The sequence below is a fragment of the Kordia antarctica genome (assembly GCF_009901525.1).
GTDB lineage: Bacteria > Bacteroidota > Bacteroidia > Flavobacteriales > Flavobacteriaceae > Kordia > Kordia antarctica.
Genome location: NZ_CP019288.1, coordinates 749,729 through 807,399 on the forward strand (window position 1 = coordinate 749,729; position 57,671 = coordinate 807,399).

Below are 57,671 nucleotides of genomic sequence, written 5' to 3' on the forward strand. Positions count from 1 at the left end.
AAATAAAGAAAGTGCAGTATTATCGCCTAAACCATTGGCTTGATCTATGTGATACAACAACTCGCCAGCTGCTGAGATATGAAAAATTCCATTCGAAATAGTTCCTAATACAAAACTTCCATCACCGAGTTGGATACTTGTGTACACACTTTCTTGCTTATATTGCTCTTGATATGGCAATTGAAAAGCTGTCAATCCAGTTTCATCAAAAGTATACCAACTTCCATTTCGTGTGATAATTATTTTTTGATTTCCTTTAGGGAACAATCCGACAATTCTATTGTTTTTTAAAATTGCATTGTCACTCACCAACGTTTTTTCTCCATTTTCAATACTAAACAAACCTTCATTTAGTACTTGAAAGAATAATTCGCCATCAATTTTGTATAATTTCGTGATTGTTTGTGAAGCTTCTATTATTTTTAAAGACTTGGTTTCTGTGTGATAACTGTAAATTCGATCTAACGATTGAAAGAGAACCCATTTATCCAGTTGACTGATTTCCCAAATCTGTTCATCTTCCATCATTTCAAGATTCAGTTCGTCACTTAATGATGTGTATTCTAGATTTCCCGTAGCATTGCGTTCCCAATAACCAAAATTCCTGTAACAACCAATATACACTCGGTTTCCAATAACTTTTACCGAACGCATAATAGTTTCATTGGGCGATTTGTACAGTTTCCATTGCGCACCATTGTATTCCAATAATCCTTTGTTGTTGGCTATATATATGTAGGCGTCATCCGACTGAGAAATCATCCAGTTTTGATTGTCTGCCTTGTATATTTTGGGCGTATAATTTATGATAGGCGGTAATTCCTGAGAGAAACACAGGCACGCACACAAGAGTGTATATATGTATAAAAAGTATCGCAAGGAATAGTTGAGTTTGGGTTTGACCATAAATTTACTGTTATTTTTTTAATTTTATATAACATCTATTGTCTCTATTATATGAAAGTACTTTTAATTCTAGGAAAGCACTAGATTCTTCGATGATTTTACGTGGAAGCTTTATCTTCGCACAAAATTTACCATTTTCATGGAAGAACAAAAACTATTTACGTTTGTATATAGATACTTAAAAGAACGCAACTACACCGAAGAAACGGCTATGTACGCCAATTTAGCGGCTGGTATTTTGGGTGTCCTTATCGTAGCTTTTATTATAGATTTAATTGTGAGGCGTATTTTGATTGCGTTGGCGAGAAGAATTTCGATAAAGACAAAGAATAAGTTTGATGATTTTTTGATTGCGAATCATACGCCTCAAAATACAGCACATTTAGTTCCTGCTTTTTTAATTGCGCAAACAACGCCGTATTTGTTCACCAATTTCCCCGAATTTCAAGTTGGCTTTTTGAAAGCTATTGATGTTTTATTGGTCATTTTGATTATCAAAGTGATTCGTAGCATATTGCTTTCCATTCGAGATTACTTAAAAACCTTGCCTGCTTTTTGGGATAAACCTATTGATAGTTACATTCAAGTATTCATGATTTTTATATGGATTATTGGAATTGTGTCTGCTTTTTCAATTCTTACGGAGAAATCTGTGTTGACTTTTGTGACAACGCTTGGCGCCATGTCTGCAATAATCTTATTGATTTTTAAAGATACAATTCTTGGTTTTGTTGCCAGTATTCAGGTTTCTGTGAACGATATGGTTCGCATTGGCGATTGGATTACGATGGAAAAATACGGCGCAGACGGAGATGTTGTTGAGATTAATTTGGCAACGGTAAAAGTCCAGAATTTTGATAAAACCATTACTACGATTCCAACATACGCCTTGATTTCAGATTCGTTTAAGAATTGGCGCGGCATGAGTGAATCCGATGGACGCCGCATAAAACGTGCTATTATTATTAAAACACATAGTATTCATTACCTCAGCGATGAAGAAATTGAGGAATTACAAAAGATACAGCTCGTTTCCGAGTATGTTTCACAGCGACAAAAAGACATTGAAAAGTTTAACGGAGAACATTCCGCAGACAAGTCAATACTAATCAACGGACGCAATATGACCAACATTGGAGTTTTCCGTAAGTATGTAGAATCGTATTTGGAAAAACATCCTGCTATTAATGAAGAAATGATGGTGATGAGTCGTCAATTACCGCAAACACCACAAGGAGTTCCGTTGGAGATTTACGCGTTTAGCAAAGACAAAGAATGGAAAAACTACGAACATATTATGGGCGATATCTTTGACCATTTGTTTGCCGCAGTTCCGTATTTTAATTTGGAGACGTATGAGTTGAATGTTGTTTCTTAGACTCGCTGTCGCTCTTGGAATGTTGGTATCGCTGCGCTCTTAGACTCGCTTTGCTTTTGGTATGTTGGTATGTTGGTATGTTGGTATGTTGGTATGTTGAAATTAATTCCTAAACGTCATTTCGAGTAATTTTCGACAGAAAATTGTATCGAGAAACTTTTCACTTTCAACTTTTTACTTTCAACTTTTCACTTTTAGTTTTTCACTTTTAGTTTTTTCACTTTCCTGCGCTTTCTTCACAATAGCCTTCAGCTTCGCCTTCGTCGCTTCCTTCTCCGCGCGCTCTTTGTTGAGTTTGCGTTGCATGAGTTTGGTGTGCTTTGCTTTGTTTTTGGTGTTTTTTTGTTTGTTTGATTTTGGCATTACTAATTCTGTCTTTTAAGTTCGTCTAATGTTATACCGTTTTTATCTTTCCATGATCTCCAACCGTTAGAAGAACGACCTAATATTGTTGCAGCAGCAGCACTTGGAGAGTTAAATATATAGTCTTGTTGAAATACATATACATCATTTTCCTGTTTTAGTATTTCTTCTTTTATTAATCGCTTGCGCAACACACCAATCCACTTATTCATTCCTTTGGTTTCTTCAATACTAGATTTTCCATCTTTGTATACTAAGAAACCGTCATCCGTTAGTTCGCCAATTGCTGAAGCATTGTTTCTGCCATTGCAATAAAATAATTCTTTAATACTTTTTGCTTTCCGTTTTTCTTCAAATATAGGATAACCCAATGTTGCTAAGAGTATTTTGGCTGTATCAAAATTATCTAATAAATCATATTCTCTACTTTCTGATATGGATGGTTTTTTTGAGCCTGTATCATTGTCAATTGCATATCTGCCAATCTCCATAGCTTGATGCAAACAATGATGCTCTAAGTATTTACCATCGGTTTTGGTATACTCATCTGTTTTAGTTGTGATGATAACACAATGTGTCCAAAAGTCTTTTTTTCTGTTGTGCGATTGTATTCGTGTAAAACAATCTTCGCCTTCTCCTATATATACTATTGGTTTTGCACCATCTTCGGTATTGCCAAACAAAAAATATACACCTGTAAAGTGTACCATGTCACGTTTTGCAACTTCTTGCATTTTATTTCTTGGAAATAGAATCGCTTTTACTAACCTATTGGTGATTTCTGCTTCTCTAATACTTGTTGGTGAACCGTCTGGTAAGAATATTTGTATGGTTTGTGGTTTGTTTTGCATAAATAAGCATTAATAAGGTGCTACAATTTCTATAATTTTATTGGTTGAATACTTTAATTTATCAGAAATGTTTAAACTTTCGAGTATTGATTCTTCTGCTTTATTTAATTTTTCAACAGCTTCATTAGGTATTAATACTTTTACATTTCGTTTTTCAACAATCTTATCCATCATAAAATTACACCATTCAATATTCAGTACATCATCATTAAATGCTTGTCCTATATTCCTAGATAATAAGTATCGGTACATAAAGATTCGTAATTGCCTTGGCGTTATATTCCCATTAATATTTTTAGCAGCTACCTTTAATTTTTCTAATTCTTCTCGTTTAAGTACATAACTAATTTCTTTTGGATTAATTTCTTCTGCTTCCTCGGTTCCAGTAGTATCATTGCTTTTTGAAGGTGATTCTGCATCGGGTTGGTTAGGATTATTTGAATTAAGGTTGTTATCTACAATTATTTCATCATTATTACTTTTTTCTTCAACGCCTATTTTTTCTGCATAGTTATCAATTATTTGATTTTTTTCTTTTTCATACAGAGGAGGAAGTTTTAAACATGCAATGAAAAGCTTATCCATATATTCTTTTACTAAAGCATCTTTTCTTGCATCATTCTTATCTTGTTTAATAAAGTTTCTATATTTCCATTGTATAGCACGTTCTAAAATATCTTCATCAATAGCAGAAATTATAATTACTCGTTTTGAGATTTCATCATCTTCAAGCATCACTCGTAGTGCATCTATTACTTGTATTAAACGTTCTTCGTGACAACGATCAATATCATCAACAAATAAAAGAAGTCGTTTTTGGTCATTTTTTAAGTGCTCAGCATTATTGTCTTCTTTTTTAAATTCAGTTTTCATCCAAGCACGTAGAATATATTTTAATTCTTCTTGTATTTCTGCTTGTACACCAAGTAGTTTATTGAAATTAGGTTTGTGTGTATAGGTTTTTATGAGTCGTTTACCTTTATCTCCTAATTTCCATATTTTATTAAAAAATGATAGCAATGGGACTACTGTTCCAGTTAATAAAAACATTTTCCAATACTTAAAATCTTCTAGAAAGTTAGGGTTATATATAGCTAAACAGATTACAAGAAGTGCAAGAACTGTGAATAGACATATATCAAAAATCCCGTTACGGATTCTATTTAAACGAAATAATAATCGGGTCTCATTCCATTTTGCTGCGATAGGGTAAAATATTCTCTTTTGAAAGAAGTTACCATGTTTGCGCAATTCATTATTTTTATGAGTGAGGTATAACTCCATTATTTTTTGATACAAATATGCCCAAACGCCTTCTGTATCTTGGTATTTCCATGCATGAAACTTTAGATAATAAAACTGATTTTTCTTATTTTCATTATCTGCTTTTTCATGGTGAGTCAAATTAAGTTCGTTTTCTACTTGACTCATGAAATAGGTTTTTCCTCTTCCCCATTGCCCAAAAACACCAAGCATTTGCCCAGGACTATTTTTCAAATTACGAATCAATTCAGCAAATGTTTTACTCAATACGGTCACATCTAACTTTGGCATTACCTCATTATCATACGTATTATATGGGTTTGCATATACATTGGTTGATTTTTTAGTATCGCTACTTCTTTTTGCTCGTATATACTCTTTTTGAAACCATAGTTCTGTTACTCGTTTTTTAACTTCTTCTTGTCGTATTTGTCGTATACCTGCTTCAAGTTTATATTCAAATTGTTCTTCTGTTGCTAAATCATATATAGTTGCCTTAGCAACTAATATCCAATCTCCCCAATCGACTTTTAATTCTCTAAATTCTTTTTCTAAGTGTGCATAAGGAGAATCAGGAAAGGTTTGCATATTATCGTTTACTCTGGCAACACTATGTACCGTATGACCGTCCGTAATAGCAACTAAATCTCCCAAGTTAAAGGTATGCTTCTCAAATGTGATAACTATTTTTTCTCTTTTGAGTAATTCATTAAAATTAGGGTTGCCTCTTCCCCAACGTGTTCCTAGTTTCCAAACAACACCAGTATCGCCACCGCCTAAATGATTTCCTTCTTTATCAAAAATTGGAAACCCCATTTTTATCAAGTAATCATTCGTTGGTGCGCCACCATTTAAAGCGTATTTACTTGGATCTAAACCTTTGTATCTTGCTGCCAAACGAATAACTTCTTTAGGAGGATATAGTTTTCCTAAAATTAATACATCATATTTTGTAGATGCTATTAAAGTAGTTGGGGCTACATTTCCATGTTCAATTCCATTTAATACATCTTCCCTAGTAACAAGTTTTGCTAAACTTTCTGCCATTTTTTAAGTCTATAATTATACTTATTCGAATCTAATGAAACCAATTGGATGATTTTTACGGGTTTCCACAATTTTGTCAGTTATGTATTCGTTGTCAAAATGTAAGAAAAAAACAAATTATTGTTTGTTGCAAAATGATTCTACTTTGCTCTAGTTGCCCTTTAGTATGTTTATAACACTATCATGTATGAACATCGGACAGACCAAATCGCTAAAAATACACATCCTAAATGCAGCGTAATGATTTACACAAGGGAGCATGCTCCCTTGTGTATTTCTATTTCCCAACAGTAACTTGCCCATTCATCAACATCGGTAACAACCAATCACGAAGTTCTGCTAGTTTTTGGTTTTGTTTAGAGTTCACTATTATCTTATCATGAATTGGATCTGCAATTATTTTAAATGCCTTCACAACCTCTTTATTAGGAATACAAAGTTTTAAACTAAATAGATCATTTTTTGTGATTGATCCGAATGTAGTTCCTGAAGAATTTCTTCTATCAAAGATTTGTTTAAAATATTCCATTTGACTCCACAAAAAAGATATTGAACCTTCTTTTTCACTCAAAGCTGCCAAACCTCGACCAATACAACAACTCTCCATAGCTTGATTTAATGTTCCTACTGGAGCTCTAACAGATAATAGAATATCTCCTTTTTCTGCCATTCTTGAAGGTTCTGTTGTATATTTTCTAACTGTTGGAAACCTTGATCCAAAATCTGTAGAACCTTGATAAAAAACTGTTCCTATTCCTTCTTCATTATAGGAACTACCTGATGGAGATTGTCCCATTGTAATATCTGCAATATCTGATAAAACACCATCTTCCCAACCTTCAGGAATCTCACGTTTTAAGGTTTTATTGAACACCATTTTTCCGCCAGAAGCCTTGTATGGCTTTCCATTGACATCGGGGAACTCAAACTGAACAAACCAATAATCATACAACGTTTTTGCCATGGCTTCCAACTGCGCATTGATCTTGTTGTTGAGTTCTATTTTGGCATCTAAATCAGAAAGGACTTTTGCGATTTGCTTTTGTATTGAAAACTTTGGAAGCACTATTTCAAAATTTTTAATATCATTTGAATTAAGGTTTTTACGTACTCCAGAAGAAAGATTTCTTAAATTATCATATTGAGTTTTTAAATAATAATAAACATATTCATAGTAAGCTTTATTTTCATCAATTACTATATTACAACAAGCCTGATTTGTTGTCGTTTCATTCTTTAAAATAGAAACACTTCCTCTTGTTTTACCTTCTCCATACATAGCCACACTTAGTGTATTTCTTGGATTGAGTTTAATAGATGTATTCTCTAAAGCAAACTTTGTTATTTTTTCATTAGAATCGTATATATACTTTTTTCCTAATTGCTCTGTTTTAACCCAAGGAATATTTCCATTTAGCCAAAATTGATCATTTGACCTAAGTGGAGTTAAACCACTATTTATAATTTTTGAAATATCTTTAAGTGAAACTCTATTCATACCTCAACCCTTTCAAATTATCTTGAATCTCCTTTTCTAATTGTTTCGATTCCGCAAATAAATCGTGTAAATTGGTTTCAAAACCTTGCATTTTTTCTGTAAATTCTTTAGGCGTAATATCTACATATTCAATTTTTACTTCAAAGTATTGCCCTGCACTTAAGCTGTAGTTTTTGGCGGCAATGTCTTCATAAGAAACCACTACCGAGAAATCATCTTTGGCTTCTTTGCTTGCAAACACATCTATAATTTGTTGTTCTTCCGCTTCGGTCAATACTGTTTTTTGGTTTTTGCCTTCTTTTACTTTTTCGCCTAAGTTAGACGCATCTATCAACACTACATTTTCGGTATTGGTTTTGTCTAAGAACAAGATACTTACATTCGTGCCCGTCGTCGCAAATATATTGCTCGGCATGCTTACCACACCTGCCAACATTTTACTTTCTACCAGCTTTTGCCGAATCTTTTTATCAATACCACTTTGTGCGGTTATGAAACCTGTTGGTACTACAATAGCTGCTTTTCCTTTCGCACTAAGCGTATGCATAATGTGTTGTATAAATAGCAAGTATATTGCCATGGAATCTTTTTTGCTTTTAGGAATGTTAGGAATACCTGCAAAAAAGCGTTCTTTATTGGCTTTGCTGTCCAAATCGGCGCTGTAATCAGAAAAGTCTAACTTAAATGGCGGATTCGAAACGATAAAGTCAAACTGTTCCAACTGCCCGTCGTCTTGTTTGTGATACGGACTTAGGATGGTGTTTCCTTGTATAATGTTTTGTATGGAATGTACGAGGTTGTTCAGAATCAAATTTAAACGCAGTAAGGCAGACGACTTTTGCGAAATATCCTGTGAGTATATGGTACATTTATCTTCGCCAATGGCATGCGCCAAGTTCATTAACAACGTCCCCGAACCTGCACTTGGATCGTAACACGTAGCATTGCTTACTTCCGTACCACTTGGTACCAAACAAGCTGCCATAATTTTGGAAACTGCATGCGGTGTAAAGTATTCTGCATATTTACCGCCACTGTTGGTGTTGTAATCTTTTATTAAGTATTCAAATATGGTGGCAAAGAAGTCAAACTTCTGTGTAAAGATGTGCTCAAAACTAAAACCAACCAATTTGTTTACAATGGCTTTGCAAAACGCATCTTTGTTATCCGTAACATACTTGCTAAGATTTTCAAACAATACTACTTTTTCGCCACCTTGTGTCAACACCGAAAAGATATCGGTGTTATCCTTGGCAACGTTGAGCAAGGTTTGGTCAAAAATCTCCGAAAAGTTAGGTTCGTTTTGTTCTTGAAATAAGCGCGACAAGAAGTTTTTGGGCGCAATGTATGCTGTGTTTGCGCTTATTTGCATGGTTAGCATTTCCAAATCTTCTTCACTGTATTTATCTAAAGCTTTGTCAAAATCTTCTGCTTTGGCTAACGCAGGTTCTTTTTGTTTGAGTTCGTATACATACTTATCGTTTAAGAACTTATATAGAAAAACCTGTGTTATTATTTTAAATTCGTTTCCATCATTTCCCAAACCGTAGTTAGCACAGACACTTTTAAGATCGTCAATGAGTGCTTTGGTTTTGGTTTCAAATTGTATGGTTGCTGTCATTTTTAGGGATTAGGTGTTGGTTGTCAGTTCTCGGTTGTCAGTTATCGGTTTTCAGAAAAGACTTTTATATTTTACATTTTGACTTTATCATTTAGCATTCAATTACTTCGTTATTCGTTATTCGTTATTCATTGTTCGATATTCGATATTGATTAAACTTAAAACTTTTACATTTTACATTTTTAATTTGGTTGTTGGTTGTTGGTTTTTAGTTATCAAATAGAACTTTTACATTTTACATTTAGCATTTTACATTTTTAATTTCCTTGTCGGCTGTTGCATTTCGACGCAGCTCAGCAGAAGTAATTTGACACTTTTGTTGTATTAGAAGCAGACTGCCACGTCGCATACTCCTCGCAGTGACGGTATCGGAACTTGCTTTTTCATTAAACATTTAAAATTCATAATTCCTTAAGCTACGTTTCCGTTGTATTCATTCATATATTCGTTTACAATAATACGATTGATTCGTTTAACATCCGAAGTATTGATGTCTATTTTTTGTACGGTTTTAAACTGATTTATTACCAAACGCATCACCATGCGTTCTACATAGCTTTCGTTTTCCATGATTTTGGTATTCTGCCCAAGTTCTTTGTCAATAGCGTTTCGCAATCCGTTGAGTGCTTCAAACAGTTTGCGTTCGTTGTCCGTTAACGGATCTTTTTCTAGTAAGCGTTTGTGGATGCGTGCATATTTTTTATCGTGATCGTATTTGGCTTTTAGCAATTCGTTTTCACGCTCTAGTTTTTTAGCTTTGTCATAAATGGCATTCAACGCTTTGATGTTGGCTTCCATTTCTTCTTTAGTAACTTCGCTTAGGTTTTTCTTTTTAAATAAACGTTCCAATTCTTCTTTTAGCGTAACAAACTGAGGATCTTTTTGGTCAAAGTTGCCACCAAGCATTTCGCGGGTACGTTGCAGGGTATTCTTTAATAAATCTGCCAATACCAATTCTTCTTCTTTTACTTTGGTAAAGGCAAAAATTACATCTTCCAAGGCTATGTTTAGGATGTTTGCGTTGTCCATATTGTTTTCCAACGCAATTTTGGTATTAATCAGTCCTAATCGATCATTTGCTAAGCGTGATAGTATGGAAAGCTTTCTAAAATCGAGCTTGTCTAGCAATTCAAAATTACCTGACAGACGAATTAAGTTATACAATTCTTTCGCATTTCGTAACGCTTTGGCTAGTTGGTGTATTTCTGCACGTTCGGTAATTTCAGATATTTGATTACCAAAAACCGTAGCATTGTTCGTATCAAACTTGAAAAGAACGTCTTTAATTTCTTCTATTTCTTCTTCTATTTCTTTGGCAGATTTAAAAAGGTTGGAGTAATGCTCCATTTCGTCGCCCAACTCTGACTGCAACTCGTTAAAGTAGTCTTGGTTGGTTTTGTCAAATTCTTTTTGAATGTCTGCAAAGTCTACCACATATCCGTATCGATGTTCTTTGTAGGTTCGGTTTACACGCGTTAATGCTTGCAGTAAGTTATGCGATTTTATTTTACGTCCTATGTATAGTTTCTTTAAACGCTTTGCGTCAAACCCTGTGAGTAACATTTGGTATACAAATAGAAAATCTAGTTTGCCCGCTTTAAAGTCGGAAACCCAATTTCTTCGATCTTGTTTGCTTCCTATATCGTGTAATATTACTTGTGCGGTGATTACTTTACTTTCTTCTTTTTTGTTGTTGCCATAACTGAGAGGTTCTTCTGCGGCGGCTGACAACAATGTATCTGAGTTTACAGCGTATTTATTTTGAAATATCTCATACATCATTTTGGCTTGTTCGGAAGAATCGCAAACCACCATACCGCCAATACTGTTATCATCGTTAGAAATTCGGGCTTGCTCCATATCTTTTACAATATAATCAAGCATTGGTTCTACAAACTTATGATGCGCATACACGGTGTTTTTTTCTGTTTTCCCTAGTAACACTTTGATATTCTCTAAAGCTTCTTGCAATACAAGCTTATACCCTGTTTCTATTTCTTCACGAATGAGTCGCAATGTATACCCATCTTTTATGGAAAGGTTGTAATAGTATTTGTGAATGTAATTCCCAAACAAGCTTCTAGAGTTGTATTCTGATCCTAATAATGGTGTTCCAGTCAATCCTATTTTTACAGAATGTTTGTCTGCTAATTCCAAGTTGGCGAGAAAACTTCCTTTAGGGTTGTAACTACGATGTACTTCATCTAAGAAGAAGATACGTTGTATGTTTAAATTATAATCATTGTTTTTAATAACATTGGGATCGTCTCTAAACTTCTGAATGTTAACGACTGTAATTTCTGCTTTCCCTACATTATTATGAATCGCTTTGGTAGATTTTATGTCTTTGCTAAACGCTTCTCTACTGTCTATTTTATACACAATAAGTCCACGTGCAGTAAACTCTTTGGCTGCTTGTGTGAGTAAGTCTAACCGATCTACAATAAAGTAAAACTTAGGGATGATACTTTTCTTTTGATAGTAATCCGTTAAGTGTTTTACATTAAAGTACGCTAATGCCGTTTTTCCAGAGCCTTGTGTATGCCATATAATTCCTTTTTTAATTCCATTTTCTAGTTTATTCTCTATGGCTTTGGTAGCAAACAATTGCGGATAGCGCATGATGTGTTTTTCCAAACCGTTTTCTTCCTCAACATAAGCAAAGGCATATTGTAATATGAATTGCAAACGTGTTCGTTGAAACAAAGAGGTAGCAATGGAATTGGTAGGCGTGTTGGGGTTTTTATTAGATTGAAATTCTTTTGATTGCTGAATGCTTAAGAGGTTGTTATCTTTAAGCACAAAGGTTTCTTCTTCGGCTGTAATTGGTTTTAGAATCGTTTGCAAATCAAACGTTTCTTCTTCTCTAAAGTAATTGAATATAGGTTTCTTATAGTTTGTAGTGCTGTAAAATGCACCTTCTAACATTAGTATATCGTCATCACTATACTTCATGTTGTTAGAAAACACCATTAATTGCGTAAGGTTGATAAACTTGCGGAATTTCTTGTTTTGAAAACGGCGTTGCATGCGTTTGTGTTCCGCTGATATTCCATCGCGATTGTTTGGCTTTTTTACTTCTATAAACACTAATGGTATTCCGTTGATTAGTAGAATAATATCGGGTCTAAAACTATCATCATCTTTTTTATACGGAAGCTCCGTAACTACATGAAAAGAATTGGTGTTAAAGTTTTCAAAATCTATAAGTTTCACTCCTGACTGATCTATTAACTTATTATAAAAAGCACGTCCTAAGTCTTCATTTTCCAGCGACAACGATACTTCATCATAAATTCTGTTGACATCAGCATCAGCAATCCCTGGATTGATCTGTTTTATTTGCGCTTTAAATATGGAGGTAAATATATTGGTGCGTTCATCCCATACATTAGTTTTCAAAGAAAGGTATTGATAACCCAATTGAATTAAATGTAATATGGAAGGTATTTTTACTCTGGAATCTTCGTTAAATATCATAGTATTGGTAGCAAGTTCTACATGTAATCCTTTCAGCTTTTGTGCAGCATTAAAATCTACATTTCATAAAACAAATTCTTACATTCTCAAATATAAAAAACAATTGTTGGTTTTCACAACAAAGTCCTATAAAAAGCTTCGTATACAATACTACATTTTATTAACGAAGTAGGATTACGGTAAACCGTACGCTTCTATAGTTATGCTAGACATTATGAGTTATATGATTTTTCGGGTAGCTTCATGCAAATTTCCGTTCTGTTTCCATGCTCTGTATACTTACCTAGAAGAGTATGTAAAAAAGCTAATGTTTTCAGCTACTCAGCAGCTCCTGTTTTTTACTCTTGAGTAGAATTATTTTTACTCAAGAGCGGAGAATCTGTGCTCTTGAGTAGAATGTTTTTTGCTCAAGTACTTATTTTGGTTGATTGTTGATTGTTGATTGTTGATTGTTGATTGTTGATTGTTGAAATTAAAAAAAACACCATCGTATTCATATTATACGATGGTGCTTTTTTAACTCAATACTGATTTCTCAGTACTCAGTACTATTTGGACAGTTTATCTAATATATTACCTGGCATTGTTGGTGCGGCATCCGCTTTGAGTAATCCAGAATCTGCTCTACTAAATATAGACTGCATAACGAGGTGTCGCTCTGTATCGTCAATACCTTGTTCTTTTTTTAATGCTAGGTATACATACGCCAATTGTTCCCGCTCTTCGGCATCACGTACCAAGTGATACGCACTAAACATAAGTTTTGCAAACGTACGAATGGCAAATGCTAAGAAAGATACAAATGTAATAAACACCACAGACCAACGAATGGCACTACCATTTGCGGCAAAGAGTTCTTTGAGTGTTCCGTCTGAAATAAAATGTAATACAAACCCAAGCATCACCACCGCAATTACCGTAACAGCAATGAGGAAATACATCCATCGGTTGCCTTCTTTTCGGAGTTTTAATGCGCGCTCTCGCCAATAGGTTGCTGGTGCTTCTAGTTTTAGTTTTTCAGTGTAGAGTTCTTCTTTTTCTTTGATGTTTTGTTTGCTTTCTTCGTCAAAGGTTTGGAAGGATTGTTTTGTTTGGGTGAGCCAGTCGGTGTAATTTAAATCATTTTTTGAATGCCAATCAGTGTACAGTTTTTCCTTTTCGTTAATGAGGCTTTCTATATGTTCTGTTTTTTCTTGAAGCATTTTGGTATTTTCTTGAACGTGTTTATTTAGAGTATCTTGCGCTTCAATAATGTACTTATTAAATTCATCACGAAGTGCTTCTAAGCTTTTCTTTTCAAGTTCGCTTCTTCGTACGCGCTCATTGTCTTGTAAACGGAATTCATACGCTTGTTGCATTCCTATGAAATCATAAGATGTTAGTAATCCTTCATTACTATAATCAGTTGATATTTCAATACCATCACCTGCAAGAAATATAGCTGCAGCACTAACGCTTTTTGGATAAGTATTGTGTAAGGATTTCAAGAATTCTGTTTCTGGAATCTTACTAGTAAATACATATCTTGACTTATATTTATCAAACTTTAATAACTTTATAGAATTTGTGATATACTTTTTATCTTTATGATAGCGATCTTCCTCAAAATTATTTTCTATGTATTTCTCTAAATTCTCTAAAATATGTTTAAAAAAAGCTTTTGAAGTCTCTAAATATTCAGGTACAACTTCCTCTTTTGCCCAATCTGTGTGTTGGTTCTTCAAAAAGCGATAAATGTCAACAAACCCTGTTAACGTTTGTTCTACATTAATATAAGAGTAGCTGATTACAACTTTCAAATTATTGAGTCCTTCTTGCTTTTTAGCTGGTAGTGCTTTGATTCTATCTTTAAGTTCGCTTAGTGTCATTTAGTGAGTGCATTATAAATTACATCGTATGTGTAGGATAAAAGTACGCAATGTTACAAACACTATTGCTTTGCTTACTATAATTTTGGTAAAAACCTTTCAACTACTATATACTAGTCAATAAAAAAACACCATTACAAAACTAATTGCAATGATGCTTTCTCAATACTCAATACTAACTACTCAATACTGATTTCTAACTACTAATCTTACTATACTCCAATGTTTTAAGCATATTCTTGAGTTCCTTCCCAGGACGGTACCGCACTTTAGCACTTTTTATATTGTTTGCATTTACTTCTTCGGGCGTATCGGAACCTTCACTACTTACCGAAATGGAAAATATTCCTAGTTTGCCCAAGCTTACACTACGCCCTTCTTTGAGTTCACCTTGAATGGTGTTGACTAAACCAATGATAACGGCATAGATATCATTTTGACGTACTGTGGAACCGTCTCCCACTAATTCTGCGAGTCTGTCTATATCTACAGTTCCGCTATTGATTGCAATGGCATAGCTTTTTGGTGCTGCTGCCAAGTCACGTGGATTTTTACGTTGAATTACTTTAAAGTTTACTGACATATTCTTTTCTTTTTTTAATTAATATGAGTAGAAAAGTAAAAAAACATATTGGCTTATGCACTATGAATTTTGTAAGCGTAGCGTTTTGTTTATAAGCGTTGCTATTTAACATTTTTTTAAAGGAGTTTTACTTACTTTCTTATGAAATAGCTCGTAATGAAGCGTTATATACAAGGGAGCATGCTCCCTTGCAAAAGTCACAAAAAAACCGTTTCACATTGCTGCAAAACGGTTTTTAAATATATTATAATCTGAAATTAGTCTCTCATGAAGATGCTTAAAATGTACCAAAAAAGTAACATTAAAGAAGCAAACAATCCTAAAGAAGCCGCTACATACTGATCTTCTTCATAATTGTGTACCATATTTGACGTTTGGTATAAAATAGAACCTGCCGCCAAAATAACCATTCCGACACTAAACCATAAGCCTAAGTTGAATCCGAATAATACTCCTGCTAATATAAGTCCCAAAGCAATAAAGAAACCAACCGTTAGGATAGAACGTAAGAATGAAAAATCTTTCTTAGTCAACAATACAATAGCAGATAATCCTGTGAATAACGCCAGCGTCATAATTCCTGCTTGTGTTAATAATCCTGAACTGTCTCCCGATTGTGATTCAGAAATCGACATTGCTATTCCGATTAATGGAATAAAAATGAAAGCTTCTGCTACGACATACAGTAATAATCCTAAGTAATGTTTGTTTTTATCTTTCGTTTTCATTGCCATACGCTCTGCATAATTGGTCGCAAACATAAATCCGCCTAGCATTACAAGCCAAAGCCAACCTTCAGTTAATGAGAATGCAAAGTTTACCACTGCGGGAATTTGAAAGAATATCCACTCTACCACTACAAAAAGCAATACTGCCATTGCTAAGTGTGTATATGTTTTTTTGTAAAAAGCCACTTTTGCATCTTCTTTCAAAGCGCTTACAGGCATTAGTTGTTTTAATTCGTTCATATGTTTCATTTTTTTAATAATATCAAATTTACTACATAGTTTTCTATCGTGCAATATGTATAGTATTAATGGGTGTTAATTATTTGTGAATATTTCGGGCTTCGAGAACCTCAGCCCTCGGTACGTTATTACAATCTCGATTACGTCATTGCGACCGAAGTGAAGCAATCTGCCTCTCGTTTTCCAACACACAGACTGCCACGTCGCATACTTCTCGCAGTGACGAAAGCAAACGTCATTGCGAACGGAGTGAAGCAATCTGCCTCTTGAAATCCACAACTAACAGACTGCCACGTCGCTCACTCCTCGCAGTGACGTATTAAAATAATTTCGTGTAACCTTGAAGTCTAACACATCTAAAAGGTCTAACAATCCAAGCAAGTCCAAAATCCCAACAATCTCCGTATCTTTACACCACAAAAAAAAGAACTATGCTTACTTGGAAAGATATCATCCGCTATGCCACACATGGCAACAATAAACCAGACACACGCGTTGAGAAAACTGAAGCTGAATGGATTGCACAATTAACACCTGAGCAATACCGCATTACACGCCAAAAAGGTACAGAACGCGCATTTTCTGGAGAACATTGCAGTCGCTATGATCCTGGTGTGTATGAATGCACATGTTGTAATACACCTTTGTTTGATTCGAATTTGAAGTTTGATTCTAGCAGCGGTTGGCCAAGTTTTACAGAGCCTGTAACAGCTAATGTGATTGATTATATTAAAGATAGTACACACGGCATGATTCGCGTAGAAGTGACTTGCAGTACTTGCGACGCACATTTAGGACACGTATTTCCTGATGGTCCAGAACCAAGTGGATTGCGTTTTTGTATCAATTCGGAATCGTTGGTGTTGGGGGAATGAGTTTTTGAGTTATGGCTGTTAGGTGTTAGGTGTTAGGTGTTAGGTGTTAGGTGAAATTATATGTATTATGAACAATTAAAATAGCATTCAACGTCACTTCGAGTGAATTTTTATTTATCGAGCGAAGCTAGCATATATAAAAATTAGTATCGAGAAGCGATTCCAAAGCTGTTCTCGATACAATTTTTCCGTTTCACTTCAAAATCACTCGAACTGACGAAATAGTAACTAACAACCAAAGCCAAACGAATTATAGTTTAAAAGTTTATAGGTTTATGAGTTTATCCATTTTGTGAGCAATTCACATACCAAAATACCAAGAGCAAAGCGATCCACACTTCGACTCCGCTCAGTGTCCGCAACCGAACTAATCCAAGAGCAAAGCGAATTATAGTTTATAGGTTTATGAGTTTATCTAATGTGTGAATAATTCAAATATCAGCATTTAGACTTACTCAGTATCAGCAACCAAACTAATCTAACAGCGACAGCGAGTCTAAGAGATTCCCGCCTGCGCGGGAACAAGTCTAAGAGCAATCCAGCTAACCTTGAATCTTTGAATGCTTAAATCTTTGAATTGAGCAAAGCGAAAAGTCACGCCATTTCAAACGCCTTTTGATAAATAGCTTCATAAATTGGTACAATCTTATTGATATCAAATGCTAAGGCTTGTTCTTTAGCACCTTTTTTGAATTTTTGAAGTTCAGCATCATCTTTTAGTATTTTAAGTGCATTGCGCGACATGTCTTTTACATCACCAACTGTACTTAAATATCCTGAAACTCCATGAACATTTACTTCTGGAATTCCTCCTGTATTGCTTGATATCACCGGAACGGAAGAAATCATCGCTTCCAAAGCTGCCAATCCGAAACTTTCCGTTTCTGACGGTAATAAGAACAAATCAGAGAAACACAGTATTTTATCAATCTCATTACTATTTCCTAAAAAGATCACTTTATTCAAAATACCGAGTTCTTCACATAACAATTCCGCTGGTTCGCGCTCTGGTCCTTCGCCAACCATCATGAGTTTTGCGGGAATTTCTTTTTGAATTTCATTAAAAATACGAACTACATCACCAATACGCTTTACAGGTCTGAAGTTACTAATATGCGTGATTATTTTTTCATCATCCGTTGCCATCAAACTACGTTGACAATCTGTGAACTCATTATCAATATGTTTGCTAACATCTATAAAATTGGGAATGACGTCTATTTCTTTTTTTATATCGAACAAACGCAATGTATCTCGCTTTAAGCTTTCTGAAACCGACGTTACAACATCCGATTTGTTAATACTAAACGTAACTGCCGATTTGTAAAACGGATGACTTCCTACCAACGTAATGTCTGTTCCGTGCAACGTTGTCACCATCGGAATAGAAATTCCTTCTTCTGCCAACATCTTTTTTGCCATATAACCTGCATATGCATGCGGAATAGCGTAATGTACATGTAACAAATCTATTTTATGAAGTTTGACCATATCTACCAATTTGCTCGACAATGCCAATTCATATGGTTGGTAATGGAATAATGGATATTCGGGTACGTTTACTTCGTGAAAGTGAATGTTTTCGCCTAATAATGCCAAGCGAACTGGCTGTTTGTACGTAATGAAATGTATTTCGTGTCCTCTATTGGCTAAGGCAATTCCTAGTTCGGTAGCAACAACGCCACTACCGCCAAATGTTGGGTAACATACTATGGCTATTTTCATTGGTTTATTTTACTTTTCAATAGCTTCATAAATGAGCTTTTGAATTTTGGTTCGTATATCAGTTTTAATTAGTTTTCTATTCGACATGGTCGGATAGGTTCTGTTGGATAGGAATACATACACAATTTCTTCATCAGGATCTGCCCACGTATACGTGCCTGTAAATCCAGAATGTCCAAAACTTGTCATGGAAACACAACCGCACGTTGGTCCAGCATCGCCCAATTGTGGTTTGTCAAATCCTACGCCGCGTCTGTTGTCATCTTGACAGTAATAACAGGTATTGAATTTGGCAATCGTTGCCGCATCAAAGTACTTTTTATCTCCGTATGTTCCGCCTTGCATATACATTTGCATCATTTTAGCAACATCATTGGCATTACTAAACAAGCCTGCGTGTCCTCCTATTCCACCTTGCATTGCTGCGCCCATATCGTGAACATATCCTTGCAAGGTTTGATTTCGGTAGTAGTCGTCTTCTTCCGAAGGAACTATCATATTTTTTGAAAATTTTTCTAACGGATTGTACGTCATGCTGTGCGCGCCCAATGATTGGTAAAAGAAACGCTGCGTTAATATGTTGAGGTCTCCATTATATTGGGTTTCTACGTACTCTTTTAAAATGTAAAAAGGCAAATCGCTGTATTTGTAGCGTTTTCTTTTAAGCAAGTCACTATCTATAATCCGCTGCATCATGGAATCTTTATATTCCACATTCATGTAGAGTTTGTCAGCGACTTTGATGTTGAATGTTTTCGATTTTTTAGTGCTATACCATTTGCTATCGGGTTTCTTAGTAACACTATCCAACGTGTTGATGTAGAACGGAATCCAAGGTTTTAATTGCGCGTAATGCGACATTATTTCTACAATTGTCAACTTCTCTTTGTTCGATCCTTTAAATGTTGGCAACAGATCGCCAAGCTTTGAAGTCAATGCAAGTTTTTTGTTTTCTTCTAAATGCATGACTAAAGGCAACGTTGCCAATATTTTTGTCATGGAAGCGATATCATAAATATCTCTGTCGGTAACTTTTCGCTTTTTCTCATACGTATGATAACCGAAGTTTTTATGATAGATAATTTTCCCTTTTCGGGCGATGAGCAATTGCACACCTGGCGCCATTTTTTCAGAAACAACTAATGCTGCCAAAGAATCTATTCGGTGTAGTTTGATACTGTTTACACCTACCGATTCTGGCAAATCGTATCCTAAACGTGGCAACGTTGTCGTTTCTATTCCTGTGAATATTGGAAATTCATCTTTGATAGCAACTGGCAATTTTCCTTGTGCTTTTAATGCTCCAAAGATGATTTGTGCCGAGATTTCTTGTGAAACGTCACTGTTTTGATACGATACTAGAATGTTATCTATGTTGGTAAAGCTTTTTATTTTTAATAGACTATACGGACTTGCAAAGACATCCAAGATTACCGTATTGGTACGCGCAATTTCTTGCAACCACACAATTTCTCTGTTTGTAAATTTGTAGCTTTCCGTTGGAGTTGCGTCCGATTTGTGAAAACCAATGATTACAATTGTATACGGTTTTAGTTTTTCAACGACATCGGCTAAGTTTTTTTCTTTGATGATTTTGACAGCAGCATATTTCCGTAAGGTATTTACAAAAGTGGTTCCGTCAGCATCGCCCATAGCAACATATGCAATTTTTTGTAAGTCTAAGCTTTTAATTGGCAACAAATTGTCTGATACTTTTACAGCCGTAATAGCATGTTTTACCGCTTTTCGGTGCAAAAGATCGTCTTTTATACTGTGTACAGCTTCAGGAATAGAATCTATCTGTATCGCTTCAAACGTTTTGAGACCGTGCTTGTGCTTTGCTCTCAGTATGTTTTTTACAGAAAATGCCAAGCGCTCTTCTTTGATAGTTCCTAGCATCATAGCTTGTTCAAATTTTTCAATGATAGCAGGTACATTTTCTGGCAACAGTAACACATCATTTCCAGCTAAAAAAGCCGCTAATTCTACTTCGCCAACTTCTTTGTCTTTAGTTAGATTTTTCTCATTTAGCGCATCCGAAAAGATGAGTCCGTTGAAACCCATTTCGTTTCTGAGCTTTTTTGTTACAATGTTGAACGATAACGAAGCTGGTAAATTCTCAATAGGTTCTAAACTTGGCACGTATGAATTTCCTACCATGATTCCGCCAATATTGTCGCTAATGAGGCGTTTGTAAGGTGCAATTTGTATGCTATCAAGGTATGTTTCTGAGAGTACAGAAGTTGGAAATTCATTGCTAGTATTTCGATTTTTATTTCCTAAGCTTGGAAAATATTTTGCCACAGCAATCGTTCCTGTACGTTGCAATCCTTTGGCGAATGCCGCCGCTTTGTTTGAAACCGAATTTATGTCTTCTCCGTAAGAACGATTTCCAATAATCATGTTGTCTGGTTCTATTTGTACAGCAGTTATTGGTGCAAAATTAACGTGTACGCCGATTCGTTTACTGTGTTCGCCAATGCGTTGTCCAATTTGTTCAATAATGGTATCGTTTTCAATCGCGCCAAGCATCATATTGTACGGAAAACGATGTGCTGAGTTAAGTTGTTTTCCCAAATCCCATTCGGCATCCATAGAAATTAGCAATGGAATTTTAGAGAGTTTTTGAAACTGATTTGTCAATTCTGCTTGTCGTGTTGGATTTCCTTGAAAAAACGTAATTCCGCCCACATGATATTTCATAATATGTTGTTTCACGCGGTTTTCATGCGCCAATCCTTTGTTAGAATACGCCGCAATCGTTAGCAATTGTCCAATGCGTTCTTTTGGCGTCATGTTGTTGTAGACGCTATCTATCCACTGATCTTGAGCGGTGTAGTTTTGTGTGTAAAAAGGATGCGGTTGTTGTGCGCTTATTATAAAAAGGGAAACGATCACAAGGAGTACGATACTATATTTCTTCATAGGGAAAATTCTCTTTCATTATTATGGAGTTCCCACCGTAAAAACGGAGGTCAGGCTATACACTGTATCTTTTTAAAGCAATAGTCATTCCAAAAAATGGTAGAAGTTTCAAGGTAATTTGTGCTCTTAATGGGCAGATTACTTCGTCGTTCCTCCTCGTAATGACGTAAAATAGCTTTAAAAAGGATGCCGTTTCTATCCTTAACTCAAATACAGATTAAATGTACAGACTTTCTCGCATACAAAAAAGAATTGAAAAGGATTTAAAGATTGAAAAATTTAATAATTGAAAGATTTAACAATTGAGGTATATATCACATTTATAAAATTGCCAACTTCTCAACTGAAAATCAACGGTATGGAATTTTGGATTGTGTGACGGTTACATCATTGTTTCCATGACGCGCGAGTTTAGTTTTGTACCATGCAATCCAAGAATTTGCTTTAAACAGTAAAGCTTGATACAATGGGTTTGAAATATATTTCATAAGCCTTTTCAGGAACTCTTGTATACTTAAATTTACCACTTAGTTGCTCAATAAGTATTTGTATTAATTGCATTCCTAAGGAAGTAGTTGATTCAAAGTCAAAATCATCCGGCAAACCATCTCCACTATCTTTATAGATGAGTTTGTAATAATCACCTGTTTTAGTAATTGAAATTGAAATACTATTTTTTCTATCTTTTTTAAAGCCGTGTTTAAACGAGTTCGTGGTCAATTCATTAATCATCAATCCAAGATTCGCCGTTGTATCGCCATCGAAGCTTAGTTTTTCGTCAATCTCAATCTCTGTCGCTAACTCTAAATCCTTGTTACCCAACGTATTTTCTATAGATAGAATGAGTTGTGCAACATATTCATTAATATGTACATCTTTTAAAGTATCGGTACCATATAATTTTTCATGCACTAATGACATCGACTGGATTCTGTTTTGACTATCCCGAAGCGCACTTTTTACATTTTCATCCTCATATTCATCTTCTTGCATTGTTAGAATCCCAGAAATCATTTGCATGTTATTTTTTACTCTGTGATGTATTTCCTTGATTAACGTTTGGATGTTGGTAATACTATTTTCTAATTCATCATTTTTAGAAACAACAATGCCATTGGCTTCGCGTAGATTTCTGTTTAGTACTTTATTCTTTAAAAATTGTATGAGTACTAATATTAATAATAAGGCAGCTATTCCGTACCATATATATGAATATTTACGAATGTTTTTATTGATTATTGGCGATTTTTTATAAGCGCTTCCAACTTTTAGTTTTAATCCAAATAACTGAATTGTTGAGTAGATAAAGTCTTCTTCTTTGACATTGAAATTTTCAAAGTATTCAGCGTCTCTGGATGTGTTGAAAATTTCAGATCCGTCATAAACCGCTTCACGAGTTAAACTTATAGAGTCGTTTATTAAAAACTTACGCACATAAATATCTTGATTATTACTTTCGTAAAAGTAATCTAATAAATACTTTACATTGAGTACTGGCGCCATATACCCTAAAATTTCACCTTCGCTATTTTTTACGGAGAAGTTAAAAGGAAAACCTGCCCAACCTTCTCTGAGATTGATTGGCGTAAATAGTTTTATGGTATTGTTTTGCATTAATACATCCAACTCATCAACTCTTTCTTGAGACAGAAACGATTTCACAGAAATTCCTTTTAACGCATTCGGATCTATTTTTTGAGGTGTGATTACATATTGAAACACATGGTTTGTATCAATGTAGTTCACTAAGATAGAATCGTTGAATTTTATTTCTTTCAGAAAGTCATTTAGATACGTTTGTAACTGAATCTCCGTAGGGAATTGTTTACTATTTTTTGTGTAGCTTTTTAATGACGACACTAAGGTTGCATATACCTCTATACCGGCTTTTGCGTTTATCATAGCGTCGGTATGCGCTTTGCTTAGTTGTGCATCAATTTTTTGTTGCTCTAGGGCTTCATAATTGTTTATGATGCTGTGCAACAAAAACCAAGTAATTGCTAATACAACAAATACGCCAATGTAATATTTGAGACTTTTAAACACGTAGGGCTATTATTAACTAGGGGTTAAGAATGTAAATATACACAATTCAAAAAAGTCCTGTTAAAAATTAACAAGACTTTTTGCAAATTAGATATTTTTACACCAAATGAACTCTAAGATGTTTGGCTATTTTATTCATCGCTGGTATTCAATGTATTTTCTTAATAAGCTAACCTATCCAAACAATAATACCATTTACCATATTAAAACGCCCTTTTCTTTTACAAGAAATTCAACCTATAAATGGTATAACACAAAAAAGCCCCGCTCTTTCGAACAGGACTTTCTACTTTTATCCAACTTATAAATTTACATTTTATTAAAAATGTTTCCTTATAAACATATTGAAGTTAGATATAATTTATTGTTCGTGACAAACCATACAACGATCTCCCCAAGTTCCATTGGCTTCACAAGTTTGGTTTACTGTACCTCTACCTTTTACTTTTTCGTAAGTATCTCCAAATGAAGAAATGGCTTTTTTGTTTAATTTCAGATTTTTTAAACTTCTTTTTTTCATGGTGTGGTTTTTTAGTTTTTCTAAAGATAGTGCATTTGAAAATCAACCATTTACGGTTTTACCGTAGGAATGTTAGGATAAAAGTAGTATTCTCAAGAAGTTGTAGAGAATTGTCTGAAGAAATAATTTTACAAAACTAAAAAAAGGCTATAAGATAAGACTTGAAAACGTCACTCTAAACCATATACTGAACTTTATTCAGTACCAAATCGAAATCTGATTAACGTGAGTTCGATATAAAATTTCAGAGTGTTTTTTTGTCTTTTCCGAAGTATAGCAGGGATTTTTCGTTAAGAATTTTCGAATCCTTGGAAATCGAAGATTCATGAACTCCTTAATTTAAAATAGAAAACCGTGAACTAAAAAATTTAGAAAAATTCATGCGGTTTTAGTTTTTCCAAAAAAGAAAAACTAAAAATGCCTCTGGAAAAGCGCACTTTCTTTTGTTGACGTCTGTGCTGAACTTGATTCAGTATTCTTTGTGCGAGCAAAGAAAACGAAAATAACAAAATGAAAAATCAAATATTTAGCACTTATTTTAGAAATATGTTCAAAATTTTATTTGAGTAAACTTATATCGAACTCAGGTTAATAACATAAATTTTCAAAGATTATGTGAAACTGAATCAAGTTCAGTTTGACGGAAATTGAAGGTATGAATGCACAGATTACTTCGAGATTATAAATTTCTCGTAATGACGTTCTGAGAGACCTTTTGAATTAGTCTCTTGTATGTATAATGATAATTAATTCAGAAAACGTCCATGCCAGCTTTCACTTGCAGGAACTTCCCAGTTTTCTAAAAAATCTGCTTTTGTAGTTACCAAATTGTTGAATACAATGGTTTTTCCTGTCACAGCATTGTCTTTTGCCATTTTACGGAAGTCTTTTAAGTCTTTGTATGCAATGTATTCACCTTGCTTGTAGGAAACGTTCATTTTGTCCATTAAATCAACATTGTAGTCTTTTTCTAATTGTTGAATAAAACGAACCGAAGCATCAATAGAACAACCTGTTGCCGCTTGTGTATCTTGATCTACAGCAATGATTATGAAACGCTTGTATTTGATTTCAAAGGAAGCTTGTAAGTCGCTTCCGTGTGCTGTCCATTGTGTGATGAAGTCAGCAAGTTTTGCCTTTATTTCTTCTAATTCAGTTTCGCTAAATGATCTGTTTGCTTGGTAAATCCAAACTTTGGCTTCTTCTGAAATTGTATTAAATTCTACGAGCATGTGTTTTTAGTTTACGACTTCTAGTTTTATTATAAGTCTTGTGCGTTTGCAATGAGTTCTGCGATGTCTTGCACTATTACGCTGTCTTCTTTTTCTTTATTTTTAATTCCGTCCGTCATCATCGTATTACAGAATGGACAACCAGTCGCAATGATATCTGGTTGTACTTCTAATGCTTGTTCCGTACGTTCAATATTTACTTCTTTGTCTCCAGGTTCAGCATCTTTAAACATTTGCGCGCCTCCGGCACCACAACAAAGTCCTTTTTTTCGGCAGTTTTTCATTTCTACCAACTCAACATCTAACTTGCGAATTAGTTCACGTGGAGCTTCATACACTTCATTGCCACGACCTAAGTAACACGGATCATGAAACGTGATCTTTTTTCCTTTAAAACTTCCGCCTTCAATCTTCAATCTTCCATCATCAAGTAATGATTTTAGAAATTGCGTATGATGCATTACTTCGTACGTTCCACCCAATCCTGGGTATTCGTTTTTAAGCGTATTAAAACAATGTGGACACGCTGTCACTACTTTTTTGATATCGTACGCATTCATGACTTCAATGTTAGTCACGGCTTGCATTTGAAATAGAAATTCGTTTCCAGCACGTTTTGCAGGATCGCCAGTACAACTTTCTTCTGCACCTAATACTGCAAACTCAACATTTGCGTTGTTTAGTATTTTTACGAAAGCTTTCGTTATTTTTTTGGCTCTGTCGTCAAAACTTCCTGCACAACCAACCCAAAATAGTACTTCAGGTTGTTTTCCTTCCGCCATGTATTCTGCCATTGTAGGTACTTTCATTGTCGTATATTTTTAAGTTGTCACTTTATTTTTTAACTGCTTAGTTTTCATCTTTCCAATTGAGTCTGTCCATTTGATTATATGGCCAAGGTGCTCCATTGTTTTCAATATTCCCCATCATAACGTTTAGTTCTGTTGGTGCCGCTGATTGCTCCATAACTAAGTATTTACGCATTTCCATGATAATGGATAACGGATCAATACTCACAGGACACGCTTCTACACAAGCATTACAAGATGTACACGCCCATAATTCTTCTGGTGTGATATAATCATTTAATAACGATTTTCCATCATCGATAAATGTGCCTTTGTTTGCATCAATGTTTTTTCCGACTTCTTCTAGACGATCTCTAGTGTCCATCATTATTTTACGTGGCGATAGTTTTTTCCCTGTCTGGTTTGCAGGACATTCACTTGTGCAACGTCCACATTCCGTACACGTATACGAGTTTAGTAATTGAACCCAATTTAAATCTTGCACATCTGAAGCTCCAAATTTTTCTGGTTCGCCTTCATCTTCTCCTTCTGCTGGAGCGGCAAACGGATCAGCATTCGGATCCATCATTAACATGACTTCTTTTGTCACATTTGCATCGTTTACAAATTCGCCCTTAGGCTTTAAATTCGCATAAAACGTATTTGGAAATGCTAATAGAATGTGTAAGTGTTTTGAGAAGTATAAGTAGTTTAGAAACACTAAAATTCCCGCAATGTGCAACCACCAAGCTACTTTTTCAATAATATGTGCAGTTTCAACATTTCCTTCGAATAAAGGATATAGATATTGACTGATTACATTTCCGTTTCCAGCTTGTTGAAAAGATATATCGGCAGCATTCATCACAATAAATAACGTCATTAAAACTATTTCAAAGTATAGAATGATGTTTCCGTCACTTTTTGGCCAACCTTTCATTTCGGCACTTAGAAAACGTTTTAACTTGATTATATTTCTACGAATCCAAAATATGATTACAGAGATTAATACACCAATTGCTAGTATTTCAAATGTTCCAATTAGGAAACCATAAATGCTGTCTGGTAAAACTTTAGTGAAAACGCGGTGTGTTCCGAAAAGTCCGTCAATGATAATTTCTAAGACTTCAATGTTTATGATTACAAATCCGACATATACAATGATATGAAAGAAACCTGCAATTGGTCTGCGCACCATTTTTGATTGTCCCAACGCAATCATTCCCATGTTTTTCCAGCGTTGTGATTTGTTGTCAGAACGATCTACATCTTTTCCTAGATTGATGTTTCGGGATAGTTTTTTAACATTTTTTCCGAAGTAACCTATGCCGAAAATTAAGAGTATGGCAAATAGAATGTTTGGAATGTACTCCATGAGTAGTATATGTTTAGGTGGTTAAGCTTAGTTTTTCTTTTCTTCGGTTTCTTCTTTTTCGTCTTCTTTTGGTTCCTCGTATTGTTTTGGACGTTTTCCAAATAATGAGAAGTGTACGTATCGTTTCGGATTCAACTTCATGTCTTCTAACAGTTGTTCCATTTGTAAAGATGCTCCTGTAAGATTGTCGTAGAGTTTATCATCTTTCAATAGCTTTCCAACAGAACCTTTTCCATTTTCAATTCCTGCAATGATGTTATCAAATCGTTTGAGAGTTCCTTGCATTTGCTTCATGGTTTCGTTGAGTTCTAATGCAGCCAACGAATCAGAAATTGTAGCCATATTGGACGCCATTTTGTCAAGATTTGTAAACGTATTGTCTAACTTATCTTTGTTTCCGTCTAAAAGCGAATTGAGTGTTCCTGAAGCTTTTTTGAAGTTTGAAACCGTCGTTGTCAAATCTTGAAGGCTGTTTTTGATGTTATTTCTTGATTCTTCGTTCAGAATTTGATTCACAGAAGTTAACAAAGAATCTGCACTTACCAACATTAATTCTACTTTGCTTTGTAATGGTGAGAGTTGATTGGTAAAAGCATCAATCATTCCTAATTCTATGACAGTTTTAAGCGTATCACCCGAAACTGCTATTGCAGCGCCATCGTGCTTTAGCTTGATTGATAACGTTTTTCCGCCAATGAAACCGCTTTCTTGCAATTGCACTAAGCTATTTTTAGAAAATTTAAAATCGTTGTCTAAGGAAAGTGTAACTAATGATTTTCCAGATGGTTGTAATTTAATGCTTTGTACTTTTCCTACTTGATAGCCATTGATTAAAACTTTGGTAGAAGAAACCAAACCGCCAACATTATCATATTCTGCATAAAACACTCTGTCGTTAGATAGTACAGACCTTGACATTAAGTAACTAATTCCGAAGTATAAGAGCACTAGCGCAGTAATTACCAGTAATGCTGTTTTGATTTCTCTAGATCTTTTCAATTTTTTGGAAATTTGTGAACTTCGCAAAATTAGCCATTTTTTTACAAAGAATCTGTCTAATTTATTATTGTTTTAGCACTTCTGTTAAGGATATCTTTTTTCCGTTTTTGTAAGCTACAATGTAACATGTTGCATACCCTTTGCGAATAGCTGCTTCTTTTTTACGCTTTATTTCTTCATAATCAGAAGTTTCTCCGTAGAAATAACGAAATATTTTTCCCGCTTTTTCTCTTGATATTTCTTTTAATCCTTTAAAATTATATGCTTTTGTAGAAATCTTTTTAGAACTCGCCGCCAATTGTACTTTAAACGTAACATCTTTATATACTCTTGAAACCGCTTTTTCTTCACTTTCGTGATGATCTACAACGGTATTTTTAGCATCTGAAGAAATATCCACATGCAATGAAATATATTTTTTGATCGCATTATATAAAGAATTTGTCATGACTTTTTTACCCTTTTTAGAGTTTAGATAGTCTTCTTCTTTTTTATGCGTTAAAAAACCCAATTCTACCAAAACACTTGGCATATACGTTTTTGATAATACCCAAAAACCTGCTTGCTTTACGCCTCTATCTTTACGTTTTGCAGTAGTTTTAAATTCTTTTTGAATGTACGATGCAATTTCAATACTTTGATCTAAGTATTCTTCTTGCATGATAATTAAGCTTATTAATGATTCTGGCGAGTTTGGATCGAATCCGCCATAAGTTTCTTCATAATTGTCTTCCAATAAAATCACCGAGTTTTCGCGCTTGGCAACTTCTAAATTTGATTTATTTTTACTCAACCCTAATACAAATGTTTCCGAACCGTATGCTGTTCCTTTTTTTCCAGGTTGCGCATTGCAGTGAATAGAAATGAATAAATCTGCTTTTTTCTTATTCGTTTTTATAGCACGTTGCTGTAATGTTGGATACGTATCTTTGGTGCGTGTGTAAATAACTTTTACATTAGGAAGTTTTTCTAACATCTTTCCCAACGCCAATGAAACATCTAAAGCAATGTCCTTTTCCGTGGTTTTATAACGTCCAGTTCCTGGTGTTCCTGTGTCTCTTCCGCCATGTCCAGCATCAAGCATTACAACAAATTGCTTTTTCTTTTTTGGAGGATTCTTTTCTGTGGTTCCGTTCGCCGCAACTAAAAAACTAGTCGTGCAGAGCATCATTAAAAGTAAAAAATATTTTTGCATAAATTCGATTTTTAGCTGTTCGTTTATATCTTTAGTAGGTCAAATACAATTCGCCAACACCTATATATGTTAACATAAACTTAATTATGTCGGCTCTTTTTATTTGATTATAGTATAATAATGTTAATCTACGTTCCTTATTGTGTTAATTATGATTAATTTTTCATAAATCTATGATAAAAATACACTAACAGGTTTGGCACTTCAATTATTGAGCCATACTTTTACGACCTATATTTGAAACGAAAATATAAAAGTTACTTGACTATTCATAAAAGAAATCTTTCTTTTGTGAATTATAACGAATTTGGACTAGAGCATTGCGGACAAAAAGATTTTACATAGGTATACAACTAATCCTACTATTGATTAGTTCGTTTGCTATTTCACAAGAACTTCCCGAGCGGAAAAAGCTTCCATTAAAGCCTTTTATTGAGCCAACGGATACTTTGAAGGTAAACCTGAAAGATTCTATTAAAATAGGAACACGCAAAGTGAATGATTCTGTGAAGAACGATTCTATTCAAAAAGATTCTGTTCCTGAAAAAGCACCTGTATTATTAGATTTGGTAAAGTATAAAGCGAAAGATTATGTAAAAATTAGTCAGCGCACAAAACAAATCTACTTATATAATGAAGCCGAATTGTATTATCAAGATACAGAGTTAAAGTCGGGAATTATTATATTAGATTATGAAAAGAATGAAGTGTACGCAGGTCGTTTAAAGGATTCCGCAGGCGTATATTCGCAATCACCCTATTTTAAACAAGCAGAAAGTATTGTGGAACCTGATTCTATTCGATTCAATTTGGACACCGAAAAAGCATTGATTTGGAATTCCAGAACTGAGCAAAATGGTACTCAGATTTATGGAGAGTTGACAAAAAAGGAAAATGATTCCGTAGTTTTTATTAAAAATGCAAAATTTACCACTTCTAAAGATCTTGACAATCCTGAATATTACTTTCTAGCGCGAAAAATTAAATTAGTTCCCGGTAAAAAAATTGTTTCAGGAGTAACCAATATGTATATCGCAGATGTGCCAACGCCAATTGGTTTTCCGTTTGCGTATTTTCCTTTGACAGATGATAGAACTTCTGGATTTATTTTTCCAACTTTTGGTGAAAATAGCAGTCGCGGATATTTCTTCCAAAATGGTGGTTATTATTTTGCTGTGAGCGATTATTTTGATTTGGCACTTTTGGGCGATTATTATACAAATGGAAGTTATGCCTTTAGAGGCGAAAGCAATTATGCGTTGCGATATCGTTTTAGAGGAAATGTAAGTGTACGGTTTGAAGCTTTAATTAATAGTCAACGAGGTTTTCCTGATTATAGTAAATCTAATATTTATAACATTCGTTGGTCGCACAATCAAGATCAGAAAGCAAATCCAAACTCTCGCTTTTCTGCTTCGGTAAACTTAGGAAGTAGTACATATTACCAATCATCTATAAATCAACTGAATACGGCTAATTTTTTAAATAATACCTTAAATTCATCCGTTTCATATTCAAAGACATTTCCGTCGTATCCTTCGGTAAATATTTCGTTAACAGCGACGCATTCGCAGAATACAAACACGCAAAGTATCAATCTTACCTTGCCAACTTTACAAGCTAGTTTAGAGCGTATTTATCCGTTTGCACCAAAAGATGGAACGAAAAAAGGAATCATTCAAAATATAAACTTTCAATATAATTTACGCGGAGAAAATAGAATTAATACCACAGATTCATTATTCTTCAAAAAAGAAATGTTTGAAGGTGCAAAAACTGGTGTAAGACATAGTATTCCTGTAAATACGAACTTTAAACTGTTTAACTATTTAAGTGTAAGCTTAGGTGGAAATTACGATGAAGTTTGGTCATTTAAAACGACAGATCGTTCAGATGCTGTTGTTGATCCAACCGATCCGACAGGTACATTGCAAATAGATTCTGTAAAAGATACACTTAGCGGATTTGATTCGTATAGAACGTATAATTTTAGCACAAGTATAGGAACAACTTTATATGGTACGTTTGATCGTGGTGAAGATAAAAAAATTCAAGCCATTCGACATACCATGCGTCCGTCAATAAGTTATAGTTACAATCCAGCTTTTGATCAGTATTATGATTCCTACGTTATTGATGCGGACAATAATACATTACAAGATTATACACGTTTTGAAGATGGACTTTTTGGAACGCCTAGCAGAACGTATGCGAGTTCTATTGGACTTAATTTAGCCAATACATTGGAAGCTAAAGTACGCTCTAAAGATTCTACTCAAACAGAACCCAAAAAGGTAATGTTACTTAATAGCTTTAATTTTTCTACGAGTTACAATATTGCCGCAGATTCATTGGCTTGGTCGCCAGTGCGTGTTTCGGGAAGTACGCAACTTTTTAACAGTAAAATGAATGTGAATTTTGGCGCAAATTTAGATCCGTATGCAATTGATAATCAAGGAGCACGTATCAATAAGTTTAATGTTGATAATGGTGGAAGTTTATTCCGTTTGACAAGTGCCAATTTAACGCTGAATTATTCATTCTCAAGTAAAAGTTTTGATGGAAAAGAGAAGAAAGGTTCTGATAATACAGCAAGTGGCGGACGCGATGATGATTTGTTTGGAAAAGCACAAGATTTTAGTGATAACGGTTCATTTCAGAATTATGATGATGAAGAAGACGATGAAGAAAAAGAAGATGTAGAAGCGTATCGTGCTAAAATTCCGTGGGATTTACGTCTTGCCTACTCAATGACGTATTTGAATAGCAACCGACAAGAAGAAATTTCTAATAATTCACTTATGTTTTCTGGAAATATTGAATTGACTCCGCAATGGAAAATTGGAGCTTCTTCGGGTTATGACTTTAAAAACAAAGGATTTACATATACACAATTACGTTTTGAGCGCGATTTGAAGAGTTGGCGAGTCAATTTTAATTGGGTTCCATTCAGTTCGCGTGCATCGTGGTATTTCTTCATTGGAATTAAAGCATCTGTTTTACGTGATGTGAAGTGGGAAAAACGTAGTGAACCGGATAGGAGGCTTTGATAGACTTCTTAGACTTGCTCAGATTTTTAGACTTCTTGGACTTGATTAGACTACTTAGACATTTTAGACTTACTTAGATTATTAGAATTAAATCTTGATTTTAAAAGCGCAGCGATCTTAACTCTATTCTTTCGGTTAATATATCTCAAAGTTATTTTGAAAATACCTCTTGAAGTTTTACATTTACTCAACATAAAAAACGAATCCAACAATCCAACAATCCAACAATCTAACAATCTAACAATCTAAGTAAGTCTAACTAATCTAACCAAGTCTAAATAATGTCAAAAAAAATCATAACTACACCAAACGCTCCTGCACCAATTGGTCCATACAATCAAGCAGTATTAATTAATGGAACGTTATATACTTCTGGTCAAATTCCTATTGATCCGAAAACGGGGAAACTTGTGCAAGATTCTATCGAAGCGGAAACCAAACAAGTCATGGAAAACATGAAAGCTGTTTTAGCTGCCGCTGATATGACATTTGAAAACGTAGTGAAAACATCTATTTTCATTAGCGATATGCACAATTTTAGCAAAATTAATGATGTTTATAGTGAATATTTTGATGATGCAACTGCGCCAGCGCGTGAAACTGTAGAAGTTGCCAATTTGCCTAAATTTGTAAACGTAGAAATTTCTATGATTGCAATTGAAGGTGCGTAAATTCAATAAAAACATACTTAAAGTACGGAAAACACATAACTAACTGACTTGTAGATTTACTAACTTTAATGATTATTAACCATAAAATTATAATCATGTTAAAAAACATTTCAAAAGTTGGAACCGTATTGAGCAAATCGGAACAACAAAACATTAGCGGAGGAAGACCTGTTAGAGGTTGTTACCAACAATCAGGAAGTACTTGTTGTCAGCCATACAGCGGCGGATTTACATTCTGTGATGCTGGTAGATGTGGTGGAAACGGATATTGCTTCTGGTATTAAGATATAGTTGAATTTCCCCTAAATCTCTTATACTTTCAAAATACTATTCTCAAAATTACAGCACAAAAAAACCTCAAAAAACTAGTGCCTTCTGAGGATTCTTCAAAATTATTATTTCTTTTAACAAGCCTGCCAGAAAAAATCTGTTTTACTTGTATAACAACGACGTGCATTAAGAAAAGGATCGCAGAAATCTTCGCAAAGATATTGCATTCCTCCTAGAACTTCTGCTTGTGTTTTCTTATCTAATTTTTGTACGTTTTTAATATTTAAAATTGATTTCAACATAATTTGATTTCTTTTAATGAATGAATAAATTAATCTGTGTTAAAGTTGTCTTAGCAACCGTCAGCAGGCGCAGTTGCACACTGAAAATGACATTGATAATTGTTACTTGATGTACACATTCCAGATCCCATAGTTCCGCCAGTAATTGCTTCTGTTGCTAATGATGAAACTGTTTCTTTTAATAATTTCAAGGTTTTAAGATTTCTTTTTTTCATGATTTATAATTTTAAGGTTTGATTCCATTAAATTATGAAAACCAAAAGATTAAATTCTACGGTTTTGCCTTACTTAACAAAATTTTAAACACGTTTTAATGTGTAAATACTAAACAACTCCTAAAGTTATTTGTTCTTCAAATTGAATATATATGAGGAAAAAACATTTAAAATATTGATGTTTACGAACGAATTTCAAAAAAAAAGTAATCCGTTATTTATTAGGTGGAAAATGCTTCAATTATTCTATATCTATTTGTTCAGAAATAATTAAATTATTATGAATATCTTTTACAATTAATTGATAGGATCCAACAGGTAAGTTAAACTTTCTATTCTTATTATTAATCGTGCTAATTTTATTTAAAATAGGTATTGAGTTTGATTTATATTTTGAATATTCGTTCACAAAGTAAAATGAAAATAATAATTCTTCATTAATGTATTTACCTAATTTATCATTTGTGTAATTTATACTTCTAATGTTTTCTTTTCCATAAACAGCTTCTAAAGATGGTGTTATGTTATTTATTAAGAAGAAATCGACATTTGTGTTTACTCTTTTTACATTTTTAAACGCAGACGATTCTATTAAAATCAATCTGTTTGAAGAGCTATAAGGGATTTCAACTTGATCAATAGTTACAGGATTTATCGTTGTTAATTCCATAAAGTATTCAGCCATCCGCTTGTTTGTAGTGCTTTTTTCTAGAATATGATCAATTCCTGCATAGACAACTATTTTTGCATTTGAATCTTTATCCAGGATGTCTTTTATGTTTAGTGCTTGCGTTTTTTCTCTATTTTCTGTGGTGAAATCATCATAACCAACAATTTTGAAACCTTGTTTTAATGCTTCTCTGATAAAGAGTCCGAAATAAGGTTCTCTGGAGTAATAACCAGAAGATTTGAGAGGGAAATTACTGTTTTCAAAAAATGAATTTTTGCTTTTATCAATCGCTTCTATTGCCAAATAATTAAATCCATTTTCTTTTAAAGTTGTTAACATTTTTAATGCAACTATTCTATGTTTTGGATGCCAATGCATTTCATTTAGCATCAATACTTTTTTATTTTTTGAGATTTGTTTTATTTTTTCTAAAAAATCATCTTCAAAAGTTACGCTTGTGTTGCTTTTTATAATAGAATCAATATGTTTTTTTAAGTATTTTTCTTTTTTAAGTTCAAACTTATCTACCAAATCATTGTATTTTTTATACGTTGGATCTTTGGATAAAATGGTGGTAAGTAATTGAAATTTTGTCCATTCATTGCTATTATTCTTAGCAATCGGAGCAGTTTCAAATTTACTATCTACATATAAAAAATTATCTTCTTCTTTATAAGTATTAAATATTTTCATGTACGTAAGTTCATCTTTCAACGAGTTATTAAACCGTAAAGAATTCACTATTGATTTCCCGTCTTGCAGTATGGATGTGTTAGATTTGTGCTTGCCAATTGCTTTTAAATATACGTAAGCTGTTTTAGTATTTTCTGCTTTTTTGTATAGAACAAACTTATTAATTGTATCATTTACAACTAAATCAACCGAATTGATTGTTGTATCATTTTTATGGGTTTTATTATTTTTATAGAAAAGATACATGTGATATTTGGGAGCAGAATATGCTTTTCCGGCGAGTATTAAATCTTTATAATCAACATTTAAATTATCATAAACCATTATTTTTTTGTACTCGCTTTTAAGAGGAAATGAATAGTTAATATCCCCAAAAAGGCGCGCGCTAATTTGTAAAGAATCATTGTAGAATTCGCTTCCATTAAAATAATTGTATTTTCTATTCACGTCAATAGAAATGCAAGATGACAGCGCGATTAGTAAAATTAAATATACAAATACGCTACTATTTCCATTCAGTAGTTTGCGGGTCATAATTACAAATGGAAGTATGTTCATATAATTCATTTTTAAGTTTACTTTTTGTTTCAGGAATTCTATTATCTGGACAGACATATCTAAATTCGCACGATTGACAAATTTTAATTTTATCTTTCGTTACCTTCCATATTTTTCTAAATGATTTAGAAGAAATTACTGATTTAATATCGTCCTTTTCAATGGTGCCAAACACATTTTTAGAATTGTAGTAATTCTTAATGTTTCCTTTATTATCCACATACGCTTTCCTGTTAAAAAAAAGATTACGCTTTAAAGATTCTCTGTATGCTTTTTGATTTAAAACAAAATCATGTACGCTAGAAATTCTTTTTGTTAAAATAGCATCTAAAGATCCTTCTTCAAATTTGAATTGAATTACTTCGCTTTGCTCCTTTTTAGAACTTTCAAAAAAGATTGTTTTTCTAAATCTTGGAAATTTATAATGAAGATTCAAAATTGGTGCTATATTTTTCTCTTCATGCTTCGTTATTAGTGTAATATTTTGAATTTTTGATTGCTCTAAAAGGGTAACCACTTTTTCTAGTATACTTAAATCAAGTATATTTTTTGTCAGAAAAACAATTTGGCTACAGCCTAAAGAGTTGATGTTTTGTAATAGTGTTATTTTACTGTTTTCTAAGGAGTCAATTTCCAAAAAAAGAATATCTAAGATAAAAGGAGATTCAAATTTTGTACTTGTAGTCGGAAACTTGTTTAGATCTTCAGTTAAATGTATTAATTCACTTTCTAACAGATAGTTGAAATATTTGTCTAACAAGAGTGTTTGCGACTCATATGCTGCATAAATTGTTGCTAATTTGTTTGTTTCGTTTGAAGTAAGTAGCTCTATAATAGAGTTTGGCAAAAAGAAAAAACTACCTTTCTGTAAATCATAAATCACGCCTCTTTTTAAGCCTTTTACTGGAACGCAAGAATTATGAAGTTTAAAATATTTGTTTTTATCAATCATAAAAAAGCTGGTTTATAAAAGTCGTAACACCTCATAGTATCGGTTGTATAAAAGTCAGAAGCTACAAATGTTAAATCTGATCTTTTAATAGGACCAACCTCTTTACCTTCTATAAAAAAAACATTGATAGGCAAACAGTCTTTAAATTCTAATGGAATTTTGTCAACTAAAACAGTTTTCATATGTAATCTAATTTTTTGATTAAGTAATTTGCTACTTTTTTATGTAAATTATAATTGCAAGGGAAACTAGTCATACCAAACTGCCCAGAAGGATTTACCTCTAAAAAGTAATAGTTTCCATCTACGCTTTTTATTATATCAATGGAGCCTGTATTTAAACCTATATGCTTCATTAAATTTGATAGCTTTTCCTCAACTGTACTTGGTAGTTTATATCGTGCAACTCTATTTGGGTTATCGAAATCGTAATTTCTAAAATCAATCTTAGTTTTTTCATTACTTTGAGAAAAAATTACCATGCTATAAAACTTATCTTCAATAAAAAATATTCTCAATTCATATTCTTTTTTAATATAGCCTTGAAATAATGAAGGACTAAACTTCGCTGTTACTTTTGAAAGATCTTCTATTTTTTGAGTATAAAAAGGATAATTTTTGCCTTCGTATTGTATATGTTTTCCTTCTCCTAACGATTTAGAAATAATTGAACCATTATTCTGTTTAAAAAAGATTTCAAGATCATCCTTTTTAGAAGTAACTGTTGTGTTGGGTATTTTCAATCCAAATTGATGCGCTAAATGTAGTATTTCAAGCTTAGTTTGCATGTTTTTCCTTTTGAACAACCATTTTTTATCTTCCAATAAATTGAAAATCATTGTTCTTAATACAGAAAATTCTGAATTGATATAACGTACTAAATCATTTTTACTCCCAAACTCGTCTTGATAACTTTTAAAAAAGCCAAACTTCCGATACCAAACAACGCTAAAATCTTTAAAATAATATTTAGTATTTTTTGAAATTATATATGAATCTTTAATCTTTATTGGATCAAGGAAAAATGAAGCTTTTCCTGTCATGATATCTTCATCATTTAGCCTAAAAAAAGAAATATTTTTAAAATGTAACCAATCTATTACAGCTTGTGTGTCGTAATCTCTTGGTGTGCTTAAAATTAATATCATAAATTCAAAGGAATTAAAAAAAATAAAATGAGATTGTACAAATAATCATACAATCTCATTATAATATTATAAACGGAATACTACTATAAGTCATCCCAATCCTCATCAGAGCCATCGTCTCCATCTGCAGGAGCTCCACTACCAACTGTTACGGTATTAGAACTAAACGTATTAGATGCCATTCTTCCACCAAAAATTGAATCTATTTCAACTTTTTCACAATTAAAGTCTTCTAATTTTTTCATAATAAAAAGGGTTATAAATTTTGCTTACTCTTTTAAAGGATTTTCAGCTTTCTCCTTATTTTATATGAATTGACTTTCGATTTACTAGTCAATTTCCATTAGTAAAGTATGCTTTTTTTAATAGTAAATTTTCATCAGCATGCTTTAGAATGACGCAATCTTTTTTAACTTTTGATTAAATTATATAAATCATAAGTTTTATGCTTACGGTTTTACCTTATTTAACACAATTTTAAAAATTTCTAGTTTGTAAATAATGAAAAACTCATGAAAATTGTATCTTTCAAAAGATGAATGTTATTTGTCCTTTAATTGAATTACACATGAAAAAAATTATCTTCTTACTACTTATTGCTTCGCTCCTATCGCTTAAATCTACTGCGCAAGAAATTTCATTGTTCGATAAAAACGGAGATCCAATTGCATACATCGCTACCAAAGAAGAAATGGCTATTTACTTGTGGGACGGAACGCCTGTTGCATATCTCGATGCTGAAAATGACGAAGAATTATACGATATATATGGTTTCAACGGAAATCATTTAGGTTGGTATGATGATGGTTTCGTGATAAACCATAAAGGATATATTGTGGGATTTGTAAAAAGTGCTACCAACATTTTTACACGATATGAACCTTTTAAGCCGTTCAAAAAATTTAAGCCTTTCAAGGGTTTTAAAAAGTTTCCGCCTTTCAAACCATTTTTCAGAGATCAATTTTCTACGGAATCGTTCGCGATTTTCTTATTGCGCGGGAAAAAGTGAATTTCAAAATGTTGGTTCTGACGTAAAGTCATTTATAATTTAACTAAAAAAAACTCCAACAGTGCTGTTAGAGTTTTAAATCTTTTACTAAAATTTCGTTTGGTATTAATCCAAGCAGCAAACACAATGACCTTGCCTGTGCATATGATATCCTGGATCGCAAGTATCTCCAGCTCGTATAAGGTAAGGATCTCTACATGTATATGGTTGTTGAGCTCCACCATTAATAACTTGTTGTATTTCTTTTGAAAGATTTTGAACACCTTCCACATTCATAATTTTTTTTAACATGATTATATTTTTAAGTTGATATAATCTAAATATAAAAATTAATTTGAAGAAAAAGATTACGGTTTCGCCTTTAAAAGAAAGAAAAAACTATTTCCTAAAATAGCTTTTGCTTAGAAAATGATAAGTATTAAGAGAAGTCACTGTACTTTTCTTGTTAGGTGAGAAAAAATTAATTTGAATCATCCTAAAAAAACGTTAACCAGAAAATAAAAACATTTTGAAAACAAAAAAGTCCAACACTATTGTTGAACTTTTTATAAAGCTAGTATTTTATATTTTCAAACTGCATATGATTTAGCATTCAATCACATACAATTTATCTAGAAATTACATATTATAGACACCGCCATTAATGTCGAGCGTAGCGCCAGTAATAAAACCGTCATATTCGGACGCCAGGTATAAAACTGCTCGCGCTACGTCAGCTGCATTTCCTGCGCGTTGGATTGGAATGCCAGCCGTTGTTTTATCTGCTGATTCTTTTGTCGTATGCGTATTGTGAAACGAAGTTCCAAGTATAAGACCCGGAGAAACAGCATTCACTCGCGTACCTTGTGGACCTAATTCTGTAGAAAGCGCTCGTGTAAATGTTAGAATTGCGCCTTTGCTAGTAGCATATACCAATGATCCTGGATGACCACCTTTACGCCCAGCGAGTGATGCCAAGTTAACAATACTACTGTTGTCATTTTTTGCTAGATAAGGAGCTGCAACTCGCGTTACAAACATCATAGATGTGAGATTGATGTCCATTACTTTGTGCCAGAACTCAGTCTCCATTTCGTTCAGCATTTTACGCGCAACTAGTGAACCTGCATTGTTGATTAGTATGTCCAAACCACCAAGTGCTTCTACTGTTTTTTTGACCATTATATTCGCGTCGGTTTCTTTTGTTAAGTCGCCAGCAATAGCAATCGCTTTTTGTCCTTTACTTGTTGCGTATTCAACCAATTGGTTCGCAGTCTCCGCACTGGAAAAATAGTGAATAGCAACATTGGCTCCGCTGTCAATAAAATGTTTGGTAATTGATTCACCAATTCCTTGTGCACCAGCGGTTGTGAGTACATTTTTGCCAGCTAATTTATTATTATTCATGTTGTTTCTAAATTAATTGATTTAATCATTTTTAGTAAAATAGCCTTCGTTGGAAACTGCATTATCACTTACAGATATGCTTCCAGTTTTGAACCACACTTCTGCATAATTTCCGTCTGCATATTGTTTTTGAATATCGCCACCATGCGTTTCAGCTCCAGAACACCAGTTCATATTTACTTCAGGAGATTTTCCATTGGTTTGATTATAAGCACCAAGTTTAAAAAAGCAACCTTCACCAGCGTATGCATTTTTACGTTCTACTCCATCTTGACCAATTGGTACAAATAATTTTTGTGTTTGCTCAGGGATATCTGCAGTCGTTGTGTATTCTGATACGATTAAGTTTTTTGTAAACGTTTTGGTTTCATGTCCTTCACTCGTAAATTTTAAGTTCATTATACCATCTTTCACTTCGATTTCATAACTAAATTCTTCACCCAAAGCAATTCCATCTTTAGGTTCTTCTGGATACGTGCTTGCATCTGTACCAACAACAGAAAAGTCATTTCCCCAAACTGCTGTTGAGTAATCCCATCTTCCCGAATTGTCATCACCTTTTGTATTGATTTCATAATGCCAAAAAACCGAACCTTTAGCATGACCAGAGAATTTTTTGTAAAATATTTTAAGTGGTTCGTTTTCATGTTTGTCAGCACTATGAATCTGACCGATTACCACAGAATACGAAGCCGCTACACGCGCATCACCAGTGGCAGATACATTCATTACTTTAAGTGTTGCTGTTAGTTTATCATTCGCCGTTTTTGGGTACCATTTTTTCGTTTGCGCCAATTCGGTTCTTGTATTGTTTGATGTTCCATGTGTATCTCCACCATTTGGCGCTTTAAAAACTACCCAATTTGTTTTATCATTCGTTGCAGTGTAAAAGAAGTCTTTGTTTTCAAAATTAGTTGCAATACCAGCATTTGAACCATCGCCTAAAATCAATTTCCAGTGATCAAAAAATGGAATGACGTCACTGGCGTAAACGGTTTTTGTTGCTTCATTTTTGTTTGGTTCTTTAGCTTCATTTTTACAGCTATTTAGTACTAGAAAAAGGCTAAGTACTGTGAACGTAGTTATAGATAATATATTTTTTTTATTCATTTTTTTATATTTAGGTTTCTTTTTTATTTAAAAATCTATTTTCTTGTGTTTTTAATGTACGCTATTAAAAGTATTTTTCTATAATACCAACAACTCCTGCATAGGACACAACACAAGAAAAGAACAATGCAGCATACAATCCAATGTTTATTCCTAGGCTTGTTTTATATTCTTTCATCACTTTTTTACTGTTTACCATAATAATAATCCCGAGAATGACTAAAGGCAAAACAAACACATTAAATACTTGAGATAGAATTTGAATCTCAATAGGATTTGCGTTAAACGCAGGACCAATTAACGCGACTAAACAAGCAATACCTGTTATGATTCTAAACTGACGCGAACTGGTATCTAATTTTCCAGATTGGTAATCGGCAATCAATAATGGTGCGATTAGTAAACACGGGAAAATAGAGGATAATCCTGCACTTAATGCTCCAAAGAAGAAAATAGTAACTGCCCATTTACCAGCAACAGGTTCTAACGTATTTGCCATATCTAATACATGCGTAACTTCTTTCCCTTGATAAAATAAAGCACCAGCCGCTACTGCCATTATAACTCCACTAATAATAAATATTAAAACAGCGGCAGTAATAGCATCTTTCTTTTGTTGATCTAAGTTTTTTAATGTCCATCCTTTTCCTTTTACAAATAAAGGGCGTGATAAAAAAGTTGCTGCTGCCATCGTAGTACCTACAAATGCTGCAACATATATTTTTGCTCCTGGAGCATCTGGTATTGTTGGCAGTAATCCTTTCATAACATCTATAGATAATGGCTGCACAAAACATAAGGAAAACACAAATGACACTCCCATTAAGGTTACAAATATGACTAGTATTTTTTCGAAAAAAGTATATTTTCCCACCAACATTAATAAGTAAAATATAACAATTATTACAATGGCAGTTATTAAAACAGCTTCATATTTATAGTTACTTAATCCATCAAAATTCAATACTAATATTTCATAAATAATGTTTGATGAAATTCCTAAAATACCCATTAATGAATTCCATTGTCCAAACGTAACTCCTATAATAATTACTATGGCTAATATTTTACCGTATTTCAAGTGTTTTTTAAACCCAAAAAGTGCCGTTTCGCCTGTTATCAAGCCATAATTACCATACACAAACATTAATATACCAGAGAAAAGACAGCTTAATAGCAGTACCCATAATAATTCCATGTTATATTTACTTCCCGCAACAATCATCGCGGTTACACTTCCTGTACCAATAGTATATCCAATGGCAAATATTCCAGGTCCAAAACCCAATACAATGGCAATGATTTTTTTTAGTAAAGATTTTTTGTTTTCAGTTATTGGCATCGTTTGGTGGTTTTAGTTTTGGTTGTTAGTTCCAGTTGGTATGATAGAATTTTCCAGATGTATCATCTTTTCTTTGATAGGTGTGCGCTCCAAAATAATCACGTTGCGCTTGAATTATATTAGCTGATGAGTTTGCTATTGCAAAACTGTGTAAGAAGTTGATCGATTCACTTAAGTTCGGAATTGGCAATTCATGTAAAATACATTCAGAAACCACCTTTTTTATCGCTGGTTTTAGTGTATTTAGCTCTTTTAGGATGTTCTCATTCGTTAAGATATTACTCGTTGTTTTGAAAATAGTGACCAATTCTATCATTAAATCAGATTTTATAATACAGCCATTTGTCCAAATTCGTGCTAATTCACTTAAGTTTAAATTCCATTTGTAGCTTTTTGAAGCTTCTTGTATGAGTGTAAATCCTTGATAATGATTTATGATTCTAGCAAATTGGTACGCTTTTAAAATTTCATCAGTTGACACATCAGGCTTGACCTGATTACTCGACGGAAAGTTTTGACTCGCCAATATTCTATCTTCTTTATAGAAAGAAATATAACGTGCAAATAACGCAGAAGCAATCATCGTACTTGGAACGCCTAATTGCGCAGTAGTAATGGTTGTCCAGTTTCCTGTACCTTTATTTCCTGCTTTGTCCATTATTTTATTGACTAACCAATCATCGCCTTCTTTTTTTCTTAAAATAGCAATCGTAATTTCTAGTAAATAGCTATTTACGGTTGTTTTCCAAGATTCCAAAATAGTTGCAATTTCATCAGGATTGTTCCCTAATTTCTTCAATACCATAAACACTTCTGCAAGCAATTGCATTTCGACGTACTCAATTCCGTTATGAACCATTTTCACAAAATGTCCGCTACCTTCATTTCCAATATATGTACAACAAGGCAAGTTATTTTTGTCTTTTGCCGCAATTGCTTCCAAAAAAGGTTGTACTTCTTTGTACGTTTCCTTGTTTCCGCCTAGCATAATGGAAGGTCCTTTTAGAGCGCCTTCTTCACCGCCAGAAACTCCAGCTCCAATGAAATGAATATTCTTGGTTTTTAAATAGGCAAACCGTTCTTTTGTTTTATTGTAGTTTGAATTTCCGCCATCGATTAATATATCTCCTTTTGATAGGAATGGAAATAAATCTTCAATGACATGATCTATTGTTTTTCCTGCATTTACCATGAGCATTATTTTCCGTGGCGTTTGCAAAGAGTTTATAAACGACGAAATATCATCAAAAGCTTCCGCTTGATCTAACTCTGAATGTTGAGCTTTAAAATTTTTAGCAATATCTTCTTCAACGCCTTCAACATGTCTGTTAAACATCGAAATTTTGAATCCGTTAGTTGCTAAGTTTCTACAGAGGCTTTTTCCCATCACACCTAAACCAAATAATCCAAATTCTGAAGTAGTCATTAATTCGTTTTTTATAGTTTTTATAATATTTTCTGGAGATAAACTAATAGCTATTTGCAATGCATTTTTTGGTGCTTCTAACGTGTCAAATTGCGATTTTAATAAGTCCGAACTCATAAAATGACCTTCCCGATTATTAATTCTTTCTTTAATCTGTTCAAATGAACCTTGAAGAAAAACCCATTTTGAACTATGTTGAATATCTTTAGTTAAAGTTTCGCGATACTTTTGCTTTAAAGCAGAACAGACAATAACGCAACTGTTCTTAGCTAATTGTTGTTTCGCCAAATCGTTTAGAGTTTCTAACCAACTTTGTCTGTCATCATCATTTAAAGCGTGTCCACTAGACATTTTTTTAATGTTAGTTTCTGGATGAAAATTATCTCCATCAAAAAAAGGAAGCCCTAATTCTTGTGATAGTAATTTCCCGATAGTGCTTTTGCCACAACCAGAAACTCCCATAATAAAGATGACTTTTTTCAATATTTTTTGTTTTAATTTTTAGGAATTGTGCCTTCTCCTACGGTTGCTTCTTTAAACCAAACTTCTGCATAGCTTCCATTTGCATATTGCTTTGCTATATCGCCATCATACGTTTCTGATTTCGTAGTCTTCCCGTTAGCCTGATTATAAGCACCTTGTTTAAAATAATTTATTTCGCCAGCATATGCAATTTCTCTTTCTACACCAACAGTTCGTCTAGATGCATACACGTCAATAATCTGCTGAGGAATTTGTGCTTTTGTAGCAAAGTCTGATTTCAATAAGTTCTTTGTAAACCTTATAGTTTCGTGACTTTCACTTGTAAATGTGAGATACATGATCCCTTTGTAGACATTTACTTCGTAACTAAACTCTTCGCCTAATTCAATACCGTTTTTAGGTTCTTCTGGATACGTATTTGCATCTGTCCCAACAACTGAAAAATCATGACCCCAAACTGCTGTTGAAAAATCCCATCTTCCGGAATTATCTCCTTCGGTATTAATTTCATAATTCCAAAAAACGGATCCTTTCGTGTGTCCAGGGAATTTTTTATAAAATATTTTTAAAGGTTCGTTTTCATGTCCTTCATCACTATGAATTTGCCCAATGACAACCGAGTACGAAGAGGAAATAGTTGCATCGCCAGAAGTAGAAACGTGCTGTACTTTTAGTGTTCCTGTTAGTTTGCCTCCATCTTCTGGAATCCAATGTAATTTTTGTCCTAATTCTGTTCTCGTATTACTTGAAGTTTTTGAGGTAATACCAGAGTTTGGCGTTTTATACACTACCCAATCCGTTTCATTCTCAGTTGAAACATAGAAAAAATCTTCTTTTTCATAACCGATTAATTCTTCAGAACGAGAACCATCTCCTAAAAGAATTTTCCATTCATCCATAAAAGGAATTACATCGCTTGGATATTTTATAATATTTTCACTTTGAGTAGTTGAATCTACAGAAGTTTTACCATTATTTTTACACGCAACTATTACTAAAAGTATTGCTATTACGGATATTGCTTTTTTCATTGAAAATTTCATTAATTGATTATTTGAAGTATTAATACATCAATTTCATTTTGAGGTTTTCTTCCGTTTTTAGTTGCCCTGAATTCGTTATTTTATTTTCAGATGCTACATTATTTTTTGCTCCCCATAATATGGACACAAATTGAACTTTGTTATTTTTGAAAGTGTTTTTAGTGATATTTACATTTACAATTCCTGTATGATTTAATAGCGTTTTGTTTTTCTCTTTTGCGCCACAATTTGTGAATGTACTATTCGTTATTAAAAGGTTTCCACCAATTGTAGATTCATCATAACCACCTCTATAATAATCAATTACATTAGCTTTCACATTATTGAAATTACAGGTATTTATGGTTAAATATTCTGTGTTATAATCTCCTTTATCGTTTGTTTCTTCTGATAATTCTATTCCGTTTTCACAATTAGCGATTGAAGTATTTTCAAAAGTAATTCGCTCCGCAAACGATTCTTTATATGCTTTTAACACATACCCAAAGTCACTGATTTCAGTATTTGAAACTGTTAATCCAAAATGATTAGACATGTTTTCTTTTAAACTTGCAAATGCATAGTTTGAAGCATTTCCTTTTAAAACTAGATTATTTACGGTTAACTTTCCTTTCGATTCTAATGAAAATAACGGCATGTTAGCTTCTCCAGAAAAAACAAGTTGTGCTTTTGCGTTTCCGCTAGATTGAATCGTAAGCGTTTTAGTGATTACTAATGATTTGTTTACAGCATATATACCTTCCGCCAAAGCGATAATATCACCCGTAGTTGCTTCATTTATTTTAGTTTGTAAGTCTTCTGCTTTTGTTACCGTATGCGTAATTGGATCTTTCGCTTCAACTTCGTTTGAAAACCAAGTTGTCCCATATTTAGATTTGTCCAGAATATTCGGATTGGAAACATCGACACCGATAACTGCGCCAATACTTTTAGTATCTTTTCTTGATGTACCAAATAAATCGTTTTCAATCGTATTAAAATCAAAACCATTATACGCTTCTACGTTGCTTGGAATTCCTGTTGGAAGCATAATATTGTCTGATACTTTTTTCAACGTTAAAGACGCTTCAGTAATTCCGCCATTAAAGTCGTTAAATTTTACACCTTGATTGTCTACAATATTGTTCTTAAACATCACGCCGTCAGCTTTATCGTTTTCAACAACAATAGATTCTAGTCCTTTTTCATTATAAATGATATTGTTAGCAACCGTTGTTCTAATTGCTCTTGCCGAGCGAATTTCAGATTTTGGTAATACATCAGCTTGCGCAATATTTGTTCCAACGCCAAATTGCCAAGGCGAACTACAATTTACATAGGTGTTATACGCTACAACGACATCTGTTACTTGGTTATAACGATTTAATGGCGATTTCGGAATTCCGTTCATTACTGCCAACGGACTTCTGAAACTTTTTCCTTTTAAACCATAGAAATAGTTATTTACAACCCAATGTCCTGTGTTGATGATTCTAATTCCGCCATAATTTTCGTTTACGCCATCACCAATAAAATAATTTCCATCAATAGTCACATAATTCCCGTGACGCGTTACTAACGAACCTTCACTTTTATAAAATACATTGTTTTTAAATTCGTTAAAATTTGTCTTACTTGAAATTATTTCAACTTCACCATTACACTCTTCAAACAAGTTATTTGCAACCATAGTATGACTTGGCGACATAGATGTGTAACTATCACCCAATTGAATAGTTTCGCCACTCGGGCCACCTTTTACAGGTCTTGGTCCAAAATGATTGTTTACAATTTGATGATAATTATTTATACTTTCTATTCCTGAAATATTAACTCTAACCGTTGGTCCGCGGTTTGTTTTCCCAGCAATATAGCAGTTGCTTAATTCGTTGTGTCTTCCCCAGAAATTTACCCATAAATCGCTGTTATCGCGTTTAGGTTTGTTAAAGTCTTCAATAACACAATTGGTCACTTTGCAATTGTTAGCTATTTCATCAGCTGCATCTTTATTGCTTATTTTAAAGTCTATGACTGCGTTAGATGGTGAAAACCCGTTTTTAAAATGTAAGCCTTCTACAATTAGAAATTCGCCTCCAAATTTTAGATCAGATTCACCTTCAATAGTGACTTTCCCAACGGTTTCTGGTTTTATGGTAATTGGACTTTCTTTCGTTCCTTTTCCTCTAAATTCTACTTGAATATCTTTCCAAACACCATTTTTAAGAACAATCGTAGTACCTGGTTTTGCTTCTTTAATAGCATTCGTTAACTCTGTTATATTAGTAACCAATGAACTATTTGAATCACTTTGAGTATCTGAATCTCCTTGACAAGAGCATATTAAAAAAGATAGTGTTAGTACATAAATGAAGCGTTTTATCATAATTCTATGTTGTTAAATTGATTTATTATATAATGTGTCTGTATTATAATGTCCTATTAAGGAGTATAATTTACAATTAATGAATTAAATACAAATTGGTTAACCAGATTGGTTTACCAAATATATACATATATGTTTGTCTGACAAACTTTTAATGATTAAAATATGAGTATTCCTTAAATGATTGCTTGATTATCACAGCATATACTACCTAAAACGTGAAATAAAAAAAGGAGAATGTAATATATGTGGAATAAAAAAATAGAAACCAAACCCAGAAATTTAAAAAATATAGTATTCAAGTAAAGTTTTCTACACTATATTTTTTAACTTTATTGATTATAAATTATAAAAATAAAATTATGTTAAAAAACATTTTAAAGTTAGGCGCTGCCTTAAGTAAATCAGAACAAAGAAACATTTTAGGAGGAAAACCGCCTGGTTGCGACCAAAATGGTTCTGAGTGTTGCGTATATAGTAATGGTAATTATGTTTGTGAAACTGCTACGTGTAGAGGCGGAAGTTGCCAATAATATTTAGTTACCTAGTGATTTTCCCTAATCTCTAAAATTGTATTTTAAATAAATTTTTGTAGTTTTAAAAAAAACACATATTTGTGAAGAAAGCTGCTAAAATTATTGGAATCCTAGTACTTATTATTGTCATTGTCGGATTCATATTTTATAGAACACTATTACCAACCTACGACGGAACATTCGATATTGAAAATCTTCAAGAAGAAGTTTCTATTCATTACGATGACTACGGAATTCCACACATATATGCCGAAAATGAAGCCGATGCATTTACTGCACTAGGTTTTGTACATGCGCAAGATCGTTTGTGGCAAATGGAACTCATTCGTAGAATTGCACCAGGAAGATTATCAGAAGTATTTGGCGAAAAAGTATTGGTAACAGATCGTCTTTTTGTCGCACTTGGCATAGATGAAGCTTCGGAACAAACCGTGCAGGAACTCGATAAAAATTCACAAAGCTACAAACTCGCGCAAGCGTATATTGACGGAATCAATCAATTTATAGAACATGGCGCAACGCCAATTGAATTCTACCTAACAGGAATTGACAAAACCGAATTTACCATCAAAGACATTCACAATATCTTTGGTTATATGGCTTTTAGCTTCGCGATGGCACACAAAACAGATCCACTTCTGACAAGCATTCAACAGAAATTAGGCAATGAATATCTAAAAGATTTAGGCGTTCATGTAAATCCGAAAACTTCATTATTAAAAAATTATCCTGCAAAAGATACTTTAAAAGTTAAAAATACACTTGTCACTGCAATTGATAATGCATTGCGTCCGTTGCCAATTCCGCAGTTTATTGGAAGTAATAGTTGGGTTTTGGCGCCACAAAAAACGGCGACAGGAAAAGTGCTTTTTGCGAACGATCCGCATATTGGATTTTCGCAACCTTCGGTTTGGTATGAAGCGCATATACACACGCCAACCTATGAAATGTACGGCTATCACTTGGCTGGAACTCCTTTTCCGTTACTAGGTCACAACAGAAAAATTGCGTACGGAATGACGATGTTTGAGAATGATGATATCGATTTTTATTGGGAACGAAACAATTCGACAGAAACAACCATCACAAAAACCATTAAAGTGAAAGATGGCGAAGATGTTACTATAACTGTAAAACGAACAAATCACGGACCAATTTTGAACGATATTGCAGACGGAATCGATTTTGAACAACCAGTTGCAATGTCTTGGATTTATACACAACGAAAAAATAGATTATTAGAAGCTTGTTATGAAATGTCGCATGCGCGGAATCAGGCAGCATTTGAAAAAGCTGTACCAAAAATTCATGCGCCAGGTTTAAATATTATGTATGGCGATGCAGAAAATAATATTGGTTGGTATGCGGTTGGACAACTTATTGAACGTCCAAAACATGTCAATTCGAAATTAATTTTGGATGGAACTTCTGGTAAAGATGAACCAATACGTTTTATGGAAGCTTCCGAGAATCCGAGCGCGGTAAATCCGCCGTGGAATTATGTGCATTCTGCCAATAATCAACCAGATAGTATTAATGGAAGTTTATATCCAGGCTATTATTTACCCGAAAATAGAGCAAAACGCATTGTGGAATTGATTGAATCAAATGACAAATGGACAAAAGAAGACATGATGAATATGACGCTTGATGTAACTTCAAAAACGGATGTTCAGGCGATTCAAGAAGTACTAAATGTGATTGGAATGAATGATTTTTCTGCCAAAGAAAAAGAAGCTATTTCTATTTTGAAAAACTGGAATGGTGATAATCAACTTACAGATATTGCACCAACCATTTACCATCGATTCATCTATCTATATTTAAAAAATACATTTACCGACGAATTAGGGAAAGAAACATTTGAACAATTACTTAATACACACATTTTAAAGCGATTTACTGCGCCACTACTCTACCAAGAATCAATTTGGTACGATAATGTTTCCACAGAAAAAAAAGAAATGAGAAGTGATATTTTATTACAATCATTCAAAGAAGCTATTGCAAAGTTAGAAACGCAATTGGGCAACGATATCAACGCTTGGACATGGAATAAAGTGCATACGTTAGAACATGAGCATCCAATGGGACAAGTAGAAACCTTGCGTCCGTATTTCAATGTTGGTCCGTACGAAGTGACGGGAACGCGCGAGGTGATTAACAATTTAGGGTTTCATTATAATGATTCTGGCGAATATAAAGTGTACGCCGGACCTTCTACACGACGCATTGTTGATTTTTCAGATATTGAAAATAGCATGAGTATTTTACCAACAGGACAATCGGGAAATCCGTTTAGTGCTCATTATCAAGATCAAGCAGCTATGTATGTTCAAGGGAAATTTAGAAAAATGATGTTAAACACAGAAGAAATAAAACGAACTTCTAAAAATACGTTGATTTTGAAATAGAAACTACTTATCGTTTTGACCCGAAAAAGATTCAAAAATTGATATTTTAGCACAATCGATTATACACCAACTCTCATGGAATACAACTGCTCCGAAATTGTTCAAGCACAGAAAGAATTTTTCAACACTAGACGAACACAAAATATTTATTATCGAAAAAATGTTTTAAAAAAGCTTTTGAAAGAAGTCAAAAAACGTGAAAATGATATTTGTGACGCATTGTATGCTGATTTTAAGAAACCAAAATTTGAAGCTGTTATTTCTGAGACAAGTATTGTGATCTCTGAATTGAAATTGACAATTAAAAACATGAAATCTTGGGCGCGTCCAAAACGTGTGTTACCTGCATTATTAAATTTTCCATCTAAAGATAGAATTCACTCAGAACCATACGGAACTACGCTGATTATTGCACCGTGGAATTATCCGTATCAATTGGCATTAGCTCCATTAATTGGCGCTGTTGCTGCAGGAAATACAGTGGTTTTAAAACCTTCTGAGTTGACTCCGAACACTTCAAAAATAGTAGAAGAAATTATTTCGGAAGTTTTTGATGAGAATCATGTAAAAGTGGTGCAAGGTGGCGTAGAAATTTCGCAAGAATTACTCGCCCAGCGTTGGGATTATATTTTCTTTACAGGAAGCGTGCATGTTGGAAAAATTATAGCAAAAGCGGCTGCGCCAAATTTAACGTCTGTAACGTTGGAACTTGGTGGAAAAAACCCGTGTATTGTCGATTTGCACTCAGATTTTAAGTTAACCGCAAAACGCATTGTTTGGGGAAAATTTTTGAATGCAGGACAAACTTGTATTGCGCCTGATTATTTGATTGTCCACGCGCAAGCGAAATTTGATTTTACAAAAGTGTTGATTGAAGAAATCAAAACTATGTATGGAGAAAACCCGGAAGTATCTGAAGATTATGCACGAATCATTAATGAAAAGAATTTTGATCGTTTGACAACAATGTTGAAAGATGAAAATGTTTTACACGGCGGAACAACTACTAAAGACGATTTGTACATTGCTCCTACTATTTTAGATGAACCTGCGTTTGATAGCGAAGCGATGAAAGATGAAATTTTCGGACCAATTTTACCAATTCAAGTATATTCAACATTAGAAGATATAAGTACTATTATTGCTAAATATGAAAAACCATTGGCGTTGTATGTGTTTTCGAAAGATAAAAAATTTGCCAATCGCATGATTGAAACTCATTCGTTCGGCGGCGGCGCAATCAATGATACAGTTACACATTTTCTGAACCATCGAATGCCTTTTGGCGGTGTTGGAAATAGCGGAATTGGTTCGTATCATGGAAAAGGAAGTTTTAATGCTTTTTCCCATCAAAAATCAATTACAAACAAAGCAACTTGGCTCGATATTCCAATTCGATATGCACCTTACAAGGGAAAATTGAAATTTTTAAAGTTTTTTCTTAAGTATTTTTAGTGTTTCTTAGACATTTTAAGAGAATATTAGTGTTTATACAGTATGCATTTTTATATATTGTCATCTTCTTTTGACATTGAAACCGCTATACCATATTCATGAAAAAAATGTTTATTTTTCTCTTTCTCCTATTTATATCATGTACCAACACGAATACAAATACGGATACTATTATTGTTGATCAAGAGGATTATTTTGAAATTCCTGATAGTTTAGCGACTATAAGTACTAAGGAATTAATTGATAGTATAAGAGAATATAGATACAACAATCCTGAAAAAGCAAAATTATATACGAACGCATTATATACAAACGCAACACAACAAAAATCCACACCTGATCTTATAGAAAGTTACTTTTATTTTGGTTGCATTGCCGATATACAAGGAGAATATACCAATGCTATTTCACATGTAAATAAAGCAATTGACTTAGTAGAAAAAGATCAAGACAGCGTTCTTCGAAAATTATACAGTTTACGAGGAAAAGTGTACGAACAATATGGGGAAGATTCGAAAGCGCTCACTGATTTTAATAACTCATTAGCAATTTCTAAAAAGTATAATGATATTTCAGGAGAAGTAATTTCGGAAAGTAGTATTGCAAAAATTCACCGGAAATCAAAACAATACTATGAAGCATTAAAACTTCATAAAAAAGGATATAAAATTTCTACGGATTCTAGTGTTATTAGCGATTATACAAGGAATAGCATTATTATGGGACTTGCAGAAACGTTCTTAAAAATAGACCAATTAGATTCTGCTTTGGTGTATCTTGATAAAGGACTGAAAGAAAGTATTCTTACAAAAGATGGCGAAGCTGAAAGTTATTTTTATACGTATTATGCGGTTTTTCATTTCTTAAAGAAAGAGAAAGACATTCAAAATTCACTCGCATATTTAGAAAAAGCTGAAAAAGCTATTTCAAACTTACAACGGAAAGATCCAAAAAGAAATATTGAGGTATATTATTATATGGCACAATGCTATTATGTGCTTAAAAACTATGAAGCTTCTATTGATGCTATAGAAAAAGCGTTTGCAATTATTTATAAAGAAAACACAAAAGATATTAGTAATTCTATTGAAAATAACCACGTTGTTAATAATCAAAAAACTATAAAAATTGCTGAAACAGATGTATTTATTCCTTTTGAATATATTTATTTGGTAAAACAATTAGTGACTAATTATAAGAAGTTAGGAGATTCTATAAATCAAACTATTTATTTCAATATATACAAAGAATTAAAACTAAAAAATAACCAAAAACACCATCATTTGAGTGATATGATGTATCATTTGAATGAAGAAGAAGAACTAGAAACATTAAAAAAGTTAAGTCAAAAAGAACTCGCTGACGAAAAAAAGGTAGCATACTTGTATTATCTGTTAGCCATTTTATGTATTGCGATCATTCTTGGTTACATATTCTTTAAACAAAAAGAGCAAAAGAAAAAAATTGCGTATGCTGCTCTCATTCAAAAAGTTTCTGCACTTGAAGCAAAAAGTAATACTTCAAAAGAAAAAAACAATACAACAACTAAAAAAGTAGTAAGTATTACAGATGAAAAAGCAGCGTCTATTTTAAAAGGTTTGGAAAAATTTGAAGCACAAGAACACTATTTAGACGAAAACTGCAATTTGCGATTTGTAGCAAAAAAAGTAAAAACAAATGCTACTTATTTATCAAAAATTATAAATACACATAAAGAAAGTAGCTTCAATGAATATATCAACAATCTTCGCATACAGTATACATTGAAACGTCTAAAATCTGACACACAATTCAGAGCATATTCTATAAAATCCATTGCGCAAGAAGTTGGTTATAAAAGTGCGGATTCGTTTACCAAACACTTTAAAAATCAAACTTCTTTGTATCCTTCCTATTATATAAAAAATTTAAATAAAGAAGTATAAATACTGCCCTAATTTGTTTAGAATAGGGCATTCAATCTATGAAAATAGCGGAATCTACAGTATGTTTGAGTAGGAACAAATGCTTGATATAAAGCATATTCTATTAACTAAAAAATATACTATGAAGAAAATTTCAACAGACAGGCAGTTAAGATTAAACAAAGAAAATGTGTCAAAATTAAATACATTAAAAATACATTCCATTTTAGGTGGAAACATTCCTGATCTTACCAAAGGGTTAACGTGTGATCTTGGTTCGTGTACAACATCAAGAACAACTGTAGATCTTAACGGAGGAAAAAGTTATGATACACTTTGCTAAGTAAGTAATAATTGATAGCGTTATTAATTTCAAAACCAGAGAACTAACCTTTTTTTGTTTTTTATGTAAACCGCTAATATATAGCGTTTTAATTTAAATTTTCGCATTTAATAAGTTGCTTTAATTAATGCGAATTTTAATTCTGAAAGAACTTAGCTATATATCTTTTCAGCACTACAATCTACAGTCCTATTTCGTTTAATTTAGGGTTGTCTTCCTTTTTTTCTATCAAAAAGCTGGTTAATATTGTTCTCAGATCGATCTAGAAATGGGAAAGCCGAATACCATAAAAGTAGGCATTACATTATCATTAATTTTATTATGAAAAAAAGAAATTTAAAATCACTAAACATCAACAAGGAAAAAGTGAGTTCTTTAGGTAAAGAAAATATTCTTGGTGGAGGATTTACAAGTTGGTCTTGTCATTCAGACATATCTATATGCTTATGTTCTGGAGCATGTCCATTACCTTTGAGAACCAATGAAGGTCCATGTCCAGGAGGAACTGCTGGTTGTTGGTCTCATATACCATAGGCATCACTTTTTGGTGAGTATTCTGTCGTTTGTGATACAGGCATGCCAAGTAGACCAACTACAGTTAAATTATAATTTATTATTATTTTAGGTTAAACATAAAAGAGAATGTAACTAACTGCATTCTCTTTTTTTATTTACGTTAAGAGTGTTATGTTTGTAACATGATTCCAGAAAAAAAAGTGACCGAAGCCATTCAATACAGACGCTCAGTGCGCGTTTTTGATAAAGACGTTGATATTGACACGGAAAAAGTGAAACAATGTGTTCAAAATGCTGTGTTGGCTCCAACCAGTAGTAATTTACAATTATGGGAATTCTATCATATAACTGACGAAAAAGTTTTGAAACAATTAACGGTAGCTTGTTTGGATCAAAATGCCGCAAAAACCGCTAAACAATTGGTCGTGGTCGTTGCCAGAAAAGATTTATGGAAACAACGTGCGAAAGCAAATGTGAGTTTTCTTAAAAGTGTCTATGGCGATAAAGCAAAAGAAGAATATTCGCGAAGAGAAAAATTTGCATTGAATTATTACCAAAAGTTGATTCCGTCAATTTATACTGAATTTCTAGGCATTTTAGGACTTCTGAAATATGCCGTTTTTAATTGTATCGGATTATTTAGACCTGTATATCGACAAGTTCGCTTGAGCGATTTACGTATTGTAGCACACAAAAGTGCAGGTTTGGCAGCACAAAACTTCATGATTAGTATGGCAGCAATTGGGTATGATACGTGTCCGATGGAAGGCAGCGACACCTTGCGCGTAAAGAAGATTTTAAAACTTCCTCGCGGTGCCGAAATTAATATGATTATTGGTTGCGGCGTACGTTCTGAAAATGGCGTTTATGGACCTCAGTTTAGAGTTCCGTTTGAAACGACTTATTTTGAGTTATGAGTTATGAGTTATGAGTTATGAGTTATGAAAACTAAAAAGTTCTCAATTCTCAATACTAACTACTCAATTCTCATTTACTATTCACCATTTTATTCCGAATAGCATATAATACCAAACCAATTCTACTTTTCACTTTGAAATGTTTGAATAATGATTCGCGATAACCGTCTATTGTTTTTGGACTCAGGCACATTTGTTGTGCAATTTCTTTGTATGTCATTTCTGTACATGCCAATTTTAAGAACGCCAATTCGGTGTCTTTTAACTTTTTTCCGTTTTTGACTTCAGAATCATTTCCGCCGTGAAGCGTATTTAATAATGTAGTTGCCACACGTTCTGAATAGTAAATTCCGTTAGAAATTACTTCGTTTAACGCTTTGTAAAATATTTCTGGATGAATGTCTTTCAGTAAATATCCTTTCGCGCCTAAGCGTAACATTCTTATAATAGTTTCTTCATGATCGTCCATAGAAAGTGCCAATACTTGAATACTTGGACGGTTTTCTTTGATCCATTCCATCGTTTCAAAACCGTTCATTACAGGCATATTGATATCTAATAAGATAATATCTGGGACATTTTCAGACTCTAATAATTTTTTAGTCAGTTCACTTCCATTCTTTACATGGTACAAAACCTCAAACTCATCAAATGCATTTACCAATCCTTGCAACGATTTTGCAAAGAGTAAATGATCATCTACAATAACAACTGAATGTTTCTTCATACTATTTTTTATAGGGATAGGATAAAGTTAAGGAAACTCCTTTATTTTTAGCCGATTTCATAGCAAATTCTGTATTTATGATTGCTGCGCGACTTTTCATATTAATTAATCCTGATCCTTTTTCTATTTCTCCTTCTTCAAAACCAACACCATCATCTTGTGCTAAAACAAGCAATCGGTCTGATTTAAAATTAAGGGTTACTTCTAATTTATTTGCTTTGGAATGTTTAATTGCATTTGAAAAGAACTCTTGCATGATACGGAACAAAATGATCTCTTCCTTAATATCCAAAGTTCTTTTTTCTCCTAAAATATGCAACTTTGCTTCCAAAAAGTTCAACTTATTAAAACGATCTAGCTCTACTTCTACCGATTTCACTAATCCCATATTTTGAATAATCTCAGTATTCATGGTTTTAGATAGCAGTCTGATTTCTTGCAAACTCTTTCCTACTATTTCGCTAATATCATCTAATTTTTCTTTGTTTTCATCTGTAAGCTGTGTTCCTAAAATATTGATATGCATCCGAGCTACAGACAATAATTGTCCAATATTGTCATGCAATTCCCAACTCATATTTTGCAATGCTTGTTCTTGAATTTCGATTTGCGACTTCGCAATTTCTTCCATATATCGCTTTTCGGCTTCTTTCTGTTCTAGAAT

48 protein-coding genes (2 of these 48 running past the window's edge) are annotated in these 57,671 nt (G+C 33.4%); 13 read left to right on the forward strand and 35 right to left on the reverse strand.

The features are described from left to right. Positions 1–906 carry the start of a triple tyrosine motif-containing protein gene (locus tag IMCC3317_RS03265; protein WP_160128077.1) on the reverse strand. 1,917 nt of this gene lie to the left of the window's left edge, so only the first 906 of its 2,823 coding nucleotides appear in the window; its start codon is at positions 904–906; its stop codon lies beyond the left edge, outside the window. Between the two features lie 139 nt (positions 907–1,045). Here IMCC3317_RS03265 and IMCC3317_RS03270 point away from each other — a divergent pair, with 139 nt between their 5' ends. After that, positions 1,046–2,284, forward strand: a complete 1,239-nt coding sequence (locus tag IMCC3317_RS03270) for a mechanosensitive ion channel family protein (protein WP_160128078.1) — start codon at positions 1,046–1,048, stop codon at positions 2,282–2,284. Between the two features lie 180 nt (positions 2,285–2,464). On the opposite strand, the gene IMCC3317_RS03275 is transcribed toward IMCC3317_RS03270, so the two are convergent. The 9 genes from IMCC3317_RS03275 to IMCC3317_RS03315 form a co-directional block, all read right to left on the reverse strand. Next, positions 2,465–2,590 (reverse strand): hypothetical protein, encoded by a 126-nt coding sequence (locus IMCC3317_RS03275; RefSeq protein ID WP_317172572.1) that lies wholly within the window; start codon positions 2,588–2,590, stop codon positions 2,465–2,467. Positions 2,591–2,649: 59 nt separating this feature from the next. Further along, a complete protein-coding gene (locus IMCC3317_RS03280; RefSeq protein WP_160128080.1) occupies positions 2,650–3,498 on the reverse strand; it encodes a GIY-YIG nuclease family protein in 849 nt (282 codons plus the stop codon). A 9-nt stretch (positions 3,499–3,507) separates the two neighbouring features. Next, entirely contained in the window at positions 3,508–5,808 is a 2,301-nt protein-coding gene (locus tag IMCC3317_RS03285; RefSeq protein WP_160128081.1) for a P-loop NTPase fold protein, read from the reverse strand. Positions 5,809–6,085: 277 nt separating this feature from the next. Next, positions 6,086–7,306 (reverse strand): restriction endonuclease subunit S, encoded by a 1,221-nt coding sequence (locus IMCC3317_RS03290; RefSeq protein ID WP_160128082.1) that lies wholly within the window; start codon positions 7,304–7,306, stop codon positions 6,086–6,088. Next, positions 7,299–8,927: an HsdM family class I SAM-dependent methyltransferase gene (locus tag IMCC3317_RS03295; protein ID WP_160128083.1), complete on the reverse strand. Its 1,629-nt coding sequence runs from the start codon at positions 8,925–8,927 to the stop codon at positions 7,299–7,301. Before IMCC3317_RS03295 ends, IMCC3317_RS03290 begins: the two co-directional genes overlap by 8 nt. Before the next feature lie 411 nt (positions 8,928–9,338). Continuing rightward, the gene (locus tag IMCC3317_RS03300) at positions 9,339–12,407 is read right to left on the reverse strand and encodes a type I restriction endonuclease subunit R (protein ID WP_160128084.1); all 3,069 of its coding nucleotides are present in this window, start codon (positions 12,405–12,407) and stop codon (positions 9,339–9,341) included. 548 nt (positions 12,408–12,955) lie between these two features. Next, positions 12,956–14,275 carry a DUF6161 domain-containing protein gene (locus IMCC3317_RS03305; protein ID WP_160128085.1) on the reverse strand — a complete coding sequence of 440 codons (1,320 nt, stop codon included), beginning with the start codon at positions 14,273–14,275 and terminating at the stop codon, positions 12,956–12,958. Positions 14,276–14,471: 196 nt separating this feature from the next. Beyond that, positions 14,472–14,858, reverse strand: coding sequence for an HU family DNA-binding protein (locus IMCC3317_RS03310; RefSeq protein WP_160128086.1), 387 nt, complete (start codon positions 14,856–14,858; stop codon positions 14,472–14,474). 257 nt (positions 14,859–15,115) lie between these two features. Further along, the gene (locus tag IMCC3317_RS03315; protein ID WP_160128087.1) at positions 15,116–15,826 is read right to left on the reverse strand and encodes a Bax inhibitor-1/YccA family protein; all 711 of its coding nucleotides are present in this window, start codon (positions 15,824–15,826) and stop codon (positions 15,116–15,118) included. Between the two features lie 431 nt (positions 15,827–16,257). Between IMCC3317_RS03315 and msrB the strand changes: the two genes are divergently transcribed. After that, complete coding sequence (gene msrB / locus IMCC3317_RS03320) at positions 16,258–16,701, forward strand: peptide-methionine (R)-S-oxide reductase MsrB (protein ID WP_160128088.1); 444 nt, start codon at positions 16,258–16,260, stop codon at positions 16,699–16,701. Between the two features lie 594 nt (positions 16,702–17,295). Here the strand turns inward: msrB and bshA are convergent. The 9 genes from bshA to IMCC3317_RS03365 form a co-directional block, all read right to left on the reverse strand. Further along, positions 17,296–18,426 (reverse strand): N-acetyl-alpha-D-glucosaminyl L-malate synthase BshA, encoded by a 1,131-nt coding sequence (gene bshA, locus IMCC3317_RS03325; RefSeq protein WP_160128089.1) that lies wholly within the window; start codon positions 18,424–18,426, stop codon positions 17,296–17,298. 9 nt (positions 18,427–18,435) lie between these two features. Beyond that, on the reverse strand, positions 18,436–21,351 hold the full coding sequence (locus IMCC3317_RS03330; RefSeq protein ID WP_160128090.1) for a glycoside hydrolase family 3 N-terminal domain-containing protein: 2,916 nt from the start codon (positions 21,349–21,351) through the stop codon (positions 18,436–18,438). A gap of 444 nt (positions 21,352–21,795) precedes the next feature. Continuing rightward, a complete protein-coding gene (locus tag IMCC3317_RS03335; RefSeq protein WP_160128091.1) occupies positions 21,796–23,397 on the reverse strand; it encodes a sensor histidine kinase in 1,602 nt (533 codons plus the stop codon). A gap of 361 nt (positions 23,398–23,758) precedes the next feature. After that, on the reverse strand, positions 23,759–23,917 hold the full coding sequence (locus IMCC3317_RS03340; protein WP_160128092.1) for a hypothetical protein: 159 nt from the start codon (positions 23,915–23,917) through the stop codon (positions 23,759–23,761). Positions 23,918–24,663: 746 nt separating this feature from the next. After that, complete coding sequence (locus IMCC3317_RS03345; RefSeq protein ID WP_160128093.1) at positions 24,664–25,149, reverse strand: ABC transporter ATPase; 486 nt, start codon at positions 25,147–25,149, stop codon at positions 24,664–24,666. Between the two features lie 29 nt (positions 25,150–25,178). Further along, positions 25,179–25,958, reverse strand: a complete 780-nt coding sequence (locus tag IMCC3317_RS03350) for a (Fe-S)-binding protein (protein WP_160128094.1) — start codon at positions 25,956–25,958, stop codon at positions 25,179–25,181. Positions 25,959–25,998: 40 nt separating this feature from the next. Further along, complete coding sequence (locus IMCC3317_RS03355) at positions 25,999–27,312, reverse strand: (Fe-S)-binding protein (RefSeq protein WP_160128095.1); 1,314 nt, start codon at positions 27,310–27,312, stop codon at positions 25,999–26,001. Between the two features lie 27 nt (positions 27,313–27,339). Continuing rightward, complete coding sequence (locus IMCC3317_RS03360; protein ID WP_160128096.1) at positions 27,340–28,311, reverse strand: MlaD family protein; 972 nt, start codon at positions 28,309–28,311, stop codon at positions 27,340–27,342. Between the two features lie 64 nt (positions 28,312–28,375). Beyond that, positions 28,376–29,506 carry an N-acetylmuramoyl-L-alanine amidase family protein gene (locus tag IMCC3317_RS03365; RefSeq protein WP_160128097.1) on the reverse strand — a complete coding sequence of 377 codons (1,131 nt, stop codon included), beginning with the start codon at positions 29,504–29,506 and terminating at the stop codon, positions 28,376–28,378. Positions 29,507–29,871: 365 nt separating this feature from the next. Between IMCC3317_RS03365 and IMCC3317_RS03370 the strand changes: the two genes are divergently transcribed. From IMCC3317_RS03370 to IMCC3317_RS03380, 3 genes are all read left to right on the forward strand, one after another. Next, positions 29,872–32,556, forward strand: a complete 2,685-nt coding sequence (locus tag IMCC3317_RS03370; protein WP_160128098.1) for a putative LPS assembly protein LptD — start codon at positions 29,872–29,874, stop codon at positions 32,554–32,556. Between the two features lie 281 nt (positions 32,557–32,837). Then, positions 32,838–33,227 carry a RidA family protein gene (locus IMCC3317_RS03375; RefSeq protein WP_160128099.1) on the forward strand — a complete coding sequence of 130 codons (390 nt, stop codon included), beginning with the start codon at positions 32,838–32,840 and terminating at the stop codon, positions 33,225–33,227. A gap of 95 nt (positions 33,228–33,322) precedes the next feature. Then, on the forward strand, positions 33,323–33,511 hold the full coding sequence (locus IMCC3317_RS03380; protein WP_160128100.1) for a hypothetical protein: 189 nt from the start codon (positions 33,323–33,325) through the stop codon (positions 33,509–33,511). A gap of 120 nt (positions 33,512–33,631) precedes the next feature. On the opposite strand, the gene IMCC3317_RS03385 is transcribed toward IMCC3317_RS03380, so the two are convergent. The 7 genes from IMCC3317_RS03385 to IMCC3317_RS03415 all read right to left on the reverse strand — a co-directional run bounded on the left by IMCC3317_RS03385 (position 33,632) and on the right by IMCC3317_RS03415 (position 38,279). Then, on the reverse strand, positions 33,632–33,799 hold the full coding sequence (locus tag IMCC3317_RS03385) for a hypothetical protein (RefSeq protein WP_160128101.1): 168 nt from the start codon (positions 33,797–33,799) through the stop codon (positions 33,632–33,634). Positions 33,800–33,849: 50 nt separating this feature from the next. Further along, a complete protein-coding gene (locus tag IMCC3317_RS03390; RefSeq protein WP_160128102.1) occupies positions 33,850–34,014 on the reverse strand; it encodes a hypothetical protein in 165 nt (54 codons plus the stop codon). 241 nt (positions 34,015–34,255) lie between these two features. Beyond that, positions 34,256–35,935: a hypothetical protein gene (locus IMCC3317_RS03395; protein WP_160128103.1), complete on the reverse strand. Its 1,680-nt coding sequence runs from the start codon at positions 35,933–35,935 to the stop codon at positions 34,256–34,258. Beyond that, positions 35,883–36,887, reverse strand: coding sequence for a grasp-with-spasm system SPASM domain peptide maturase (gene gwsS / locus IMCC3317_RS03400; RefSeq protein WP_160128104.1), 1,005 nt, complete (start codon positions 36,885–36,887; stop codon positions 35,883–35,885). The genes IMCC3317_RS03395 and gwsS overlap by 53 nt, the downstream gene beginning before the upstream one ends. Beyond that, positions 36,884–37,069 (reverse strand): hypothetical protein, encoded by a 186-nt coding sequence (locus IMCC3317_RS03405; RefSeq protein WP_160128105.1) that lies wholly within the window; start codon positions 37,067–37,069, stop codon positions 36,884–36,886. The genes gwsS and IMCC3317_RS03405 overlap by 4 nt, the downstream gene beginning before the upstream one ends. Then, the gene (gene gwsG / locus IMCC3317_RS03410) at positions 37,066–38,034 is read right to left on the reverse strand and encodes a grasp-with-spasm system ATP-grasp peptide maturase (protein WP_160128106.1); all 969 of its coding nucleotides are present in this window, start codon (positions 38,032–38,034) and stop codon (positions 37,066–37,068) included. The genes IMCC3317_RS03405 and gwsG overlap by 4 nt, the downstream gene beginning before the upstream one ends. 83 nt (positions 38,035–38,117) lie before the next feature. After that, positions 38,118–38,279 (reverse strand): hypothetical protein, encoded by a 162-nt coding sequence (locus IMCC3317_RS03415; RefSeq protein ID WP_160128107.1) that lies wholly within the window; start codon positions 38,277–38,279, stop codon positions 38,118–38,120. Positions 38,280–38,602: 323 nt separating this feature from the next. On the opposite strand from IMCC3317_RS03415, the gene IMCC3317_RS03420 reads away from it, so the two are divergent. After that, positions 38,603–39,043: a 4-fold beta flower protein gene (locus IMCC3317_RS03420; protein ID WP_160128108.1), complete on the forward strand. Its 441-nt coding sequence runs from the start codon at positions 38,603–38,605 to the stop codon at positions 39,041–39,043. Positions 39,044–39,148: 105 nt separating this feature from the next. Here IMCC3317_RS03420 and IMCC3317_RS03425 read toward each other — a convergent pair whose 3' ends face one another. The 7 genes from IMCC3317_RS03425 to IMCC3317_RS03455 all read right to left on the reverse strand — a co-directional run bounded on the left by IMCC3317_RS03425 (position 39,149) and on the right by IMCC3317_RS03455 (position 48,195). Then, on the reverse strand, positions 39,149–39,319 hold the full coding sequence (locus IMCC3317_RS03425; protein ID WP_160128109.1) for a hypothetical protein: 171 nt from the start codon (positions 39,317–39,319) through the stop codon (positions 39,149–39,151). Between the two features lie 342 nt (positions 39,320–39,661). Continuing rightward, complete coding sequence (locus IMCC3317_RS03430) at positions 39,662–40,429, reverse strand: SDR family NAD(P)-dependent oxidoreductase (RefSeq protein WP_160128110.1); 768 nt, start codon at positions 40,427–40,429, stop codon at positions 39,662–39,664. 21 nt (positions 40,430–40,450) lie between these two features. Continuing rightward, entirely contained in the window at positions 40,451–41,539 is a 1,089-nt protein-coding gene (locus IMCC3317_RS03435; protein ID WP_160128111.1) for a polysaccharide lyase family 7 protein, read from the reverse strand. 64 nt (positions 41,540–41,603) lie between these two features. Continuing rightward, on the reverse strand, positions 41,604–42,881 hold the full coding sequence (locus IMCC3317_RS03440; protein ID WP_160128112.1) for an Nramp family divalent metal transporter: 1,278 nt from the start codon (positions 42,879–42,881) through the stop codon (positions 41,604–41,606). Between the two features lie 25 nt (positions 42,882–42,906). Then, the gene (gene gndA, locus IMCC3317_RS03445; RefSeq protein ID WP_228054939.1) at positions 42,907–44,790 is read right to left on the reverse strand and encodes an NADP-dependent phosphogluconate dehydrogenase; all 1,884 of its coding nucleotides are present in this window, start codon (positions 44,788–44,790) and stop codon (positions 42,907–42,909) included. A gap of 11 nt (positions 44,791–44,801) precedes the next feature. After that, positions 44,802–45,821 (reverse strand): polysaccharide lyase family 7 protein, encoded by a 1,020-nt coding sequence (locus IMCC3317_RS03450; RefSeq protein ID WP_160128113.1) that lies wholly within the window; start codon positions 45,819–45,821, stop codon positions 44,802–44,804. Between the two features lie 31 nt (positions 45,822–45,852). Then, on the reverse strand, positions 45,853–48,195 hold the full coding sequence (locus IMCC3317_RS03455) for a chondroitinase-B domain-containing protein (protein ID WP_228054941.1): 2,343 nt from the start codon (positions 48,193–48,195) through the stop codon (positions 45,853–45,855). Positions 48,196–48,557: 362 nt separating this feature from the next. Between IMCC3317_RS03455 and IMCC3317_RS03460 the strand changes: the two genes are divergently transcribed. From IMCC3317_RS03460 to IMCC3317_RS03490, 7 genes are all read left to right on the forward strand, one after another. Then, a complete protein-coding gene (locus IMCC3317_RS03460) occupies positions 48,558–48,728 on the forward strand; it encodes a hypothetical protein (RefSeq protein ID WP_160128114.1) in 171 nt (56 codons plus the stop codon). Between the two features lie 83 nt (positions 48,729–48,811). Further along, positions 48,812–51,145 (forward strand): penicillin acylase family protein, encoded by a 2,334-nt coding sequence (locus tag IMCC3317_RS03465; RefSeq protein ID WP_160128115.1) that lies wholly within the window; start codon positions 48,812–48,814, stop codon positions 51,143–51,145. A 75-nt stretch (positions 51,146–51,220) separates the two neighbouring features. Continuing rightward, a complete protein-coding gene (locus IMCC3317_RS03470; RefSeq protein WP_160128116.1) occupies positions 51,221–52,600 on the forward strand; it encodes an aldehyde dehydrogenase in 1,380 nt (459 codons plus the stop codon). A 107-nt stretch (positions 52,601–52,707) separates the two neighbouring features. Next, positions 52,708–54,525, forward strand: coding sequence for a helix-turn-helix domain-containing protein (locus IMCC3317_RS03475; protein WP_160128117.1), 1,818 nt, complete (start codon positions 52,708–52,710; stop codon positions 54,523–54,525). A 121-nt stretch (positions 54,526–54,646) separates the two neighbouring features. Further along, positions 54,647–54,847 (forward strand): class I lanthipeptide, encoded by a 201-nt coding sequence (locus tag IMCC3317_RS03480; protein ID WP_160128118.1) that lies wholly within the window; start codon positions 54,647–54,649, stop codon positions 54,845–54,847. Between the two features lie 321 nt (positions 54,848–55,168). Next, a complete protein-coding gene (locus tag IMCC3317_RS03485; protein WP_160128119.1) occupies positions 55,169–55,381 on the forward strand; it encodes a hypothetical protein in 213 nt (70 codons plus the stop codon). A gap of 164 nt (positions 55,382–55,545) precedes the next feature. Then, a complete protein-coding gene (locus IMCC3317_RS03490; protein ID WP_160128120.1) occupies positions 55,546–56,280 on the forward strand; it encodes a nitroreductase family protein in 735 nt (244 codons plus the stop codon). A 70-nt stretch (positions 56,281–56,350) separates the two neighbouring features. Here IMCC3317_RS03490 and IMCC3317_RS03495 read toward each other — a convergent pair whose 3' ends face one another. Continuing rightward, positions 56,351–57,007 carry a response regulator gene (locus tag IMCC3317_RS03495; protein ID WP_160128121.1) on the reverse strand — a complete coding sequence of 219 codons (657 nt, stop codon included), beginning with the start codon at positions 57,005–57,007 and terminating at the stop codon, positions 56,351–56,353. A gap of 1 nt (position 57,008) precedes the next feature. Beyond that, a protein-coding gene (locus IMCC3317_RS03500) for a sensor histidine kinase (protein WP_160128122.1) crosses the window boundary here: on the reverse strand, positions 57,009–57,671 show its 3' portion. Its footprint extends 120 nt past the window's final position; 663 of the gene's 783 nt are visible here — the last part of the coding sequence; its start codon lies beyond the right edge, outside the window; the stop codon is at positions 57,009–57,011.

Bases quoted from the DNA above. Each gene is read 5' to 3' on its own strand.
- IMCC3317_RS03455 (WP_228054941.1), bottom strand. From the start codon at position 48,195: ATGATAAAACGCTTCATTTATGTACTAACACTATCTTTTTTAATATGC.
- IMCC3317_RS03290 (WP_160128082.1), bottom strand. From the start codon at position 7,306: ATGAATAGAGTTTCACTTAAAGATATTTCAAAAATTATAAATAGTGGT.
- IMCC3317_RS03375 (WP_160128099.1), top strand. From the start codon at position 32,838: ATGTCAAAAAAAATCATAACTACACCAAACGCTCCTGCACCAATTGGT.
- IMCC3317_RS03440 (WP_160128112.1), bottom strand. From the start codon at position 42,881: ATGCCAATAACTGAAAACAAAAAATCTTTACTAAAAAAAATCATTGCC.
- IMCC3317_RS03340 (WP_160128092.1), bottom strand. From the start codon at position 23,917: ATGAAAAAAAGAAGTTTAAAAAATCTGAAATTAAACAAAAAAGCCATT.
- IMCC3317_RS03490 (WP_160128120.1), top strand. From the start codon at position 55,546: ATGATTCCAGAAAAAAAAGTGACCGAAGCCATTCAATACAGACGCTCA.
- IMCC3317_RS03310 (WP_160128086.1), bottom strand. From the start codon at position 14,858: ATGTCAGTAAACTTTAAAGTAATTCAACGTAAAAATCCACGTGACTTG.
- IMCC3317_RS03390 (WP_160128102.1), bottom strand. From the start codon at position 34,014: ATGAAAAAAAGAAATCTTAAAACCTTGAAATTATTAAAAGAAACAGTT.
- IMCC3317_RS03355 (WP_160128095.1), bottom strand. From the start codon at position 27,312: ATGGAGTACATTCCAAACATTCTATTTGCCATACTCTTAATTTTCGGC.
- IMCC3317_RS03350 (WP_160128094.1), bottom strand. From the start codon at position 25,958: ATGAAAGTACCTACAATGGCAGAATACATGGCGGAAGGAAAACAACCT.
- bshA (WP_160128089.1), bottom strand. From the start codon at position 18,426: ATGAAAATAGCCATAGTATGTTACCCAACATTTGGCGGTAGTGGCGTT.
- IMCC3317_RS03450 (WP_160128113.1), bottom strand. From the start codon at position 45,821: ATGAAAAAAGCAATATCCGTAATAGCAATACTTTTAGTAATAGTTGCG.
- IMCC3317_RS03435 (WP_160128111.1), bottom strand. From the start codon at position 41,539: ATGAATAAAAAAAATATATTATCTATAACTACGTTCACAGTACTTAGC.
- IMCC3317_RS03300 (WP_160128084.1), bottom strand. From the start codon at position 12,407: ATGATATTTAACGAAGATTCCAGAGTAAAAATACCTTCCATATTACAT.
- IMCC3317_RS03430 (WP_160128110.1), bottom strand. From the start codon at position 40,429: ATGAATAATAATAAATTAGCTGGCAAAAATGTACTCACAACCGCTGGT.
- IMCC3317_RS03405 (WP_160128105.1), bottom strand. From the start codon at position 37,069: ATGAAAACTGTTTTAGTTGACAAAATTCCATTAGAATTTAAAGACTGT.
- IMCC3317_RS03395 (WP_160128103.1), bottom strand. From the start codon at position 35,935: ATGAACATACTTCCATTTGTAATTATGACCCGCAAACTACTGAATGGA.
- IMCC3317_RS03480 (WP_160128118.1), top strand. From the start codon at position 54,647: ATGAAGAAAATTTCAACAGACAGGCAGTTAAGATTAAACAAAGAAAAT.
- IMCC3317_RS03315 (WP_160128087.1), bottom strand. From the start codon at position 15,826: ATGAACGAATTAAAACAACTAATGCCTGTAAGCGCTTTGAAAGAAGAT.
- IMCC3317_RS03275 (WP_317172572.1), bottom strand. From the start codon at position 2,590: ATGCAACGCAAACTCAACAAAGAGCGCGCGGAGAAGGAAGCGACGAAG.
- IMCC3317_RS03415 (WP_160128107.1), bottom strand. From the start codon at position 38,279: ATGAAAAAATTAGAAGACTTTAATTGTGAAAAAGTTGAAATAGATTCA.
- gwsG (WP_160128106.1), bottom strand. From the start codon at position 38,034: ATGATATTAATTTTAAGCACACCAAGAGATTACGACACACAAGCTGTA.
- IMCC3317_RS03345 (WP_160128093.1), bottom strand. From the start codon at position 25,149: ATGCTCGTAGAATTTAATACAATTTCAGAAGAAGCCAAAGTTTGGATT.
- msrB (WP_160128088.1), top strand. From the start codon at position 16,258: ATGCTTACTTGGAAAGATATCATCCGCTATGCCACACATGGCAACAAT.
- IMCC3317_RS03495 (WP_160128121.1), bottom strand. From the start codon at position 57,007: ATGAAGAAACATTCAGTTGTTATTGTAGATGATCATTTACTCTTTGCA.
- IMCC3317_RS03475 (WP_160128117.1), top strand. From the start codon at position 52,708: ATGTTTATTTTTCTCTTTCTCCTATTTATATCATGTACCAACACGAAT.
- IMCC3317_RS03270 (WP_160128078.1), top strand. From the start codon at position 1,046: ATGGAAGAACAAAAACTATTTACGTTTGTATATAGATACTTAAAAGAA.
- IMCC3317_RS03470 (WP_160128116.1), top strand. From the start codon at position 51,221: ATGGAATACAACTGCTCCGAAATTGTTCAAGCACAGAAAGAATTTTTC.
- IMCC3317_RS03385 (WP_160128101.1), bottom strand. From the start codon at position 33,799: ATGTTGAAATCAATTTTAAATATTAAAAACGTACAAAAATTAGATAAG.
- IMCC3317_RS03280 (WP_160128080.1), bottom strand. From the start codon at position 3,498: ATGCAAAACAAACCACAAACCATACAAATATTCTTACCAGACGGTTCA.
- IMCC3317_RS03305 (WP_160128085.1), bottom strand. From the start codon at position 14,275: ATGACACTAAGCGAACTTAAAGATAGAATCAAAGCACTACCAGCTAAA.
- IMCC3317_RS03380 (WP_160128100.1), top strand. From the start codon at position 33,323: ATGTTAAAAAACATTTCAAAAGTTGGAACCGTATTGAGCAAATCGGAA.
- IMCC3317_RS03485 (WP_160128119.1), top strand. From the start codon at position 55,169: ATGAAAAAAAGAAATTTAAAATCACTAAACATCAACAAGGAAAAAGTG.
- gwsS (WP_160128104.1), bottom strand. From the start codon at position 36,887: ATGATTGATAAAAACAAATATTTTAAACTTCATAATTCTTGCGTTCCA.
- IMCC3317_RS03330 (WP_160128090.1), bottom strand. From the start codon at position 21,351: ATGAAGAAATATAGTATCGTACTCCTTGTGATCGTTTCCCTTTTTATA.
- IMCC3317_RS03285 (WP_160128081.1), bottom strand. From the start codon at position 5,808: ATGGCAGAAAGTTTAGCAAAACTTGTTACTAGGGAAGATGTATTAAAT.
- IMCC3317_RS03420 (WP_160128108.1), top strand. From the start codon at position 38,603: ATGAAAAAAATTATCTTCTTACTACTTATTGCTTCGCTCCTATCGCTT.
- IMCC3317_RS03365 (WP_160128097.1), bottom strand. From the start codon at position 29,506: ATGCAAAAATATTTTTTACTTTTAATGATGCTCTGCACGACTAGTTTT.
- IMCC3317_RS03295 (WP_160128083.1), bottom strand. From the start codon at position 8,927: ATGACAGCAACCATACAATTTGAAACCAAAACCAAAGCACTCATTGAC.
- IMCC3317_RS03460 (WP_160128114.1), top strand. From the start codon at position 48,558: ATGTTAAAAAACATTTTAAAGTTAGGCGCTGCCTTAAGTAAATCAGAA.
- IMCC3317_RS03425 (WP_160128109.1), bottom strand. From the start codon at position 39,319: ATGAATGTGGAAGGTGTTCAAAATCTTTCAAAAGAAATACAACAAGTT.